The organism is Bacillus sp. 11B20, from assembly GCF_056098985.1.
The window spans coordinates 55,709-113,379 of sequence record NZ_JBLZWZ010000009.1; the positions used below are offsets into that span (position 1 = coordinate 55,709).

Genomic DNA, 57,671 nt, shown 5'->3' on the forward strand with positions numbered 1-57,671 from the left:
TCTTCAGCATCAATGATCGTAAATTCACAGCCTTCTGCTTCAATCGTATCTCCAATGTCAAAATCAAATTTATGCGTCATCATCCAGCCTGCAATTGTATCAACATCATCATTCTCAATGGCTAAATCCAATAAATCATTTACTTCATCAATCAATGCTTTCCCATCCATCACATAATGGAAATCACCTTTTTTCACGATGTGAGGTGTTTCATCCTGATCATATTCATCTCGAATCTCTCCGACAATTTCCTCTAATATGTCCTCTACTGTGACAAGTCCCGCTGTACCTCCGTATTCGTCTACGAGCACTGACATATGGATTCGTTCCTTTTGCATCAAAATGAGCAATTCCTGAACAGGGGTGCTTTCAATGACCCGGATCACCGGACGCATTAAGTCTTCAATAGATACATCTTGATTTAGGAAGCTCGCTTTAAATACATCTTTGCTATTAATAACTCCAATCACATGATCTTTGTCCTCTTTAATAACAGGGTAGCGTGTGTACCTTTCGTTCAGCATATAATGGGTCACATCTTCTAAGGTCTGTTCAATCTCTATAGCTGAAATTTCTGTACGCGGGATCATGATCTCTCTCGCCACTCGGTTATCAAATTCAAAGATTTTATTCACATATTTGTACTCAGATTGGTTAATCTCACCCTTCTCATAGCTTTCAGATAAAATGAGTCGTAATTCTTCCTCACTGATCGCCACTTCATGTTCTTTGACAGAATGATAACCAAATAATTTCACGATGCTTCGTGCAGCCCCATTTAATGCTTTAATAAACGGGTACATGACTTTATAGAAAAAGATGAGTGGTTTTGCTGTCACTAGGCTGACGGCCTCTGCCTTTTGAATGGCAATTGTTTTAGGCGCGAGTTCTCCAACAACAACATGTAAAAACGTAATGATCACAAATGCGATGATAAACGAAAGGATGTCAGTTAATGCGGAATGAAGCCCGATTTTTTCAAAAAGCGGATGCAGAAAATGCTCTACCGTCGGCTCACCCAGCCATCCTAAGCCTAAAGCTGTGATGGTAATTCCAAGTTGGCAGGCGGACAAATATTCGTCTAGATTTGATATCAGCTTTTGAACATGGATGGCCCTTTTATCACCGCTTTCAATCAGCTGGTTAATTTTAGATCCTCTAATTTTCACAATCGCAAATTCAGTGACAACAAAAAATGCTGTCGCAGCAATGAGTAATATGACTAAAAATACGTTTAAAATATACAAAAAAACCCTTACCTAACACTGGTAAGGGCTCACCTCCTCTGGCATCAATTAATCATTACGGCCATTTAGGAAGATCATTACAAAACGGAGCAATTCAAACAGGGAGACAAGGGCTGCTGCTACATACGTAAGAGCTGCAGCATTTAACACCTTGTTCACGCCTCTTTCTTCACTGCTTCTAATGATTCCTTCTGAAACAATGATATCTTTTGCACGAGAACTTGCATTAAACTCGACAGGCAATGTCACAAGCTGAAAGAATACAGCTGCTGAGAACAAAATGATCCCAAGCCCGATTAAGTTAAGGCTGCTGAGCAAAATTCCACCAAGGAAAAGAAGCGGAGCAACACCAGATGCAAAGTTCACGACAGGAAAGATCTTATGTCTCAAAACAAGCGCACCATAGGATTCCTGATGCTGCAAGGCATGTCCAACCTCGTGTGATGCGACTGAAATGGCCGAAATGGAGTGGCCGTAGTACACAGGTTCAGATAAACGAACCACACGCTGCGTCGGGTCGTAATGATCAGTCAAAGTTCCTCTTACCGGTTCAACGGGCACATCGTATAACCCGTTGCGATCTAAAATATATCGAGCGGTTTCAGCACCTGTTTTCATACTGGATGCTTCCACCTTTGAATACTTTTCAAAATTATTCTTCACTTTAAATTGTGCCCAAAATGATAATCCCAATGCGGCAAATGTTAAAAAATAAAAAAACAGCATGCTCATCAGCTTCCTTTTTATTTTATATATTTATTTACAATTTTAATGACTTTTATGTACCATGTACAGCAAAAAGCACTAGGTCTTTTTCAGGGGAATGACCGCACCAATGAAAAAGAAGAACACACCTAAGCAAGCTGTATAAAAGGTCACTGTACCATAAAGGTCTTGAAAAAAGTGAAGCCATGAAAAATCACTCATAAAATGATTCACAGCATTTAAATCAAACACGAGTAAGATGACAGCTGATGATAAAAAGTGCACACCAATAAAAAGAAGTACGGTCTTTTGAACGAACGACATTCGAATTCCCTCCTTCTTCTCCCTTATTTTAAGATATGGGTTCTATTTCAATACATGACGAAGATGAAAAAATCTTTCCTCAATCGGGCATACTGACATTAGCATTCTCCTGAAAGGAAGAGTCCGATGAAATCAAACCGTATCTTTATCGCTTGGCTAAGGTGGCCGCTTTATCTTCGAATTGCCATCATCATCTGTTTCTTGCTTCTTTTTTTTGGACAATTGATCGTTTTACTTGAACCGAAGCAGTATCATACGATCTTTGATGGGATCTGGTGGGCGCTCATTACAGTCTCTACGGTTGGCTACGGTGATTTTGTGCCGCAAACCATGCCAGGGCAGGTGGCGGGTATGGCTCTCATTTTTATCGGAGCCAGCTTTGTCACCGCTTATTTCGCCACACTTGCCGCCGCCGTGTTCAGCAAGCAGCACCATTATGTTGAGGGCAAGGTAGCCTTTAAAGGGAAAGGACACCTGATTATCGTCGGCTGGAATGAGAAGACGAACAAACTGCTTCAGTCGTTTCAAACGATTGATCCAGCCATGCCGATTGTGCTGATTGATGACTCCTTGAAAGAGGGGCCTCTTTTGGAAAATGTTCATTTTATTAAAGGACATGGGACCGAAGACGTCACACTCCGTAAAGCCAATATTACCGGTGCAGATGCACTGATGATTACCGCAGATCAGCATGAAAATGAAGTGACAGCCGATATGCAGAGTGTTTTAACCTTACTTGCAGCAAAAGGCTTAAACCCTTCGCTATATTGTTTAATCGAAATCTTAACAGATCGTTACGTGAAAAATGCCGAACGTGCTGGTGCCAACCAAGTCATTCATACCTCTGATGCTGTCAATCATTTAATGGTTGAACATTTTCTGATAAAGGAACAGCTTACAGCGTTAACAAAAAAACGACAAATGACCTTGCATAAAAACGTCACGATCATACCTGTACCAGCTTCATTGGCTGGAGAAACCTTCTTAACAGCGCTCCATCACTTTTTAGAACATCATGTGATCATCGTTGGCGTACAAAAAAAAGAAGGACCCATGATGAATCCTCCCTTTGGCTATGAGCTTCATCCAGAGGATGAACTGATCAGCCTTTAAAGCAGTGCGTCTTCTAATTCCTTGACGAGCGAAAAGCCAATCTCAGCATAAGCCTTTGATACATCTCCATCTTTCTCTTTTGGTTCTTGGAATTGGTTAAAGGATGCGCCCACATTTCCAACCATCGCATGATCATCTAACTTGTCTTGATATACATGCTTTAAGAGAAATGGATGTCCCATTTTCACCACAACCCCTGGCTGATCCAGCTGGCCTTTCTCGGCTGTAAATGGAACTCTGAGAAAGGTATAGCCATCACGGTTATCAATTTTATAATCAAAATATCCGTGATCATAATCCCAGTTGCCATTAATGACATAACCGAGCGGCTTCATTGTTTCTTCTAAATGGTAAAGTGAAAAGCTTTCACCAGGCAGTCTGGATGGTACATGAATCATACGAAACCCTCCTTTTTTATTAGGGTTCGTTAAAGAGAGGAATTCATACATTTCCTCTCGCGATTTGTACATTGTTTGTAAACGCGGCATCAAATAAGCTTTGATTGGTTGATTGATTCGTCTCGTTATCGCTGCCGGAACCTGCTGTTTCCTTCGTAGCACTCTTAGAACAAATGCGTCCGACATTGCCAAAGTTCACGATTGCCTGGCCAGAAATATCATGAATATAGACATGATTCGTCCTCATTTTTCACCCTCCTCCATTTATTATTCTATGTACAGAACATAGGAAAGCTTGCACAGGAACCTGAAGAAAACAAAAAAGGCACACCTTTATGAAAAGGTGTGCTTTTTCGTCTTATGATTGTTTTAAACGGCTTTCAAGCTCTGCTTTTTTCTCTTCGAAGCCCGGTTTGCCTAGTAAAGCAAACATATTCACTTTATAAGCTTCTACTCCAGGCTGATCGAATGGGTTGACGCCTAGTAAATATCCAGACATCGCACATGCTTTCTCAAAGAAGTACACAAGGTATCCGAATGTATAAGCATCCATCTCAGGAATTGTCACGATAAGGTTCGGTACTTTTCCATCTGTATGGGCAAGCATTGTTCCTTCAAATGCTTTTTTATTGACGAAATCAACCGTTTTTCCTGCTAGATAGTTCAAGCCATCAAGGTCTTGTTCTTCTGCTTCAATTACAAGCTCATGTCGAGGCTTGTCTACATTGACGATTGTTTCAAACAAGTCTCTTCTTCCTTCTTGAACATATTGGCCAAGTGAATGAAGATCTGTTGAGAAGTTAGCAGATGAAGGATAGATTCCTTTTTCATCTTTCCCTTCACTTTCACCAAATAATTGCTTCCACCATTCTGCGAAATATTGCAGGCCTGGCTCATAGTTAATCAGCATTTCAATCGTTCTGCCTTTATTGTAAAGGACATTGCGGACGACAGCATATTGGTAAGCCGCATTTTCAGAAAGCTCAGATGAAGCGAAGTCTTCGCTTGCTTTTGCCGCACCTTCCATCATCTGATCAATGTCCGCTCCGCTCACAGCGATTGGTAAAAGACCGACTGCTGTTAATACAGAATAGCGTCCACCTACATCATCAGGGATGATAAATGATTCATAGCCCTCTTCAGTTGCTAATGTTTTCAGTGCACCGCGTGCCTTGTCAGTTGTCGCATAAATACGTTTTTTCGCTTCTTCAGCACCGTATTTTTCAATGAGGAGCTTTTTAAAGATGCGGAACGCAATGGCTGGCTCTGTTGTTGTACCAGATTTTGAAATCACATTAATGGAGAAATCTGCATCTTCCAATAGATCCATCACATCTGTTAAATAAGAAGAACTGATGTTGTTTCCAATAAAAATGATTTGTGGTGTCTTGCGCTTGCCTTTTGGCAAAGTGTTATAGAAAGAATGGTTCAAAAACTCAATCGCCGCACGTGCACCTAGATATGACCCGCCGATTCCGACAACAAGCAGGACGTCAGAGTCAGACTTAATTTTATCTGCACTTTTTTTAATGCGGGCAAATTCTTCGCGGTCATATTGCTTCGGCAAGTCCACCCAGCCTAAATAGTCACTGCCTGCACCCGTTTGTTCATGAATATTATGATGGGCCACCTTCACAAAATCTTTTAAATATGTAAGCTCATGTTCTTGAAAGAAAGGTAACGCTTTCGAGTAGTCAAATTGAATATGTGTCATCGCTTGTAAGCCCTCCATTACGTTAGTTCTGTCCCTTTCACTTTAGCGGAACTAGCTTTTGAAATCAAGTGATCGTCACTGGCATAACAAAAAGCCGCTTCTCATTCGGAGAAGCGGCAATCTGAATTATAAAGAAGCTTTCAAAATCGATAGAATGTCATCACGGTTAAGTTTCATAAAGTTTCCAAAACCACCATATTCCATTTCTTTTGCTGCAATGTCAGCAATTTTGTCCAGCTGATCCTCACCAATGTCATAATCAGCTAAACGGCTTGGTGCACCAAGGCTTGTCCAGAACGCTGACAGTTTGTCGATTCCTTCTAATGCGATGTCACGATCTGACTTTCCTTCTGTTTCGATATCAAACATGTTCAGCATAAGGTTTTTAAAGCGTTCGACATTATGATCGAGTGTGTGGCGCATCCAGTTTGGGAAGAGGATAGCAAGCCCGCCTGCATGCGGAATGTCATAGACAGCCGATACAGCATGCTCAATCGTATGGGACGCCCAGTCGCCAAAGTAACCCATTTGCAGCGTGCCATTTAAAGCAATTGTTCCTGCATAAAGAATGGTTTCACGATGCTCATAGTTTTGTAAGTCCTCCAGCAGTTTTGGTGCTGTCTCGATGACCGTTTGAAGAACAGCAAAACACATCCGATCCTGTAAAGGCGTGTTTTTTACATTATGGAAGTATTGCTCAAAAACGTGGCTCATCATATCGACCATACCATACACTGTCTGGTTTTCTGGCACAGAATACGTATGCTCAGGGTCTAGAATCGAAAAAGCAGGGTGAGTGACTGAGCTGCCCCACACATATTTTTCATTCGTTTCCCAGTTTGTGATGACAGAGTCCGGGTTCATTTCTGAACCAGTTGCCGCAAGTGTCAGCACTGTGCCAAACGGCAAAGCTTTTTGAGCGGTTGTTTTCTTTGAAATAATATCCCACACATCACCGTCGTACTCTGCTCCGGCTGCAATTGCTTTTGTACAGTCGATCACACTCCCGCCGCCAACGGCTAATAAGAAATCAATGTTCTCTTTTTGGCAGATATCGATTCCCTTTTTCACTGTTGTGAGGCGCGGGTTTGGTTCAACGCCAGACAGCTCAAACACTTCGGCATCTGCTTCATTTAACGCACGGATGACATTGTCATAAAGACCATTTTTCTTAATGCTGCCGCCGCCATATACAAGTAACACTCGTTTTCCATAACGAGCGAGTTCGCTTTTGAGTCCTTCTAGTTGTCCTTTTCCAAACATCAATTTTGTTGGATTGTAGTAAATAAAATTCTCCATCTGTTGAAACATCTCCTTACAACGAATATATCCAAAAACATGAAAGACTACTGTAACATATGTACACGATGAACTCAAAAAAAGATAACTGCCCGCAAGCAGCTATCTTTTGTTGTTCAATTATAAAGAAGCGTTCAGAATGGCTAAAACATCTTCTTTGTTTAGCTTTTTAAATTGACCAAATTCACCGCGTGCCATTGCACGGTCTGCAATTAAATCAATTTTCTCATCGTTGATATCATAATCCGCTAAACGGCTTGGCGCACCAAGACTTGTCCAGAAAGCTGACAGCTTGTCGATTCCTTCTAAGCCGACTTCTTCATCTGTTTTGCCCGCAGGATCTACATCAAATACACGCACCGCTAATTGTTTAAAACGGCCTGGGTTTTCTTGAATGACATGTTTCATCCAGTTCGGGAACAAGATCGCAAGTCCGCCTGCATGAGGAATATCATAGACAGCAGATACTGCGTGCTCAATGTTATGAGATGCCCAGTCACCACGTGCCCCCATTGAAAGCATTCCATTAAGCGCAATTGTGCCAGTGAATAAAATGGTTTCACGCAGCTCGTAGTTCTCTAAATCATTGATCAACTTCGGTGCCGTTTCAATGACAGTGCGAAGAAGTCCTTCACACATACGATCTTGATAAGGTGTATTTTCTGTGTGATGGAAATATTGTTCGAACACATGTGACATCATGTCAACCATGCCATAAATCGTATGGTTTTTAGGCACAGTGAATGTGTTGACTGGATCCAGAATAGAGAATTTCGGGAAAACTGCTGGACTTCCCCAGCCATACTTCTCATTTGTTTCCCAGTTTGTGATAACTGATCCAGAGTTCATTTCAGAGCCTGTTGCGGCAAGTGTCAACACAGTACCGAACGGAATAGCTTCCATAGGAACGTGCTTACGTGTCACGATATCCCAAGCATCTCCATCGTACTTCGCACCAGCTGCGATGGCTTTTGTCGCATCAATGACACTGCCGCCGCCAACTGCCAAAATAAAATCAATATCGTTCTCTTTGCAAAGCTCGACCCCTTTTCTTACTGTTGTTAAGCGCGGGTTTGGCTCTACGCCAGCAAGTTCAGTGATGGCAGCTCCTGATTCTTTTAGAATACTGACAACTTGGTCATAAAGGCCGTTTCGTTTAATACTGCCTCCACCATATACAAGTAATACGTTTTTTCCGTAGTGTTTGAGTTCATCTGAAAGGGCTGATACTTCTCCCTTTCCAAAAATTAATTTCGTTGGGTTCCAATAAGTAAATCGATCCATGTGATCTCCTCCTCGCGCTACATTATGCGCCTCATTCATTCCAAAAGTAAAGTAATTTGCTTTCATCCATTTTCTTACGCATAGTTTGGCTAAAAATCTGCAAAATATAAATGTATTGATGCTGTAGCGAAAGGAGGAATCACGATGAGTGCTATTCAGCGTATTGCCCTCGTGCTCACGATTATCGGTGCTATTAACTGGGGACTAATCGGCTTTTTTCAATTTGACTTAGTAGCAGCGATCTTTGGCGGACAAGGTTCTGCATTATCACGTATTATTTATGGTCTTGTTGGAATTGCAGGTCTTGTCAACCTTGGTCTGTTGTTCAAGCCAAGCGAAGAAGCTGTTCGCCGTGACGAGCCGAATCCAGAGGTTCGTTAAATAAAAGGACATAAAAAAGGCTGCCTACATGAGGCAGCCTCAGCGTGTAGACAAACCCACGCATTCTTTGTCAGGTCTGCGCGCTGGTGCTCACGAATTCTAAATTCGCTCCGCTCCAGCAGTACTCGCCCTTCCTAGACTTCAAAGGTTTTCTATCACGCTGAAAAAAAAGACAAAGGGCTAAAATAAAGATCATTTTAGCCCTTTGTCAACAATCTAAGGCACCGTTTGAAGCGGTGCTTTTTTATTATTTCTTGATAAGGTCTTTACGGTTTGATTGCTCAATCCACTCTTCAAGTTTATCTTTAAGCGTATTGAAACCTTGTGGTGCAGCAGCTTCTTCTTTCACTTGCTGTGGTCTTTGTTTCTTTGGTTTGCTTTCTTTTCTTTCAGGTGCTTCTTGTGTCGCACGGATAGAAAGGCTGATTTTACCTGCATTTTCATCAACAGAAAGAACTTTTACTTGTACTTCGTCACCAATTGAAAGGTGCTCGTTGATGTCTTTTACAAAGCCATGTGTTACTTCAGAAATATGCACAAGTCCTTGAGTTTCTTCATCTAATGCAACAAACGCACCATACGCTTGTAATCCTGTTACTTTACCAGTGTAAACACTGCCTACTTCAAACTTTGTCGCCATGATAACAACTCCTAAATAAATGTTTTAATATTCGTTTATACGCAATTAAAAACTATATCACAGAACGGGCAGTTACGCAAAATATTTTTTAAATGGGTTTAGATTAGATCAAAAGGGGGAATACCTGAAAACAAGAATGCTTTCTAGTATTCCCCCCTAATTTGTGAGGCATGAGTCCATTTGGATTGATGCCTTTTTTTATTTTAAAATGGCTGATGCTTCTTCCTTCACTTGTCGAGCCTGCAAAAAGCGCTGAATTCTTGAAAGTGATTCCTGAAGATGATCAAGTGATGAAGCGTATGAACAGCGAATATGACCCTCACCGCTCGGTCCGAATACATTCCCAGGAACAACAGCGACTTTTTCACTTAGGAGCAGCTCCTCAGCAAATTGTTCTGATGTCATGCCTGTGCTTTTAATCGATGGGAACGCGTAAAATGCTCCGTTTGGCTGGTGGCATGCGAGGCCTAGTTCATTCAGGGAGCCGACAAACAAATTACGGCGTCTTCTATAGCTTTTCTTCATTTTCTCTACATCTTCAAGCCCATTTTTTAATGCTTCTTCTGCCGCATATTGTGCCATCGCCGGCGCGCACATCATAGAATATTGATGTATTTTCAGCATGGCATCGCGCAGTACAGGTGGTGCTGCCACATATCCTAAGCGCCAACCCGTCATGGCAAACCCTTTAGAAAAGCCTGAAATCAAGATCGTTCTTTCTTTCATATCCTGTATAGCCGCCACGCTTGTAAAAGCTTCATCGTATGTCAGCTCTGCATAAATCTCATCCGTAATAATGAGCAGATCATTCTCTTTCGCAAATTGAGCAATATCTTCTAGCTCTTCCTTTGAATAAACAGACCCCGTTGGATTTGATGGCGAGCAAAGCAAAATGGCTTTTGTCTTCGGCGTCAGCTTTGTGCGAAGATCAGCAGAATCCGCTTTGAAATCTTTTTCAGCGGATGTACTTAAATAGACAGGCACTCCGCCTGCAAGTGTCGTAAGCGCCCCGTATGCTACGAAACAAGGCTCTGGAATGATCACTTCATCCCCGCTGTTTAATATCGCACGAAAGGCCAAATCAAGTGCCTGGCTTCCGCCAACTGTGATAATGAGTTCTTCTTCTGGACTGTAGTCAATGTGAAACCGCTTATATAAATAGTGGCTCAGTTCTTTTCGCAAAGAGATTAAACCTGCATTCGCCGTATAGGAGGTCAGTCCTTGTTCTAATGACATAATACTTGCTTCTCTGACATTCCAAGCTGTCACAAAATCCGGCTCACCGACACCAAGGGAGATAACCCCTTCCATTGTGGCAGCCAAATCAAAGAATTTCCGAATACCTGACGGCTGAATGCTTTGTACCGTTTCAGATAAATAAGACTTTTTCATTTAAGGAGACACCACGATTCTTTTGTCATCGTCTCCTGTTTCAAACACTTTCCCATCATGTTTATATCTTTTCAAAATAAAGTGGGTAGTTGTTGAAACAACGGAATCAAGTGTCGATAATTTTTCAGATACGAAGCGGGCAATATCAGACATTGATCTTCCGCGGATCACAACGGAAAGATCATAAACACCTGACATGAGATAGACAGACTCCACTTCCTGAAACCGATAAATCCGTTCAGCAATTTCATCAAATCCGACGCCTCTTTTTGGTGTCACTTTTACATCAATCATTGCTGTAACGCCTTCATGGCCATCCACTTTTCGCCAGTCAATCATAGTTGAATAATCAATAATAACTTTTTGATCTTCAAGTTTTTGAATGATGGCTTCGGCTTCTTCTGTTGTCACGCCTGCCATTTTTGCTATTGTATTTAAATCGGCGCGGCTGTTTTCATCTAAAATCTCTAATATTTCAGTTTCTTTTTCTGTTAGTTTCATTTGATTTCACACCTCAGATTATAAAAGCTAGTTTTAAAAAATCTTCTGAACATTATAGCACGTTTTTCCCATTATGCTAAGCAGGGAAAAGATTCTAATGATAGCTTAAAATCCACTTTTTAGGGTACAATACAGTCACCTAACAGAGAGAGTATCAAGTATCGGAGTGAAGAATGTGGACATTGTTCAGCCAGCTTATATGAAAAGTACATTCGGTTTAGACATCTATTACGAGCACTATCCAAATGAGGGCAAGAAGACATTGATCTTAATTCACGGTCTCTTCTCTTCTACCTTCAGCTATCGAAAACTCATTCCGCTTCTAAAGCAGGACTTCAATTTAATTGCGATAGATCTGCCGCCATTTGGACAGTCCGAGAAGTCGAATACGTTTATTTACAGCTATCGCAACATGGGAAAAATTATTATTGAGCTAGCTGGTTATTTACAGATTCAGCATGCGATTCTAGTAGGCCATTCAATGGGAGGACAGATTGCCTTATACGCTGCCACTGAGCGGCCGGACCTATTTGAAAAGGCGGTTCTTTTATGCAGCTCTGGATATTTGAATAAGTCAAAAAGATCACTTGTTTACAGCACATATATTCCTTATTTTTATCTGTATCTAAAAAGAAAGCTTTTAAAGCAGGGCATTATGAAAAATTTAACTGCCGTTGTGCATGATCACTCCATCATTGATCAAGAGATGGTCGACGGATATTTAAAACCGTTTTCAGATGATCAAATCTTTCGGGGAATATTTCGTTTGATTCGGCACCGGGAAGGAGATTTAACCTCGGACGTTTTAAAGAAAATGGAAACACCCGTGCTGCTTATTTGGGGCGAGGAAGATCGAATCGTTCCCATTCAAATAGGCGAAAGACTGCACAAAGATCTGCCGAATTCGACCTTACATGCATTAAAAAAAACCGGGCACCTCATTCCTGAGGAAAATCCGGTCTTTGTGTCTGATCAAATCGGACATTTCAGCCTGTCTTAGCGTGAACAGGAGCTGCTGTCTCGCAAGACAAAAAGCTGATTTGCTATATGCTGACAGCTCTCTATCGGAAGAAGCTGTTCAAATGAGTGATGGTAGATGGCTTGAATCTCTTTTGCTAAAGATAACGGGTCTTCTGCGTCGTATAATGCACTGATGACGTCAGCAGGCTCCGTTTCATAAAAATCCTCTCCATAATGAAAAGGGTCCCATGCCTTAATGAATTGAATCATCTCTTCTACAGCTTGACTATCTTTCATCGGTATCACCGCTTATAATAAATTTTGTGATGTTTATTTTAGCACAACCAAGAATGGTTGAAAAACAGCTAGAGGTGGGTTTCATGAATTTCGACGAACAGATCATACGTAAAGGTTCAAAATCAGTGAAATGGGATCAAGCAGAGTCTTTGTTCCTGACAACAGATGCCCTCCCGATGTGGGTGGCCGATATGGATTTTAAAGCGCCGCAGGTCGTCCTTGATGCATTGAAAGAGCGATTAGACCATGGTGTATTTGGCTATGCATTTCAAGATCAGGATACGCAGCAGGCAGTAGCTGGATGGCTCAAAAGAAGACACGGATGGACCATTCAGACAGAAGCGGTCACTTTTACACCAGGCATCGTAACGGCCCTTAGTTTTGCTGTTCAAGCCTTTACAGCACCGCATGACGAAGTAGTTATACAGTCACCAGTGTATACACCTTTTTATCAAATGATTGAGCGAAATGGACGTACAGTCTCAACCAATCCTTTAAAAATAGAAAACAACCGTTATATGATGGATTTTGATGATTTAGAGAAAAAACTGAGCAGACCACAAGCAAAGCTCATGTTCCTATGCCATCCGCATAATCCGTCTGGAAGAGCGTGGACAAAAGAGGAATTAAAGCGAGTTGGAGACCTCTGTGTGAAGCATGGAGTCACAGTCGTTTCAGATGAGATTCATTCTGATTTGATGCTTTATGGGAAGCAGCATGTTCCCTTCGCCAGCCTTTCTGACGACATTGCACATATCACGGTAACGTGTATTGCGCCGAGTAAAACCTTTAATCTAGCGGGTTTGCAGGCGTCTGCAATTATCATTTCAGATGAAGAAAAAAGAACCCTTTTCACCAATGAATTGCAAAGAAACGGACTGTCCAAACTGAATGCATTTGCGATTCCAGCGATGGAAGCAGCATACTGCCACGGGGATGAGTGGCTTGATGCCCTTGTTCTTTATCTCGAAGGCAATATGAAGATGGCGATGGACTATATTGACGAATATCTTCCAAATATGCGTTATATGAAACCAGATGCTTCTTATTTATTGTGGCTGGACATTCGGGATTATCAATTCAGTCAAGCGGAATTAAAGCGGAATCTGCTAAAGAAAGGGAAAGTGATCCTAGAGCTTGGCCACGTGTACGGACACGAAGGAGACGGCTTTATTCGGATGAATCTCGGCTGTCCTGCTTCAACAGTCAAAGAAGGACTGAAACGTCTTCATCAAGCGTTCACACCATCAGCTGAATAAGATCTATACGGTAGAAAGAACATCCTAACGGGTGTTCTTTTTAAAGAAAAAAACCCTCCTTTTATCATATCTACTTTGTACATGAAATGATATAATGAGAGGAATTACTATTATTTACGAGGAGAGCATTTAAATGGAAATGTTCAAGGATTTTCTGCTCCATGTATCTTTTATTCTATTTCCAATTTTTTTATATCATGCGCTATGGCTAAGCCGGACCCCTGCTCATTTCCCAAAAACGAATAAACTGCTCATCACAGTATTCGCATCCATCTCTTCAGCACTATGTATTATGTATCCAGTTGGTTCGATTTTAGATTTGCAGACTGGGCTTCAATCCATTCCCCTTGTACTTGCTATTTTATACGGAGGATACATGGCGGGGAGCGTTGCCATCTTGATAAGCATCATTGTCAAATTCGTGATGTATGGCTCTTTCTTATGGATTGGACTCATTGTTGTCCCAATTTACTTTTTCATCCCGTTCCTGTTCTACCGAAAATGGCATCAATATTCGAAGCCAAATAAGCTTTTTTACGGAGTGCTTATCGGTTTATCCAAAGGATTCTTTATTTACATTGGACTGCTTGCGGTCAGCTTACTGGAATACAGCCCAGCTTTTATTATGCAGCAAAAGCTCCTTGAGTTATTTTTCTCAACTCTTTACTACATATTCTTTCTTGTGCTCAGTATCTATTCCATTGAATTCGTTAAAGAAAATGCGGAAATGAGAACACAGCTTGTCCAGTCAGAAAAACTGACCATTGTAAGTGAACTTGCTGCAAGTGTCGCCCATGAAGTACGCAATCCGCTGACAGTTGTGAGAGGGTTTATTCAATTGCTCTTTTCGAGTGATCATACGAAAGAGCCGCCTGCCAATAAAGATTATAAAAATCTCGTTCTATCCGAATTAGACCGGGCGCAGGACATTATCACGAGTTATCTTGACATTGCAAAACAAAACTATTATCAAATTGAATCACTCAATCTATCTAAATTACTTGAGGAATGTGCTTCACTGATGACATCCTATGCGAATTTTAAATCGGTCACGATTCATCAATCCATTGAACCTGACTTATACATTCAAGGTGACGTAACGAAGATCAAGCAAGTCATGATTAATTTAATCAAAAATGCGATAGAAGCGGCTCCCGAACATGAAGGGAAGGTTGAACTTTTTGCTTCGAAAGAAAATCATAAAATCTGCCTTTATTTCGTTGATAATGGTGTAGGTATGACAGAAAGCCAAATGAAAAAGCTTGGCGAACCGTATTACACCTTGAAAAACAAAGGAACTGGGCTTGGGCTGACAGTGACTTTTTCAATTATTGAAAATCACCATGGAACCATACGTTTCAAAAGCTCGCTGCAGTCTGGAACAACCGTCACCGTAAAATTTCCTGAAGATACAAGAAGAAAATGATTAATCCATTTTTTTTGTTCTTTTTTCATCTATCCGCTCCTGCTTCTTAGACGCACGCACGATGAGACGAAAACAAATAAACGCAGCAATAAAGAACATCACCGTGGTGATCGCCGCCGGGATGTACTCCCTTTTATCTTCAGGAAAATATAGTAGAAAAAGTACGATGAATGACATCTCGCCATTCCCCCTTTTGCTCGTTTACTTCACTATATTGGCTAAAAGAAATGAAATACCTTCCTATGAGAAGGAAATGGAGGAATTTCACATGACAGACATTCAAATTGGACAAGTTGTGAAAGGTTTTTATAAAACAGGTGTATACGTTGGGGAAGTGACAGCAGTGAAACCATCGACCTATCTCGTTCAAGTAAAAGCCATTCTGACACATCCCACTCAAGGCGACCTGCATCATCCGAAAGAAGCAGACGTGCCTTTTTTCCAGGAGAGGCGGGCTTTGGCCTATAGAGAACAGACCAATATCCCTCATCATATGGTGAAACCTTATGATGGCGATATACCTGATTATGAAGAGTCACTGAAAGAAGCTGTAGATAAATTGAAACAAGCACTCCATGCGGATGATTCCAAATGGGCTGAAAAATCAAGAGCGTGCCTATCTTCTCTTGAGAAAGATTATTTTCCAGAAGACGTCCGCTAATCAGCCGAATCAAAAAAATGTGAGAAATCGATCAGCTCACCAATTTTGGTTGTTTGCGGATTTTCCACATAGGCTCTGTCTTTTTCAAAAAGGGTTAACAGCTGATAAGTCGTCATAGCATCATCGAGTGCTTTATGATGCTTACCAGCTCCTTCACTGCCGTATTCCTTTGCCGCTTTTCGAAGCCCTGTCAGTGTGCGGTCACCAAAAAAGGTTTTATATTCAAAGGCAAGATCCCTCAGTTTCCCCTTAAAAGGAAAGCTAATATGATTAAGCATACAATTTTGCTTCAATACCTTCATGTCCATGTTGCCCCACGTAATAATCTCACAATTCTCTCCCCCATCAAGTGCTACGAGCTTCTCGATAAACACCTCAAATGAAATCCCGCTCTCTACATCCTCCTGCGTAATTCCGAGGAATGATTTACAGCGCTTCGTCAGCTTTGGGAACTTTTTCGGTTTGACGTAGCTGGAGAATGTGTCTATGATCGTTTCATCTGCTGCTTTCACTACCCCAGCTTCAATAATTTCAGGAAAAAAGTTTTGTGGATGATATTTTCCATCAGGCATCGTAAATTCAAAATCGACCACAAGCACCGTCTTCTGTTCCACCAGTTTCACCTCACTTTTTCGTCAGTTTTCATTCTCATACCATTATATTAAGGTGGACCTTGAAATCACTTCATTTTCGTGAAAATAATGCAGATTCACTACGCCCAACCTATTCATCTGATGAAAGATCGTTTATTTTCCTTTATAATTATTAAGGAACACGAAATAAATAAAGAAGGTGGTCTCTATCACAAACAGGAAGAAAAACTTGTACATCATGTGGTTTGTGAACTTTTTTGTATCTGCGAGCATTACAATGATCGTCCCTTTTTTATCACTTTACATAGAATCTCTTGATAGCAGCTATTCAAATGAATTTGTTCAAAGATGGAGCGGCTATGTCTTTGGGGTCACGTTTTTAACGGCCTTCCTGATCTCTCCAATTTGGGGGCGGATTGGCGACCGGCATGGCTATAAAAAGATATTATTAATTAACGGTATTGGCATCGCCACAAGTATTCTATTAATGGGGCTTGTGCACACCGTGTATCAGCTATTCGCATTAAGGCTCTTCATGGGGCTTGTCACAGGCTTTATCTCGACTTCCATGGCACTGATTTCTGCACAGACCGAAAAGGCAACTGCCGGTAAAACCCTTGGAACGATGCAGATGAGTAATGTCGCCGGAGGATTGTTTGGTCCATTAATGGGCGGATTCATGGCAGACAGCGTCGGATTTATTTATACGTTTTTCCTCACAGCGGCTGTCATTTATGTGTCAGCTATTGTGATTATCTTCGGAGTGAAGGAACAGCCGATCCGGTCAAAAGAAGCAAAGCGTGTTTCTTACTCACGGAAGGATGTACTCTTTCACATTTTCAAACAGCCTTTACTTATAGTCACGATGCTTTTAACGTTTATTACACAAGTAGGGAACTTTAGCATTCAGCCGCTTTTGGCTTTATACATTCATGATTTACATGGTCCTGTCAATCTCGCTTTTTATGCGGGGCTTGCATTTTCTGCAACTGGACTTGGCAATTTGCTGTTTACGCGAAAATGGGGAGATCTCGGAGATCGAATTGGTCATGACAAGGTGCTGCTAGCCCTTCTCATCCTCTCCTCTATTTTATTCATCCCGCAAGCGATGGCGGATTCGTACGTGATGTTAGTCATTTTCCGTTTCCTATACGGCATGGCACTTGGCGGCATTATTCCGTGTACGACGGCGTATATTCGGATAAAAGCACCTGCTTCTATGCAAGGGGAAGTGCTCGGATACAATGTCAGCTTCCGCTTTCTTGGGAATGTCGTCGGTCCGGTAATCGGCGGCATTGTGGCGAGTCATTACGGGATTCCAGCTGTCTTTTATGTCACTGCCGGCATTTTTCTGTTTGGCGCTTTATTTTTATGGGCGGTCCGCTCGCATGCGAAGACAAAGGAAAGGAGTGTCTGATCATCTTCAGACACTCTTTTTTTCTTGCAGAAAAGCCTTATTCACTAGACTTCACGCCCATTCTTTTCTAAAAATAACCTTCTCGTATTCGCAAAAGAATGGTACGATATGGCTAGAAAATTGAAGAAAGTGAGTGACCTCATGTTTCGTGCAATCATTGGTTGGTTATTACTTGCTGCCCTCATCCCATTATTTGCTCTGACTTTTTATCTATCAAAGGAAGAAGCTGCAAGTGTAAAGCCTGTTAACGAAGTGCTTGATCAAAAAATCAAGCTGGAAAAGATAGATTTTTCCCAAAACAGTTATATGTATGACCGGGATGGTTCTCTCATCTCCGAGATCGTCTCAAACGATGAGAACCGAGTGTTCGTGAAATACGATAAAATTCCTGAACCTGTGAAGGAGCTGTTCCTCCGATCAGAGGACCGCAACTTCTATGACCATAAAGGCATTGACTTTATGGGGGTGGTTCGTGCCCTTGCTGCAAACGTCAAAAACCATGGCATCAGCCAAGGAGCGAGTACGATCACACAGCAGCTGTCCCGTAACTTATATTTAAGCCATGAACGTTCGTTCAGCCGAAAGTTTACAGAGCTGCTCTATTCCTATGAACTTGAGCGAAAATTCTCGAAAGATGAAATTCTCGAAAGCTATTTAAATACGATTTATTTCAGTAATGGTGTTTACGGTGTCGGTTCTGCGGCTAATTACTATTTTGATAAGCCGCTTAGTTCTTTAACACTCGCACAAATGGCATTTATCTCTGCTATTCCAAACAACCCAACACTGTATGACCCATTAAAACAGTTCAAGCACACAAAGAAACGCCAAGAACGGCTGCTTGGTATTTTGAAGAAAGATGGCGTCATCACCAAAAAGCAATACAAAAAAGCCGTCAAAGAAAAAATCAGCCTATCCTTAAGTGAAAAGAAAAACCTTTACCCTGACTATGTGACATATGCCAATGAAGAGTTTACCGATCTTGTGTCTGATCAGGAAGGCTTTACAAAACGATTGAAAAAGGCCAAAACGGCTCAAGCGAAAAAAGCGATTCAAAAAGAATTATCTGAAAAGGTCAGTGCCCTGCTCCAGGATGGCGTGAAGATTTATACAGCACTTGATCCTTCCTTACAGCAAAGAGCTGTCTATCAACTCAATGCACAATTGCCTTACCAAGGTGTAGAAGGCGGATCAGCGGTCATTAATCATGAAACGCATCAAATTGTTGCACTTGCTGGCGGGAAAAACTATAAAAAGTTTGATTTCAACTACGCCTATCAAGCGCAAAGACAGCCAGGCTCTGCGATTAAGCCGCTTTTAGACTATGCGCCTTATATTGATCAAACCGGCGCAACAGCTTCAAGCACCATCAGTGCTGGCAAGTTTTGCAGCAGCGGATACTGCCCGCAGAACTATAATCATAAAACGTATGGAACAGTCACACTTGAAACAGCCTTTAAAAATTCTTACAATACCCCTGCGATCCGAATGCTGGATACAGTAGGTGTCAAAAAAGGCTTCAGCTATTTAGAGAAGTTCTCATTCGAGCATATCGTAGCAGATGATTACCGCCTTCCTTCTGCACTTGGCGGATTTACGAAAGGCTTCTCACCGCTAGAAATAACAGATGCGTACACCGTTTTTGGCAACCAAGGAGCCTACACACAAAGTCATTCGATCACAAAAGTGACAGACTTAAACGGCAAGACCCTTTACAAGTGGAAAGAGTCGCCAAAGCAAGTATATTCTCAGCGGACAAATGAAACGATGCGTAAGCTGCTTTCCTCCGTTGTAAAAAGTGGAACAGGGAAAAAAGCGAATTTCAATGCCCCTTATATCGGTGGTAAAACAGGGACATCCAATGACTACAAAGATATTTGGTTTGTGGGACTGACAGATCAGTACACAATGGGTGTCTGGGTCGGAAGAGATAGAGGAACGGTTGAATCGATTTATCGTTCAAGCCCGCACTTACGTATTTGGAAAAATACGATGCAATACGCCAGATAAACAGGAGGTTTGATTGCGATGCATTCAACACATCCATCCCATTTAATTTTATTTGACGGTGTCTGCAACGTGTGCAGCGGCGCTGTTCAATTTGTGATTAAGCGCGATCCGAAAGAACGGATGATGTTCGCTTCATTACAATCAGATACAGGACAGCGTATTTTAAAGGAAAACGGTTTGCCTTTAGAAGAGTTCAATTCATTCATTTATATTGAAAAAGGAACACTTTATACGAAGTCAACAGGCATCTTAAAAGCCGCGCGGCATTTAAAAGGGATCTACAGATGGAGCTTTTTACTCCTGGCCATACCTCGCCCACTCCGTGATTGGTTTTATGAGCTGATTGCAAAAAATCGCTACAAATGGTTTGGTCAAAAAACATCTTGTATGATGCCTACACCCGATATTCAAAAGCGGTTTCTTTCATAAAAAAAAGCATCCTCCAATGATAGGAGGATGCTTTCTTTGTCTGCTTACGAAGGCAGACTTGCCATCACACTGTTATAAAGCTTAATAAATAAGTACAAAATACCGATCAAAAACGTCGCCCAAAACAGCAGAATAAACATCATAAATCCAATCAAATTCAGCATATTAAGCGATTGATAAATGCGAACCACAACCCAGATAAAATAGACAAGACTTGCTAATGCAAAAAGTCCGACTAGCAGAATGAGCTGCTGAGTCAACAGAAATGCAAGCAAGCTGGCAAATAAATAAACAACGGATGCAATCCGAATTTTCTTTAAGTTCTCCCCTTCAGGGTCCTTAGCGAAAAAGAGTAACGCCAGCTCTAATACCGTATCTGCAATCAGTTTTAAGGCAGATAAGATCATAAAATAAACAAGTGCAAAAGCGGCAAAAAGAGCAAGACGGATGCCCTGTTCTGAGAAAAATTCCAGCATTCCTTTTAAAATACCTGCTTGAGTCAAGAAATCAGTTGTGATACCTACTGTAAAAATCGAAAAAGCAGAGCTGAATAGTAAGATTGAAATCAGCGGAAAATATCCAGTCAAATATGTATTTTTCATAAATAGTTCCTTTCTCATAAGCTCACATTTATTATGGCTCACTTAAAACGGATTGACAAGATGCTTTCAAAGTAAACTGACAGCAAAAGCAAATTTATGATTTTGCACGTACATTCCTTCACAAACTTACATTTTCCCGTTAAAGTATTACTGTTACGAAAAAAATCGCGCGTTAGGGGTATACTCGTGAAAAAAACTTTAAGACTGCAAACACGGCTAACGATCTTTGTGTGTATCGTTGTCCTGATCTCCCTTTGTATCACATTCTTTACGATATGGTCGGAAACAGCCAAGAACATTCATCAACAGGAGCGTGACATTGCTCTCTCTACTGCCAAAATGGTCGCAGAGGCACCGATCACAGCACAATCATTAGAAGATCATTCATATTCAGCATTACGAAAATATACAACAAATGTTCAGCAAATCACCAAAACCGAATTCGTTGTCGTCATGGATATGAAAGGTATCCGCAAAACACACCCGAATCCGCAGAAGATTGGGAAACGGTTTGCCGGCGGTGATGAAAAAGCAGCATTACAGGGAAAAGAACATATTAGTACGGCTTCTGGAACACTCGGCAGATCCATGCGTGCTTTTGTTCCTGTTTATGATCAAAATGGTAAGCAGCTCGGGGCTGTGGCCGTAGGGATTACGTTAAAGGAAATTGACTTGATTATTCATCAAAGCTTACTTCCACTCTACTTCGTCACATCACTCAGCCTCCTATCTGGCATCATCGGGGCACTCATTGTGGCAAGAAAAGTGAAGAAGATTATGTTTGGACTTGAGCCGGATGAGATTGCCACTTTGCTAAAAGAACGAAGTGCCATGCTAGAATCAACAAAAGAAGGGATTCTTGCCGTCGATCAGCACGGTAAAATCAAGCTGGCCAATGCAGAGGCAAAACGACTCTTTCATAATATGGGCATTATGGTTGATCCTAGAGAACAAGATGTTCAAACTCTCCTCCCTTCAAGCGGCTTAAAACAGGTCATTGAAACACGCAAGCCACTGCTTGATCGTGACGTGAGAATGAATGGACTGGAGCTCGTTTTTAATGAAGTACCAATTACAGTAAATGATGAGATTGTCGGGGCCATCGCCACCTTCCGTGACAAAACAGAAGTCAAACACCTGGCTGAGCAGCTTAGCGGGGTCAAAATGTATGCGAATGCCCTCCGTGCCCAGTCACATGAATTTATGAACAAGCTTCATGTCATTTTAGGTTTGGTCCAGCTCAAAAACTACGATGACCTTGGCACCTACATCAAAGATATTGCCATTTATCAGCAAACGGAAACAAATGAAATCATCAACCATGTGAAAAACTCTGTTTTAGCAGGATTTTTACTAGGAAAACAAAGCTATATCCGGGAACAAGGCGCTTCCTTGGAGGTTATTTGCAGCACACAGGTGCCAAATACGGAGGACCCGGCAGTGACGCATGACCTCATTACCGTGATTGGCAACCTGTTAAATAATGCACTCGATGCGGTTTCACATACTGAGACGAAAAACATCTCGATCTCCTTCAGATACGTTCAAGAGCAGCTTCACATTGAAATCACGGACACAGGTGTTGGTCTCACAAAAGAAGAACAAGACATCATGTTTGATCAAGGCTTTTCAACTAAAGGAGAAGACCGAGGTTTCGGACTCTACTTCGTTGACCAAAGCATCAAGAAATTGAATGGACATATGATTGTCACGAGTGAAAAAGGAGAAGGAACGACCTTTAGTCTCCGCATTCCGTATAAACAAAAGGAGGATTCACATGATTAATGTGTTAATAGTAGAAGATGATCCAATGGTTGGGGAGCTGAACAAACGCTACCTGACCCAAATCGATGGCTTTGAGTTAAAGGGGATTGCCACCTCTTTTCAGCAGGCGCTTGAAGTGTTAAAAACAGAAGTCATTCACCTCGTACTGCTCGATATTTATATGCCAGGTCAAAATGGGCTGGCATTACTAACAGAAATTCGCCAGCAAAATCATGCCGTTGATGTCATTGTCATTTCGGCTGCCAATGAAGTCGATGTTGTTCAGCAAACGATGCGAAACGGAGCGGTAGATTATTTAATCAAACCTTTTGAGTTCGAACGATTCCAATCAGCACTGGCAGAGTATAAACGGAAACACGCCCTGTATCAATCAATGAACAGCATTTCGCAAAATGATTTAGATGCGAAGCTTTTTCATAAAAAAGCAGAGGCGGAAAAAGTCCTCCTGCCAAAAGGCCTGACCAAAAGCACACTCAAACTCATATGGACAAGCATTCAATCATTTGGTCAGCAGGCTTTCACGACCGAAGACCTAGCCAATCATACAGAAATCTCTCAAGTCTCCATTAGAAAATATTTGAAATTCCTTGAGGACATCGAAGTGGTGGATGTTGAAATGGCTTATGGGACAATTGGACGTCCTGTTTTCCAATATAAACTGAACACGAGCAATATGAATTTGATTCAGCAATATCTTTAAACTGTTACATCTGACCTTCACGAAAGGCCAGATGTTTTTTTTATGGCATACGATGTAACAAACCCCTTGATATCAGTGGTTCTACTGTAATAGAGCACATCACAAAAGCGGCATTATATCATATTTCAGCAGATAAAAAGACATCAAATAAAGCCATTTAACATTTTTTTAAAAATAAAACAAATTTCTATTTATTTATTCGATGGGAAATGATAAATTATGATTGATTAGTTCAACGAGATATAAGTCTGATGTCTTACATCTTCTCTCCTGTCCTCCATAAGTTTCATGAGAAAGCAGGATAAAATACCCTCTTTAGGGTGAGAAGAAGATAGATCGGTCTTTTTTCGCGAGACTTTTCTGAAACTTTTAAATTTTATAGGGGGTTATGTTTTGAAGAAGCGCAAAATTGGACTAGCATTGTCCTTAGTCGTAGCAGCAGGAACCATCCTTGGAGCATGCGGCAACTCTGGCTCAAACAGCGGTGAAAGCAAAAAAGATAAAGATCAATTCACTGTTGCAATGGTAACTGATGTCGGTGGTGTCGATGACAAATCGTTTAACCAATCAGCTTGGGAAGGTTTACAAGCATTTGGGAAAGACAACAATCTAAAAAAAGGTAAAAACGGCTTTGATTACTTACAATCTAAATCAGATGCTGACTATACAACAAACTTAAACACACTTGCTCGTGAGAAATTCGATCTCATTTACGGAATTGGTTTCTTAATGGAAGATGCTATTTCTGAAATTGCGGATCAACGTAAGAAAAACCACTTTGCTATCGTTGATGCAGTCGTGAAGAAAGACAACGTGGCCAGCATCGTATTTAACGAAAACGAAGGATCATTCCTTGTGGGTGTTGCGGCTGCTCTTACAACAAAATCAAACAAAATTGGTTTTGTCGGCGGCGTTGATTCTGAATTAGTCAGAAAATTCGAAGTCGGTTTCCGCGCAGGTGTTGAAGCAGCGAACCCAAAAGCAAAAGTTGAAGTGAAATATGCTGGTGCATTCGATAAGGCTGACATCGGTAAAGCAACAGCTGAAAGCATGTACAAATCTGGCGTCGACATCATCTATCATGCTGCTGGCGGCACTGGAACGGGTGTCTTCACAGAAGCGAAAAACCTGAAAAAAGCAGATCCTAACCGTAAAGTTTGGGTCATCGGTGTAGATAAAGACCAGTATGACGAAGGAAAAGTACCTGGAACAAAACAAAGTGTCACTCTTACTTCTATGGTTAAGAAAGTAGACACAGCGGTACAAGACTTAACAACGAAAGCAAAAGATGGTAAGTTCCCTGGCGGCGAAGTGATCACATACGGTCTGAAAGAAGGCGCTCTTGACATCTCTCCATCTAAGGAAAACCTTGATAAAGATGTATTAAAGAAAGTGGAAGAATGGAAACAAAAAATCATCAAGGGCGAAATCAAAATCCCTGCAACACGTGATGAATTAAAAGATTTTAAAGCTTAATTTGAGCATCGGGATAAGCGCGCCTTATCCCCTTGCCTCTCCTTTACCTCCTCTTTATTCGTAAAAGGTGGTAAAAGAAAAGCTGCAGCCTCGTTTTGCAGCTTTTCTTTTGCTAGTTTTTATCTTCATCAGCACCCTAAAAAAGGAGCGGTTAAACCTGTGGATTATGTCATTGAAATGTTGAATATACGCAAAGAATTCCCTGGCATTGTAGCAAACGACAACATTACGCTGCAGCTAAAAAAGGGCGAAATTCATGCGCTGCTTGGTGAAAACGGCGCTGGAAAATCAACGCTCATGAACGTGCTTTTCGGACTGTACCAGCCTGAAAAAGGTGAAATCAAGGTACACGGAAAACCCGTGACCATCTCTAGTCCAAATGATGCTAGTGATTTAGGCATCGGAATGGTGCATCAGCACTTTATGCTTGTCGATACCTTTACTGTCGCTGAAAACATCATTTTAGGTAAAGAGCCAAAGAAGTTTGGAAAGATTGACAAAGAGCAAGCCATACAGCAAGTACAAGAGCTTTCTGACCGCTATGGTTTGAAAATAGATCCTGCCGCAAAAGTATCTGACATCTCTGTCGGTATGCAGCAACGTGCAGAAATTTTAAAAACACTTTACCGCGGCGCTGACATTTTGATCTTCGACGAACCAACGGCCGTTTTAACACCTCAAGAAATCAAAGAACTCATACAAATCATGAAAAACTTAATCAATGAAGGCAAATCCATTATTTTAATCACCCATAAGCTGAAAGAAATTATGGATGCCTGTCATCGCGTGACCATTATCCGAAAAGGTCAAGGCATTCGTACACTTGATGTGGAAAGCACAAATAAAGACGAACTTGCAAGCCTCATGGTTGGTCGTGAAGTGTCATTTAAAACAGACAAAAAAGCTGCTTCTCCTGCTGAGGAAGTTCTTCAAATTCAAGACCTCACAGTAAAAGACGCCAGAGGAATTGAAGCGGTCAAACAGTTAAACCTCTCAGTGAAGGCTGGCGAAATTGTTGGAATTGCTGGGGTAGACGGCAATGGCCAGTCTGAATTAATTGAAGCCATTACCGGTCTAAAAAAATCAGAATCTGGCACGATCATGCTAAACGGGAAAGCCATTCAAAATCTCCCGCCTCGTAAAGTGACCGAATCTGGGATTGGACATATTCCTCAGGACCGTCATAAACATGGACTTGTACTCGATTTTTCAATTGGAGAAAACATTTCCTTACAAACGTATTATCAGCGTCCTTATTCAAAATTCGGCTTATTGAATATGAAGAATATTTATCAAAAGGCAAAACGAATCATTGCGGAGTATGACGTCAGAACACCGAGTGAATATACAGAAGCGCGCGCCCTTTCAGGCGGTAACCAGCAAAAAGCCATTATCGGCCGTGAAGTGGACCGTAATCCTGATTTATTAATTGCCGCTCAGCCGACACGAGGACTTGATGTTGGTGCGATTGAATTTGTTCATAAACGTCTCATTGAGCAGAGAGACTCTGGCAAAGCTGTTTTGCTCATCTCCTTTGAGCTTGATGAAATTATCAATGTCAGTGATAAGATCGCTGTCATTTTCGAAGGCAGCATTGTGGCCATTGTTGATCCAAAAGAAACAACAGAGCAAGAGCTTGGCCTATTAATGGCTGGAAGTACGCAACAGGAAGTGGGGAAAGAAGCAAATGTCTAATCGCTTAACAAATCTGCTGATTCCGCTTATAGCCATTGTACTTGGTCTTTTGGTTGGGGCCATTATTATGCTGGCAAGCGGTTATAGTGTCATCGAAGGCTATGGCGCCCTTTGGAATGGCGTTTTCGGTGAAACCTATTATATGGGAGAAACCATCAGGCAAGTGACCCCTTATATTTTATCAGGTCTTGCTGTTGCCTTTGCATTTCGGACAGGCCTGTTTAATATCGGTGTCGAAGGTCAAATGCTTGTTGGCTGGGTAGCTGCTGTATGGATTGGAACAACTGTCCATGCACCTATGTATATTCATCTGCCGCTTGCACTCATCACCGCAGCTGCTGCAGGTGCTCTATGGGGCTTTATTCCCGGATTTTTAAAAGCTCGTTTTTATGTGCATGAGGTCATCGTCACCATCATGATGAACTACATTGCCCTTCATGTCACAAACTATTTAATCTCAAATGTCTTAACAGATAATAAAGATAAAACAGATAAAATCGATGCCACTGCCTCTCTTCGCTCTGGATTTTTTGAGCAGATCACTGATTTCTCCCGGATGCATAACGGTATTTTTGTTGCCATTATTGCGGCGGTCGTGATGTGGGTCATTATTCAAAAAACTTCTAAAGGGTTTGAGTTACGTGCTGTTGGAATGAATCAGCAGGCATCACAGTATGCTGGCATGAACGTTCGCCGCAATATCATTTATGCGATGCTCATTTCAGGTGCTTTTGCAGGTCTTGCAGGCGCTATGGAAGGCCTTGGTACATTTGAATATGCCTCTATTAAAGGCTCGTTTACAGGCGTAGGTTTTGATGGAATTGCCGTCGCTTTATTAGGTGGAAATACGGCTGTTGGTGTTGTTCTTGCTGCATTATTGCTTGGTGGATTGAAGGTCGGTGCATTAAATATGCCGCTTGAATCAGGCGTACCGACTGAGGTTGTTGATATTGTCATTGCGATCATCATTCTTTTCGTCGCCTCAAGCTATATTATTCGTCTTGTGATTCAACAAATGAAGAAAAAGGGGGGAAAATAAGTGGGATTTCTGCAAATACTTGAAATCATCGTCCCAGCTACACTTGTTTATGCTGCACCACTTATTTTAACCGCTCTTGGAGGCGTCTTTTCAGAAAGATCAGGTGTTGTCAATATCGGTCTTGAAGGTTTGATGGTCGTCGGAGCATTTTCCAGTATTATCTTTAACTTATTTTTTGCTGATACGTTTGGAGCCTTGACCCCGTGGCTTGGGCTTCTCGTTGGAATGGCCGTTGGCGGATTGTTCTCACTGATTCATGCAGTTGCGACCATTACCTTCCGAGCTGATCAAACGGTCAGTGGTGTGGCCATTAACATGCTGGCACTTGGCGCTACATTGTTTGTCGTAAAACTGATTTACGGAAAAGCACAAACTGATAAAATTACAGAACCTTTCTATAAAGGAGATATTCCCCTTTTAAGTGACATTCCGATCATTGGTGATATTTTCTTTAAAGATGTTTATTATACGTCCATACTTGCTTTAGCCCTTGCGGTAGTTGCATGGTTTGTTTTATTTAAAATGCCATTTGGTCTTCGTCTTCGTGCAGTTGGAGAGCATCCAATGGCAGCTGATACAATGGGAATCAAAGTGTACCGGATGCGTTATATCGCTGTCTTCATTAGTGGACTGTTTGGCGGTCTGGGCGGGGCTGTTTATGCCTCAACGATCGCGCTTGATTTCTCCCATGCCACCATTACTGGACAAGGCTTTATCGCACTAGCTGCGCTTGTATTCGGTAAATGGCATCCATTTGGCGCAATGGGAGCTGCTTTATTCTTTGGATTTGCTCAAAGTTTAAGCATCATTGGTTCTCTCCTGCCGCTGTTCCAAGATATACCGAATGTTTATATGCTCATAGCACCATATGTGCTCACCATTTTAGCACTTACTGGCTTCATCGGACGTGCCGATGCACCGAAAGCACTTGGTACACCTTATTTAAAAGGAAAACGATAAATACGATGTATGATCAATCCCCTGAAGGACAAACTATCTTCAGGGGATTTTTGTATGATAAAAAACTCAAAAACTCCTGTTTATTTTACTTTTATTACACTTATTTTAGTTTAATAAATAGATGAGTGTCACAGAATCTTCTACAATTGAGACAAATAGCATTTGGGGGTGTTTATGTGGCTAATGCACAACAATTGAAATCGATTACAGACGATTCTGACAATAATAAAAGCGTTTTCCGTAAGATCATGTCTTGGAAAATTGGTGTTATTGATCTACCTGTGTATTTAGTACTTGCAGCGATTATTTTAACTGCCGCTTATTTTAATAAAATTCCAGCAAATATGCTTGGTGGTTTCGCTGTTATTATGATTTTGGGGATTTTCCTTGGAGATGTAGGACAACGTATTCCAATCTTAAAAGATATTGGTGGACCGGCGATTCTTTCTTTATTCGTACCATCGTTCCTGGTCTTTTTTAATGTTCTGAATCCGAACTCATTGGAAGCGGTTACGTCTCTTATGAAAACGTCGAACTTCCTTTACTTCTATATTTCTGCTCTTGTAGTAGGTAGTATTCTTGGGATGCAGCGGACTGTTTTAGTACAAGGCCTTATTCGTATGTTTGTCCCTCTAGTTGCAGGTACAATTGCAGCTGTGAGTGCTGGTATCCTTGTTGGCCTTTTAGTTGGTTACACACCGCATCATTCATTCTTCTTTATTATTGTACCGATTATTGCCGGTGGTGTTGGAGAAGGAATTTTGCCATTATCTATCGCTTATTCACAAATTCTTGATGTATCAGCAGAGTCATTAATTTCTCAATTAATTCCTGCGGCTGTCATTGGGAACGTCATTGCCATTATCTGCGCTGGCGCAATGAAGAAGCTTGGTGAGAAACGTCCTGAACTGAACGGGAATGGCCGTCTTGTGAAATCTAAAGAAGCAAACGAAATTTTCGAGCAGCCAGATATGGATGCAAAAGTTGATTTCGGTTTAATGGGTGCTGGTGTACTCGTTGCTTGTACAACCTTCATCTTTGGTGGTTTGTTAGAAAGCTTCGTTCATATTCCAGGTCCAATCCTAATGATTGTTCTTGCTGCTTTAATCAAATACTTAAACGTGATGCCTCAGCATCTTCAAAATGGCTCACAGCAGTTCTACAAGTTTGTATCAAGAAGTTTTACATGGCCGCTAATGGTTGGTCTTGGTATTCTATACATTCCACTTGATGATGTAGCAACTGTCATCTCAATTCCATTCGTATGCGTATGTATCGCTGTTGTACTCGCAATGGTTGGTTCTGGTTACTTCGTTGGAAAACTAATGAACATGTATCCAGTAGAATCTGCTATTGTCACTGGCTGTCACAGCGGACTTGGCGGTACTGGTGATGTTGCCATTCTTTCAGCTTCTGGAAGAATGGGTCTTATGCCTTTCGCACAAGTATCTACACGACTTGGCGGAGCAGCAACTGTTATCTGTGCAACGATCTTACTCAGAATGTTTAGTTAAACTACCACACATAAAAAGCATGAGCTCTCACATGGGCTCATGCTTTTTTATATTTCTTTTCTCCTATAGGATCTCTTATTCATCAGCTAATACAATTCGTAAATATTCCCTGGGCTGAAAAGGATACAGCTTCGTTTCTTGATAGCTCATGTGAAGAAGATGCTCAGAAAATAGCGGCCATTCACTTCCGGCCTGCCACCTTTTTTGATCATTTCGGTCAATCAAGAATGCTCCTCCTAAAATCGTGCAGAATAGGCTTAAGCTGATGGCGATCTTTCGTTTCATTTGATCAGCTCCTTTAAGAAAAGCATGTACGAAAAACAAAACAATATACAATGAGTGTCATTTTTGATAAAATTATTTTTGTGGTCAAAAGAACCTAAAACAAATACAGTTTGCTTGAAATCGTTTCAAACCAATGCACTATGGCTGTATTTACGCTATAATTTTAATTACCAGTTCTTTAGAACGTGAATTTATATTGATCAAAGGAGGTTCATTTTCTTGCAGCTTATTCACTTCGCCATCCTATCACCTTTTTTACTCGCTTTTGTAGTACCTTTCCTTTACAAATATGTGAAGCGTATACATACAGGATGGTTTGTTCTCATCTTGCCGATTCTTTTATTTACCTATTTCATCCAAATGTTACATATCACTTCGAATGGACGAACGCTTTTCTCACAGGCTGAATGGATTCCATCTTTAGGGATGAATTTCACTGTGTATGTCGATGGTCTCAGCCTGTTATTTGCTTTATTAATTACAGGTATAGGCGCACTTGTGGTACTGTACAGTATTTTCTACTTATCAAAGGAAAAAGAACAGCTTGGCTCTTTCTACACGTATTTGCTCATGTTTATGACCGCGATGCTGGGTGTCGTTCTTTCTGACAACATGGTGGTTCTATACTTGTTTTGGGAGTTAACGAGTATCTCTTCCTTCCTCTTAATTGGGTATTGGTATAAGCGGGAGCGCTCTAGGTATGGAGCAACGAAATCACTGCTTATTACTGTTTTTGGCGGATTAGCTATGCTTGGTGGCTTCATCCTCATTTACCTGATTACTGATTCATTCAGTATTCGTGAAGCAGTCAATCAGCTTCAGCTCATTATGGCATCACCTTACTTTATCCCTGCCATGATCCTAATCTTACTAGGTGCCTTTACGAAATCAGCGCAGTTCCCATTCTATATCTGGCTGCCTGATGCAATGGAAGCACCGACCCCTGTGAGCAGTTATCTGCATTCTGCTACGATGGTGAAAGCCGGTATTTATCTTGTTGCCCGCTTCAGTCCAATCTTTGCTATATCAGAGGTATGGTTCTGGACCATTTCCATCGTTGGACTTGTCACATTATTCTGGGGATCATTCCACGCCGTCCGGCAAAACGATTTGAAAGCCATTCTGGCCTATTCGACAGTGAGTCAGCTCGGCATGATTATGCTCATGCTTGGCGTCGGCGCAGCTGCGATTCATGAAAACAATCCTGCCTTTTTTGGTGCAGCCGTTCTTGCAGCTATTTTTCACCTCATTAACCATGCTACGTTTAAAGGAAGTCTCTTTATGGCAGCTGGTATTATCGATCATGAAACAGGGACTCGTGACATTCGAAAATTAGGCGGATTAATGACGATCATGCCGATTACCTTCACAATTACGTTAATCGGTACATTTTCAATGGCCGGATTACCGCCATTTAACGGTTTCTTAAGTAAAGAGCTATTTTTCACAAGTATGATACGAATTTCTGACATCAGTTTTACGGACGTTTCAACATGGGGTGCTATCATCCCAGCACTTGCTTGGCTCGCTAGTGTCTTTACGTTCATTTATAGTATGATGCTCCTCTTTAAAACTTTTAGAGGCCGTCTGAATATAGACCAATTGGAGAAAAAACCGCATGAAGCACCGATCGGCATGCTCATTCCGCCAATCATTCTCGCTGCACTTGTGGTCACCTTCTTCTTTTTCCCTAATATTCTTGCCTATTCTGTCATCGAACCCGCAATTGCGGCGATCATTCCTGAAGCGATTGAAACAGGAAGCCGTTTTTCTGTGAAGATTGAAGCATGGCATGGCTTCCAGCCAGAGCTCTATATGACAATAGGTGTTGTTGTACTCGGCACAATCGGCTACTTGACGCTTTCAAAATGGCGTCCAATGTACAACATCTTTAAGGAAAAATGGTCATTTAACGCTTTATACGACCGCTCTCTTATCGGTTTGGAAAAAGGGTCATACCGCCTGACCAACAGTTATATGACTGGTTTTCTTCGTGACTATCTTGTCTATGTGTTTGGGTTCATGATTATCGTCATTGGCGGCGTCATGTTTTATCAGCAGGCCTTTTCATTTCAAACAGATCAGGCTGCCTCAATTGGCACGTATGAGGTGATTCTTTCACTTGTGATGGTGGCGGCGACGATTGCAACAGTCTTCGCAAGCTCACGATTAACAGCTATTATTGCTCTAGGTGTCATGGGCTACACGCTGTCATTATTCTTCGTGATTTTCAGAGCACCTGACCTTGCGCTGACGCAGCTGATTATTGAAACGATTTCTGTCGCACTGTTTTTGCTTTGCTTCTATCATTTGCCGAAGCTGAGCTTAAAGCAAAAAACGAGAAGATTCAAAATGACCAATTTCATCATTTCATTAGGTGTTGGGGTTGTTGTCACTTGTCTAGCTTTCGCTTCCACAAGTCAGCAGTCACTTGACACTATCTCAACTTACTTTATTGAAAACAGCTACAAACTTGCTGGCGGTGACAATATTGTCAATGTCATTCTTGTCGATTTCAGGGGCTTTGATACCCTTTTTGAAATCACTGTGCTCGCCATTGCGGCACTTGGTATTTATGGGTTATTAAAAACACAAGCAAAACGGAAGAGAGGTGTGCGGCGATGAGAAAGATTGATACGAATGATATGCTTTTGCAAGTCACAACAAAAATCACAGCATTCATCATCTTGCTCTTCTCCCTTCACCTATTTCTTGCGGGGCATAACAATCCTGGCGGCGGATTCATCGGCGGCCTGATGAGTTCTGCGGCTGTCGTTCTTCTGCTTTTAGCCTATGATCTGAAAACAGTAAGACGCATTTTACCCTTTGACTTTATTTATGTAGCTGGAGCCGGTTTGCTCGTTGCGATCCTGACAGGTATGGGATCCTTTCTATTCGGTGCACCTTTTCTATCACATGCATTTGATTATTTCCAATTACCGTTTTTAGGAAAAACAGAACTGGCAACAGCCGTCCTGTTTGATATCGGTGTGTACTTGGTCGTTGTTGGTGTCACCATGACCATTATTCAAATGATTGGAGAGAAGGAATAATGGAATTTCTAATGTCTATTATCGTCGGAATTATTTTTATGGCGGCGACCTATTTGATGCTGTCAAAAAGCCTTCTGCGGGTCATCGTCGGTACTGCTGTTTTGAGTCACGGCGTCCACTTGCTTCTTTTAACAATGGGCGGCTTAAAAAAGGGAGCACCTCCCGTTCTAAAAGAGGGGCTCACATCCTATGTAGATCCATTGCCGCAGGCATTAATTTTAACAGCCATTGTCATTGCTTTTGGTGTGACATCCTTATTACTTGTCATGGCCTTCCGAGCCTTCCAAGAGCTGCGAACAGATGACATGGATCAAATGAGAGGAAATGATCAGCATGAATAATCTCGTGATCCTGCCTATATTAATTCCATTACTAGCTGCTACACTATTGATTTTTATAAATAAAAACATCATGCTGTCAAGAGTTTTTAGTGTCTTGGCATCTCTTTCAGCCATTATATGTAATGCATATTTGGTTCAAACGATTTTCACAAATGGGATACAAACCCTTTATTTAGGCGGCTGGAAAGCCCCATTTGGAATTGCCCTTGTCGCCGATCAATTTGCTGCACTCCTTGTGCTGACTGCTTCCGTTGTCGGGCTTGTGACAGTCCTCTTCTCCTTTCAAACGATTGGGAAAGAAAGAGAGCGGCTCTTCTATTATTCTGGTGTGCAGTTTTTGTTAGCTGGCGTGAGCGGAGCCTTTTTAACGGGAGATATATTCAACCTGTTTGTCTTCTTTGAATTACTGCTGATGGCATCTTATATGCTCATTGTATTAGGCGGATCAAAGCCTCAGCTTCGTGAATCACTCAAATATATTGTGTTTAATATCATCTCGTCGGCATTATTTATTGTCGGAGTTGCCTGTTTATATGCAGTGACGGGTACGCTCAATATGGCTGATTTAAGTGTGAAAATAGCTGAATCAGGGCAAACAGGGTTAATCACTGTTATTTCCATCCTGTTCCTCATTGTATTCGGCTTAAAAGCTGGGATCTTCCCGCTTTATTTCTGGCTGCCAGGATCGTATCATGCACCGCCAGCAGCGATTTCAGCTCTTTTTGGGGCTTTGCTCACAAAGGTTGGCTTATATGCGATTGCCAGAGTCTTTACATTAATTTTTATACACGATACAGGCTTCACCCATACACTCATGGCGTGGCTTGCCGCACTGACGGTGATATTCGGTGTGATAGGTTCGATCGCCTATTCTGATGTGCAGAAGATTGTGATTTATAATATTGTCACAGCTGTTGGTGTCATTTTGTTTGGATTTGCAGCCAACACACCTGCATCACTCCAAGGAGCTATTTATTATCTCATTCACGACATGGTGATCAAAGGGGCTTTATTTATGCTGGCAGGTGCCCTCTTTGTGTACGCTGGTACAAACCAACTGAAAAAAATGGGCGGACTGATTCAATCTCAGCCTCTATTAGGATGGATGTTTTTCATTTCGGCTTTATCGCTGGCAGGAATTCCGCCGCTGAGTGGCTTTGTTGGAAAACTAAAAATTGTGGAAGGTGGATTTTCTGCTGGATACATGACGTTTTCTATCTTGGTCTTACTGTCCAGCCTCCTTGTCCTCTACTCTATTATGAAGATTTTCATGTCCGCATTTTGGGGCGAGGAACAGGATAAACGCAGAAGAAAGCCGTCAATTAAAGGAATGGTGTATCCTGGCGTACTGCTTGTCGTCTTATCGCTTGCTATTGGGTTAGGGACAGAGTTCATTGCCCCTTATATCAATCAAGCAGCGGAAATGCTCTCTACACCAGAAAAATATATTCAAGCTGTGCTGAAGGAGTAGATGAACATGGCCTTTCAAATATTACTAAACGCTCTCCTCGCCTTTACATGGATGTTTATGAATGATACATACAGAGCCGCAGACTTTGTATCAGGTTTTGCATTAGGGATGATCGCCATTTTTATGCTGCGGCGATTTTTCCCGCAGCGTTTTTACGGCTATGCCCTTTATGCGATTTTCAAGCTTATCATCATTTTTATTCGCGAGCTGCTTCTTGCCAATTTAAGTGTATTAAAGACCGTATTATCTCCAAAGCTCACGATTAAACCCGGAATTTTCGCCTTTCGTACGGATTTGAAAACAGATTGGGAAATCACCATACTGGCCAATATGATTACATTGACACCAGGTACACTAGTGATTGATATTTCCGACGATCGTTCCATTTTATACATTCATGCGATGGATATTGAAGATGCTGAAAAAGCCATTCACGATATCCGGGTTTCATTTGAGAAAGCGATTCAGGAGGTGAGCGGTAAGTAATGGAACTCATTTTGCAAATTTCACTTGGCATTCTTGCGCTGTCTACCTTGCTTTTTGTGATACGAGTGATCAAAGGTCCCTCTATTCCTGATCGTGTGAGTGCGCTTGATGCGATAGGAATCAATTTAATTGGGATGACAGCCATCGTTTCAATTTTACTGAAAACCACTGCATTCTTTGAGATTATTTTACTGCTCGGTATCCTTGCCTTTATCGGTACTGTCGCTTTTTCCAAATTTCTTGAGAAAGGGGAAGTGATTGAAAATGATCGTCATCGCTAAAGCCATCGTCATTTTCTTTATCCTGCTAGGCGCTATCCTCTGTTTGATTTCAGCTATTGGTGTCCTTCGACTGCCGGATGTTTACACACGTATGCATGCTGCATCAAAAGCATCGACACTTGGCGTTGTTCTGATTTTAGTAGGTGTGTTTTTTCATGAATGGTTTCTTGCAGGCGTTATTTCTGCAAAAATCCTTCTCGGCATCGTATTCATCTTCCTGACAGCACCAGTCGGCGCACACTTAATCGGAAGAGCCGCCTACAATACTGGTGTTAAGCTCGACAAACGCAGTGTACAAGATGATTATGGCGGTTTCCGTAACTTTGTAATTAAACGAAAAGAAGATTCTTATTTATAAAAAGCGAAAAAAGAATGGCCTGATATGTTGGGCCATTCTTTTTTTATCGCTCAACGTGCATATAAAAAAAGCTTCCGCTGCACCGGGAGCTTTTTTATATGCGATCAATGACAGCAAGTGTGCATCTGGACGTACAGATGTGCCGGTCTCGATCATCTTTTATATCGATTTGAAATACCATTGTACGCCGTCCTATATGCACAGGAACAGCTGTCGCTGTCACAACTCCATCGCGTACAGATTTTAAATGATTGGCATTAATTTCAATACCTGAGCAAACTTGCTGCGTTAAGTCTAAATGAGCCGCAGCCCCCATGCTCGCCACTGTTTCTGCTAGAGCAGCAGATGCTCCTCCATGCAGCAGTCCAAATGGCTGTTTTGTTCTGTGATCGACTGGCATTGTTGCAACGCATCGTGATTCATTGCACTCTACAATCTCAATGCCTAGTGCCTCAAGCAGTGTATTTGATCCGCTCACATTCATTAAGGCCCTCTCCCTTCACACGTTTACAGCACACTTTCAGACTTGGCAATTAACACCGCTTCTGTACGAGATCCAACATTCAGCTTATTAAAGATGGATGTCAAACTGTACTCAATTGACCGTTTGCTCAAATGAAGCACATCGGCAATCTCCTGGTTCGTGTATCCTTTTTCCACTTCTCTAAGGATCAAACACTCCCGTTCCGTTAAGAGATCGTGGTCAGTCTGCTGCGCTTGTTCTGGCTTTTCTTGCTGCTGTGAAATCAATTTCTTTAAATAGGACAGCTGAATGACAACTTCTCCTTGCAATGTCCGGTGTATGTATTCAATAATTTTGTCTTTCGTCTCTGTTTTACTAATTGCACCGTGTAATCCAGCCCGAATAGCCTCTTCAAAATAATCATCTACTTCATACCCTGTATAAATGATAATTTTCACTTGATGGTTGGTTTCTAAAATTTGTTTCGCTATGTCCATTCCATTGATATCCCCGAGATTTAAATCCATTAAAATCACATCATAGATGGAAAAGTCATGCGTCTTTAAAAAGGCGGCTTCTGCATCAGGACTTAAACAATCGACTGATAGCTGCTGGTCTGATTCTAATATGCTTTTTGTCCCTTCCATGACAGCCGGATGATCATCAATGACCAATATCTTCTTCATGTCTTCCTCCCTTTAAATCACTCACTTCCATTTTATATAAAAGACTTGGCTGATGCCAAGTCTTAATCCTTAATAAATGGTTACAATTCCATTTCAATTTTCACCTTAAGCCCTTTCCCCGGGGCTGTGTGAATTTGAAGCTTTCCATTTAATGCTTTGACTCGTTCTCTAATTCCCGAAAGCCCCATGCTCATTGTGTGCTGATCAAGATGACTTGCATCAAAACCGACTCCATCATCCTCATAGTGAAGAACAACCTGATCTTTAATACAAATCAGCATCACTAACACTTGAGTGGCTTTAGAGTGCTTCAGGGCGTTGGATAACAACTCCTGAACAATTCGGTAAATATTCAGCTGTGAATCAATATCAATGTCCAATTCTTTATCAAAGCGTGTCGTATTCAGCCTAATATGAAACGGTGCTTCCTCCTGAATTTGAGAAGTCAGCTTCGATATCGCCTTTACTAAACCTAAATCATACAGCAGCTGAGGCCGAAGCTCATGACACGTTTCTCTCGTCGTTTGAATCACTTTGGACATTTGATCATTCCATGAGATAAGCGAATTTTCAATAGATGTCGGGCATTGGTTATTTTGGAAATTCGTTAAAAACATTTCCGACTGCCTTTTTAGTGATATCAAGTCCTGCAGCACGGAATCATGAAGATCTCTCGCTAAATCTGAACGCTGCTTTTCTTCCATAGCAAACATGATTTTCTTCAGCCAGGCAGGATTGGCCTCGCGCTGTTTCAAATCGTCAAGATGCTCCATCAACTCTTCGATCTTGACGACATTTTCTAAACTGACACTTGTATAAAAGGCCAATGTTTTCAGCCAAGAAATCTCATCACGCGACAATTTCGGTGTCCGTAAATTAGATAAACAGCAAATCACAAAAGAGTGACCGCCCCGCTCACCAATTTTCATCATGAATCCTTTATCAAGCGCAATGATTTTTCCAACTTCACCTAAAATATCTTGAAATTGATCCACATACTCTTTCCATAGCTGGCTTTCTTCTATTGATTCATCAATTTCAACAATTTGTCCATCTGCCTTCACTTCAAGCACAAAGGCTTTGTTCACAACAAGTACTTCTAAGATGGTGTATTTTAAATGATACAATACTTGATGGAGTGATGACGCCTCACGAATGAGCTGTGTAAATTTAAATACACTATCCTGATAATTATGCTTCTCTGAAAAACGCTTCAATCGAAAACGGAAATCTAGAATTTCTTTGAAATAAAAAACAGCCAGCATGAGAGTATAAGTGATTAATGCGAGCTTCAGTGTGTACTTCAAATCTTCTGGTTTTTGCAGAATGTAAAACGTGACTACAACGAAAATGGTTGGTGTAATGGCTAGAAAGCCATAGTATCTCAGTCTACTAATTAGAAAATCCATATTGTAAAGTTTGTTCGTCATAAATTGGTACACGAGTGAAAAAGGAATTAACAAAACGATAGACGTCAGGATAAAAGGATCAATCAAATACTTATCAAAAAATACATAGGGAATAACGAAAAATAAAATAAATGGACTGAACGACAAAACATTTATAATAGCAAAAAACTTTAAAACTGAACCATGTGCTGTTTTTTTATATCTCTTCATGCCTCTGACTATTAAATAAAGTGCTACTAAAACTGTTCCGAAAAAAAACAGCAAACTGATGCTTGGAACATATTTTCTCAATTCAGATGACACCGAAACTCCACTATGTACTGCAAGATTAAAAATAGGTATTAAGTATAAGCACCTGATTAGTTTTGGGTTCGTTAAGTGCACATCAAATTCTTTGAAGTATTGATAGATAAAATGAATATATAAGATGGATACACTCGATAAACACAATAAGAGAACATAATGGCTAAATCTATCACCAATTCCTGAAGTACCTGCACTCAGATATCCAACACAAATTGACAATAAGAATAAAATTAATAAAAATGCAGATTTTCGTTGCGGCTCTTTGTTGATTTTAATAATAAAAAAGATACAGAATAAGCATATTGAATATAGAAGAAGAGGGATTAAATAGATAAATAAGCTTTCTCGACCAATCAATGTTTTATTTTTAAGTGATATAATTTGGTTTCCTCTTTGAATATCAATTCTTTGTACATTTCTAAGCTTACCATTAATCATATGATCTTGAATTAAATTAGATTGTCCGTTTATTTTTAAAATAATATCTCCTTCTTTTAACCCTGACGAATAAGCTAAAGAAAGATATTCAACGTCAACAACTTCCGTTTGACCATTTTCATTCTTTTCTACACGTGCACCATTAAAAATATCAAATACATAGATATATGAAATATAGATCACAAATAAAAAAGACAAAAACACAAGAAATGTGGACAATTTTGTATAGGTAAGCTTCATGTTTAAAACATCCTTAAGAAAAGATCATTAAATAATCATACAGGTTGGATCTTAAAATTAATACTCCCAGATGTATTTCGCACTCATGTATCCTTTTTCTACACCTTTTATAATGGCTGCGGTTGTTTGTGCATCTGCATGAATTAAACTTGCATTTCCAGATTTCAATTCATCGATCACAACTGGGTTCTTCATTAGATGTGCAATGATATTTTGAATGTTCAATCATTGCCCTCCTTTGTCATAAATGCATATAATTGTTCCTTCTTCGTTTTAGGTAAATCAAGTTGTTCAATTCCTCGCTTCATTTTTAACAGCATAATCTCTCTCATCGATACCATGTACTGAGTCAAACCAGCTTCAAGTAATTTCTGCTTCAGTTGAAACGGCTTTTGCTCTGACTCATCCAGCCGGTTAGAAAAGAAGGAAAGAAGCTCTTGACTGGCATCGTTAAAACGTCTTTGTAAATAACTGAATGCCAGCGTTTGTTTTTTTTGAAAATCTCCGTTTGATTTTGAAAATAACGCAAAAAAATCGTTACTGATCTGTTCAGCAACACCATAATATATCGAATAAGATTCCACAGTGGCGTTTATTTTTCCTGTCGCTAAATAAACACCCAGTACGCTAGAAAGAGCTGTTAAAGAACCTGATTTTCTCCTTAAAACCTCTACACACTCTTCTTCTGTTCCATGCAAATGACGCAAATCCTCGTGCTGCCCTTCCATTGACATTTTGATGAAATGGAACAATTTCTCTATTAGTTGAGAATTATTTTCACATATTGATGTGATGAATTGGATACTCACCGTATACAAATACGTAGATGCATTGATGGCCACTCCTTGGTCGACGTTCATCCAAGGATACGAATCATTGTCCTGATCTTCAATATCATCTAATATATCGGCAGATAAAATGAGAAGTTCAATCCCTGCTGCCAGTTTTGAAATCGCTTGCTTGTCTTGTCCGCCAAATGCCTCATAATGCTGGTAAGCCAATTGACCAAGAGGAAATTCTTTTTTTCTATCTGTAAATTTCAGAAGCAGCTTTTGTAAATCATTCTGCCTGACTGCATGTTGAATAAAATCAGACATATTCTGCTTGATTTTTGTATTCTCTAGATAGTTTAGCATACTCGATCTTGTACCTCACCCTTTCGTCTTTTATTTTACTAAAAAGACATGAGCAAATGTCCACTGACATCGCTATTTAACAATTATATAATAATATATCCTTTTTTTGTATGTATTTGGATAAAAAAAAAGACTTGATGATTATCAAGTCTTTAAGAAATTTTCACATATTCATATTTGTCGTATTGATCAATGCTTTTGTTAATGTTATGAAGAGAAGCCGTTGTTTCTCTGATTTCGTTTTCAAGTTTCCATAATAATTGTTTAAGCTCTTCGATTTCATACTTTTCCATCGATTCCACTCTCCTTTTTTGGAAGATCAATGTATTTGTGTATGGTGATTGGGTCATAAGTATTTGATCTGTTACTAACAGTGTAAATGTAATTGAGTATTTTTTCACCGAAAAGTATGCACAAAACGTGTGCGCGATACCGCAAAATTCAATAGGTCTTTTTTCATCATTTTCTGACTTTTCAAATCATACTTTTATCTCAATTTCAAAGGAATTGCGTCATTTTTGCGACAGGAATAGGCATCATTCGTCACACTTCCCTCCCAACAGAACGTACGATCCCCTCTATATCTTCGGTTTTGCGTGTCATAGGTCAGACGACAGACGCTATTGTGGACACCGCAATTTTTTGGCGACATTCACCGAAATTGACCGCAAAAGTACCTATTTTTATGCTGGAATTACAAAGATAGAAAGATCATTTTGATTCTTTATTCTGATTTTCTACATACATTTAGAACAGATATCCGTCCAATTTCACGCCAATGAGAGAAGAGGTGACCATGTGTTTTACTATGTACCTTATCCTGCTTTGCAGGTTCCCGCAATGAGCAACGCATACCCGCCGCGCACGCCAATGACTTTTCCTCCAGTTGATGCCCACTCATTTCAACGAGCCGCAAAGGAATCAGCCCGTCTCGTTGCTGATGCTTCACTCATCACGCAGCAAATTTCCAGCTCTCTTCCGTTTGCGCAGCGCATCATGGAGGCTGCTGAGCGATCTGATTCGACAAGTGTCATCCGAATGCTGAAGCAAATCGGGGTAAAAAGCGGTATTGATATCCGCTTTAGTCCAGAAGGCATTCGAATCTACTTGTCTCTTGCCTCCAGCAGACTTTTCCTTCTTTTACAGTGGGCATGACAAAGAAAAAGCCGCTCTCACATGAGCGGCTTTTCTTAAGATTCAAACATTTTATGGCACCATTCAATGGCTTCTATATAACAGCCATAGGCTTCCTGTTTCGGGAGATTTCCATCAAACATTTCATCATCCCATTCGTTTCGTTCAATACGTTTGGCCACACCTAGCACAAAAGAATAATCATTTTCATAGCCAAGCAGTGCCTCGCCAACTTCATCAGAAAGCGGCAGCTCCTTCACAAGTTCTGTGATATCTGCCCTGACAAGTGTATCAATGAGAGAAAACATGCCTGTCAGCATATAAGAGGCAGGGTGCTCTCGTTCAGTCCGATAAGCAATCAGTTCACACGTTTTGGCACGAATGAATGACATTTTGATAATTTCTTTTTGGCTTGAGTTAGCTTGGACATTCAGTTCTTTAAATGAAAGGATAAAGATCCAGCGCCGAATTTCATTAAATCCAAGCAGGATAATCGCCTGCCGGATACTCTTAATTTGATATAGACGTCTCATGCCGCCTGAATTCAGCATTTTTAATAATTGATATGATAGCGAAAGGTCACTTTCAATAAAATGGGTCACGGTCTGGATATTCGGCTGGTCCTTGCTTAACTCATTTAAAAGCTGATGGTACGCATGGAAGCTGGTCGATAATGCTCGTCCTGATATCACATGCGGCTCACTAAAGAAATACCCTTGAAACAGGTGAAAACCCGCTTCTAGCGCTTCTTCATATTCTCTTCTCGTTTCTACTTTTTCTGCTAGAAATCGAAGGCGATACTTTTTATACGTATTCAGAATAGCTCTTCGTTCTTGCGTTGTTGTTTTCAGAAAGTCAATTTTTAAAATATCAATGCAATAGAGGAGTTCCTCAAGCAGCTTGTCACTATAATGTGTTCCGTTTAGGAAGAAATCATCGAGTGCAATCGTATATCCCCATTTTTTTAACTGCTTACATCTCATAATAAGTGCCGGGGTAATCGGTACATTTTCTAATATCTCGATCACAAGCTGATGCGGATCAAAATAGGTGAGCAGATCAGATGAAAGCAAGCTTTCGGTGAAATTAATGTAGCATCGTTTTCCTTCTGTCAGTGTTTCGATGCCGATATTTAGAAAACTGTTGATAATGAGGTCCGTTGTCGCTTGATCACCGTCTTCAGCGCTATATGTATTGGTTTCACTATCTCTATAAAGCAGCTCATATGATACGACTTGTTCTTTTCTGTTAAAAATAGGCTGTCTCGCAACAAACACCCTCAACTGCTCCAATCCTCCTTTATGCCATGACAAACAAGATGTGCTTTCAGTATACCAAATGATTGCGCTTTTAGTTCATTTTCAATCGGTCAAAATTAAAAAAAGAGACCATCTGGCTTGATGATCTCCCTTTCTTCTAATCATTCGCTTTCATAAAGCTCTTTTTTGATTTTATTTTTCACATCATGGATAAACTGCATTTTATTATCCCAGCATTTTTGACTCAAATCGACTGGATATTCTTCTGGTTTGCTGATTCGTTTGTATTCCTCCCAGAAGAGTCCAAGACTGTCCTGCACGTAGGCTTGAATCGTTTGAATATCTGGATTGTCATAGACAAGTTTACCTTGTTCAAAAATCGGTACGTGAAGATCTTTCGCCACAAAGTTTGTCACGAATTTACTAATAAATGTATGCACGGGATGGAACATTTTTAGTTTATCCTCACTATGAACATCTTCCTCTTCAAGCGCAATGTAGTCACCTTCAGAATGATGATTCAATTGATTGATAATGCGGTACACCCGTTTACGGCCAGGTGTTGTCACTTTCTCTGGGTTGGATGAAATTTTGATGGTATCATTCATTTTACCGTTTTCTTCAATGGACACCAGCTTATACACTGCACCAAGAGCTGGCTGATCGAATGCTGTGATCAGTTTTGTCCCAACACCCCACACATCAATTTTGGCGCCCTGTGCCTTTAAATTCATAATGGTGTGTTCATCAAGATCGCTTGATGCAATGACTTTTGCATCATGGAATCCTGCTTCATCCAGCATTGTTCTAGCTTTTTTAGACAAGTATGCAAGGTCCCCGCTATCAAGTCTGACACCGATGAAGTTGATTTTGTCTCCAAATTCTTTCGCTACCTTAATCGCATTCGGAATACCTGATCTGACAGTATCATACGTATCGACTAAAAAGACACAGTCTGTATGTGTTTCAGCATATTTTTTAAATGCTGTATATTCATCGCGGTATGCTTGTACAAGTGCGTGAGCATGTGTTCCTGATACAGGGATGTTAAAGCGTTTCCCAGCACGAACATTACTTGTTGCCTGGAAGCCGCCGATGAGTGCCGCTCTTGCTCCCCACATCGCCGCATCCATTTCATGTGCCCGTCTTGTTCCGAATTCTAATGCTGTCTCATCTTCAATGATTCCTTTAATCCGAGCCGCTTTTGTTGCAATCAGCGTCTGGAAATTCACGATATTAAGCAATGCTGTTTCAATTAACTGGGCTTCAACAAGCGTTGCCTCGATGCGCATAATCGGTTCATTCGCAAAGACAATTTCCCCTTCTCGCATTGAATGAAGTGTACCTGTAAAGGACAATCCGCTTAAATAGTCAATGAAATCGCTTTTATAACCAAGTTCATCTTTTAAATACGCGAGATCGCTTTCAGTGAAGGAAAAGTCCGATAAATATTCAATCGCTTTCTCTAAGCCAGCAAATACAGCGAAGCCATTGTCAAATGGAAGCTTTCTAAAGAAGAGTTCAAAGACTGCCTTCTTCTCATGTATGCCGTCTCTCCAATACGTTTCTGCCATGTTAATTTGATAAAGATCTGTATGTAGTGATAAACTGTCGTCATTAAACCGATGCTCCAACTTCCATTCTCCTTCCCTTACTTAACCACTTTCGCACCAAGCGACTGCTCAAAGTGAGAAAGTGCCCACTCGTGCCCCGCTTCATTAAAACTCGCCACAGCATTTTGGTGAATCACAAGTTCAAAGCCTTTATTGTACGCATCAACAGCTGTATGAAGTACACAAATATCGGTACATACGCCGGCTAAGTGAAGTTCCGTGATGCCGCGCTCGCGCAGTTTCATTTCTAATTGAGTGCCTGCAAAAGCAGAGTATCTTGTTTTTTCCATATAGTAGACATGTTTTAAATGTTTTGACGTGTGAAATAGTGAACTTAGTTGTCCATAAAGTTCAATACCCTCTGTTCCGCGAATATTATGGGGCGGAAATAACTTTGTCTCTGGATGATAAGGGTCCTCTTCTTCATGATGATCGACAGCAAAGACGACAAAGTGGCCTTCATCAATAAATGAAGAAGTGATCTCTGTGATCTTAGACTCAATCGCCTGTCCAGGCTTTCCGCATGTCAGTTTTCCATCGTCTGCAACAAAATCAACTGTATAATCAATACAAATCAACGCTTTGCCCATCCGCATCTCTCCCATATGCTCTTTTGAATCATTATAGCTTATTCATTTCACTAGGGAAACCTATTCAACAGATTCGTGAGAAAAAGCTTTTTGAAACAGCTCATCTTTTAGATAGATGTGCTCTTGATTGACCGCACTTGGCATCTCTATGACAAGACCAAATGGAGAGTGCGCTTCATGATGATTCACCACTTTAAACGAACATCCAGCGGCATTTGCCATTTTGACATATTGAGAATAGGAAGCATAGGACAATTCACCATTTAAAAGAACTGTGGCCTGGCGATTGGCCTTCAATACTTGCTCCACCTCATGATACGGTTTATTTCTTGATACCTGTCCCTTTGTCAGGGCGAGAAGCGCTCGTTCCCTTAATGAACCAAGAAACATCCTTCGTTCATCGGGTTTTGTTTCAGCATGTCCAAATATCCCCTGCTGCAAATAAAAGTCTACGGATTCTTCTTTCATCGCTGTTTTCACTCCTGGTTTCTAAATTTACATTTCTGTGACCCAGTGCACAATCTTGAGTGCGAGGTCACGGGCTTCGTCTGTTTCTACTCTTTCCATTAAAGATTGTTCAAGCGTATGGATGAGCTGCTCTTTTTCGTCCTCATACGCAATGGAAATACTCCATTCAATGTCAGGTACGGCTACAAGCGTTTTATATTCTTTTTTATTTTCATGTAAATATACATTGTAGGTCTTTGGTTGTCCGCTTGTGATGTGTGCTTTTCTAATTTTCATTTGACTCTGTTCACACCTCTTTTTTTTCTTACATCCATATCCATTGTACCATAAAAAAAGACAGCTTCTGAAAAGGAATTCCCTTTCAAAGCTGGCTACGCATTAAAGCTTTTTTGCTGGCTGATCAGGTCTATATCCCACACAAAAGTGACATTTGGACTGTTAAAAAATTGGACAAGATCTCCTGCATTATAAGTCCCTGAACCACCGGCAGAGTGATCGACACTTTTTGGCGAAATGGCAAAAACATCACCGAAATGTGCTGCCCCATTTCCGTACACACGATCAATATGAATAGGCCCAACAATCGCTGGCATCTTTCCACCACCTTTTCTTTCCTCATCATATGCCCAGCCTAAAAATACGTGTATGAAAAATAAAAAAGACAGCTGATCTGTAATCATCAGCTGTCTTTCTATGCGTTAAATGATTGAGGCTGGCCAAACAATGTGAAGTCCCAAAGCATTGTCGCATTCGGATCACTTGTAAGTGACATATAATCACCTGAATTAAAGGCTCCCGCTCCGCCAGTAGAGTGGTCTACAGCCAAAGGGGCAATGGCCAGGACATCACCGAAAGTAGCTGCACCGTTTCCTCCTAATGACTCGATATGAATAGGTCCAACGATTGCAGGCATCAGAATCTCCCCCTATCTGCTTATCTCAATCATCTTATGCAAAAAGGGAAAAGGTGTGCATCTGTCCTAGACGTTTAAATGCTGTTCCTTACGAGATCGCTGACGCAGCTGCACCAATCTGACAATATTCAAGGTGATGGCTTTGAGCAGTGCATAAACAGGAACCGCAAAGATCATACCAAGGATCCCGCCAAAGCTTCCTGCCCCAATTAATAAAAGGATAATGGTCAAAGGATGTGTGTTGAGGCGTTTCCCAATAATCAATGGAGAAATAACATTTCCATCAATTTGCTGAACGACAAGAATGACAATGACTGTCACCACCGCTTTTCCAGGCGAATCAAGAAACGCAATAAGCACAGCTGGTGCCGCGCCAAGATATGGCCCAAGGTAAGGAATCACATTTGTGACCGCAATGATAATACCGAGAATGAGCGCATATTTCACACCAATTAATAAGTACCCGATAAAACAAGCCACTCCAACAAATAAACAGACAACAATCTGCCCTTGTATGTAAGCCGCAAGCGTATCGTTTAATTCTTTAAAGATTTTCAATCCTTCTTTACGGTAAGGCATTGGCAAAAATTGAACAAGCTTGTCCGGAAACTTATGTCCGTCTTTCAACATATAAAACAAAATGAACGGAACTGTGATTACAGCTAAAGCAATATTGGCAATCACGCCAAACACAGCAGACATACTTGAAGCAATATTTTCCGGCAAATCTTTTAATGTCGAAACAATTGTCTGTTCAAACTTCGAGACGGAGACATAATCTTGGTTCATCATCCAAGTAAATGTTTTAGAATGCGAGAAGTCATTCATAAATTTCTGCATATCCGTCACATAACCAGGGAAGCTTTTGACAAGTCCACCGACCTGCGTGACAATAATCGGTCCCGCAGCATTCACAATGAACGTGATGAGTCCGATGAACAAAAGATAAATGATCAGGATAGCCAGTGTCCTAGGAATTTTCTTGGACAAAAATCGAACAATTGGATTAAAGATGAAAAAGAGAATTCCAGCCAGTAAGATGGGAACAAACAAGGTTGAAGCAAATAAAATAATCGGCTGAAATAAAAACGAAACCTTTGTTGATACATAAACAATGAGTAAAACAAGTAATATTTGGAATGTCCAGAAATGAACTTTAGATTTTAACAAAGATGCTCCTCCTGTTACGTATTGATCTTATTAAAAAACTACTATTCAACCCACCTTCTGTCAACTGCTTCTTGTTTTAGAACCTTATTTTTTGTAAAAAAAAGAACAATTGGTATATCATGCACTTTTTCCAGATATACATTCTGTAAGCATGAAAAAAGCAGACACCTTTGCGTCTGCTTGCTACACTCTTTCACTGTGATCAGGCATCACCGATACAATTTGCTGGATCCGCACATAAAAAACTGATTTCGCCCCCGCCTCAATGACAATATGATCCGGCATGACTTCTTTTAATTTTCCACGCACCGTATCTTTCACTGTTTGAACAATTAATCTCATACCGATTACTTTCTGCAATGTTTGATAAACATATGGATCAACTAATGAAACAAGCTGTGGACTTCCTTGTTGTGCCATCCTACCTGCCCCTTTACTTGTGTATTTACCCACAGCGTATGCAATGACCCATGTGAATGTCACTCAGGGCAAACCTACAACATAAATACCATATTTTAACATTTTATGTTATTTTACATCTTTTGGAAGTATAATAGATTGGTGCTGCCAACAACTTAAATCATTTGAAGAGGTGAATGATCTTGAAAAAACTCATCTGTCTCGCTGCTGTCATGCTCTTTTTTTCCTTTGCAAGTTATGCGTATGCAGGATCAATTGGAGATGAACCTGGGACACCGGGGAAGTGGTTTAAAGGAGAAGCGCCAGTTCAAAAAGACGAGTCAAAACCGCCACTTGTTTTTGTTCACGGCATTAACAGCTCCTCCTCCACATGGTTCGACCGAAACGACATGGCAAAGCAAGCTGTTCTGAACGGATACGAAAGCGCATTCATAGATTTGTATCCAGATCAGGATACGAAAAAGAATGGCAAACTATTAGCAGAAAAGCTAAAAGAAATCTATGATGTGTTCGGTCGAAAACTCATTGTGATTGGTCATAGTAAAGGCGGGGTGGATACACAGTCCGCACTCGTGTATCACAATGCCCATCCATATGTAGAGAAGGTCATCACACTTGGCTCCCCTCATTACGGGACGCCGCTTGCAGATTTAGCGTATAGCAAGGGCGGAAGCTGGCTCGCGGAAATTCTTGGACAAAAAAGCGATGCGCTCTATTCTTTGCAAACGGGGCTCATGGCGGCTTTTCGAAGTGAAACCGACAAGCTGGAGAAGTTTCCTCAAAAATACATCACTTATTCGGGATCGGAATGGGGCACATTTGGCGGGGTGCTGTACTTAGGCGGCATGTATTTAAAGAGCTTTGGTGCAAACGATGGCGCCGTCACGGTAAGCAGCACAAGACTATCATATGCAAACAATATTTTAACAGGGAAATGGGATCACAACTCCATTAAAAACGGCACAAGCATGTTCCCTGTGTTCCAGCATCAGCTGCTGGCAAATGCCGCAAGCACTGGAAGTGAAAATATAGAGAGCCCGAACTCTACTGAGCTGAATACAGATGTTTATGTGAAAGGCGGAGAAAGTGAAAAGGATAAAACAGAAGCGTTCTATGTAGAGGAAGGAACGAATGGCTTATCGATTCAGTGGTTAAATGAAAGGCAGGAGGCGCGGCCGGAAATCATCGCCCCAAATGGAGACGTCTTAACAAATCTGAAGACATCGGAAGCATCTTTCCCATATGAAGGCGCATTTTCGCACCATGTGCAAATCAATAAACCCGTTCCTGGAAAATGGACAATTCGATCAAATTCAGAAAAAATGACTCCTTATTTGCTGCTCGTATCCTTTGATTCACCATTAAATGAAGAAATCAAAGCAGAAGCAGCGCAATCAGGGGATGATGCATCAACCCATTCAAGCGGTCTGATTAAACGATTAAGCAAGAAAGTAGAAACCTTTTACTTTAAGGATGCCCAAAAAGATCATCCTCTCAAAACAACTGCTTCATCAGCTGTTCAATTGAAAAAAGAAGGTGCTTATTCTGTCACGGTTCATTACACTGGACTCACTGCATCAGGTACATCAGCATTTAACCGTACCGTTATTCGCACATTGTATGTCGATCAGCATGGAAATATTCATGGTGACATTCCATACTAAACAGAGCGTTTCATGGGCTGAAGTGCCTGTTGCACTTTCTGATCCAATTCCGTGATTTTTTTCATTGCAAGTGATTCGTCTATTTGTCTGTAATGGTGATGCCCGCCAGGCTCTTCATCCATTTCATCTGCTTTCTTAACGATTTGCTGGAGTGTGTCCTTATGAAGGTCGCCCTCTGGCAAATATGAATCCGTATGAAGCAGAATTGCAAGCGCAATATCTTTGGCTGCCTTTGGTTCCTCACCGAGGCGTATGAGCAGTTTGTGAGCACGCTCTGCACCTTTAATGGCATGAATATCATTCCGTCTATATGTCTCGTAATCCCATTCTCCGCCAGCTGTATACCATTCATAGTGGCCGATGTCATGCAAGAGGGCTGCTTTCACAGCGAGATCTGGATTAATCCCAGCCTGCACCGCCAGTTTGAATGCGTGATAAGCACAAGCAATCGCATGGGCTTTACCTGAACGATTTAAATATTTTTGAGCGACTGGATGGGTGTAAACATCCATTAATGTAACCTTTCTCATGGAAACCCCTCCTTATCTATATTTTTAGCATCCTAACATATTCTGAAAAGAAACTCAAATGTTCTGTTATATTTTCTATGAGTCTCAAAAATAGCTTATGTCAAATGAGCTGTTTTTGCTTGTACAATACGAAAAAAGCAGTCGTTATGACTGCTTTTTCACATACTCACGTGCATCGTAGACACATCCGCCAGCTGGATCATCTCCTAAAAGATCGAGCAAAATACCTGCGACTTCATCTGGACTCTTCAGTGTGCCTGTTTCATATAATTGCTGAAAACGGTCTATTTGTTCAAAGTCTTGTTTTGATGACTTCCGAATTTCCCCCTGCATATCTGTATCGATCGTGCCAGGTGAAAAGGAAAACGTGTTGATCGGATGCGCCTCGTCCTGCTGTTCCTCATGAAAAGTCCTCATAAACATATCGAGTCCTGCCTTTGAACTGCAATACGCACTCCAGCCTTTGTATGGGTTTTTCGCCGCTCCAGAAGAGAGATGAACGATCGTTTTCTTCCCGTTAAAAGATTGAGTCTGTTTGGCAAACACATGGCTCAGCAAAACAGGAATGACAAGATTCAACTTGTAATGCTCATGAAGCGTATCCTGTCCGCCTTGTCCAACGCGTTTGATAGGTGTAACCATTCCTGCGTTATTGACGAATAAGATGTCATCAGCATCTGCCAGAGTTTGCGGCGTGAGACTATGTTGAAGCCATTTGGCCGCTGCTTCTTCATCCGTCAGATCGACCTGAGTATGTGTGAGCTTTGGATGGGATATCGGCGATGCACTTCTTGCTGCTGTGTACACAAGATCTCCGCGTGAAAGCAGCCTGTTCACAAGTGCTAGGCCAAAACCTTTTGATCCGCCTGTAACGATTGAAATTCGAATGACAATCTCCTCCCTTGATATCACTATTTTACGTAGTGAAACGGTAGGACATCAAGCAATCTGCATAAAGAAAAGCCTGCCTCTTTTAAAAGAGACAGACTATTTCTTTTCAGCCTTCGCATTCACCTTTGGAATCAGGATAATCATCACGACGAGACCAAGGGCTATCAAGAAACCAAAGATAATCGGGAGCAGTGCTGATGTCTGCTTCTCATGTTCATCCTCAGAAGGTGCTGATACAGCCGAATCACTAAAAGAGATATTCATCTCTTTCATCATGTGAGCTGGTGTTTTGGGTGGGTTCTCTTTTAGATCACTGAAAAGCTGCGGAGAAAGAGATCCACCCGGGGCTTTAGGCGGTTCAGCAAAATGAATGTCTGTTTTGACCTTTGACGTTGTTTTACTTTGTTCATATTTCGTTTGATCCCTCAATATACTCGAGTTAATATTGAGCTCCTTTTCCTGATATTCATTCGGCTTGACATTCGTATCCGTATCTTCACCAGCAGCAAAAGCGGCAGGGATGAGGAGAAAAAGGGAAACGGCCGCGAGTGCCGCCCCTTTCACGAATAGATTAAGCTTCATGAGTCACATCACGTTCCTCTGTTTTATCTTTCCATAGCTTTTTCACAAGCGGTACGACCATGAAAAGGACAGTTAAAATCACTAATCCTGTGACGCCCATTCCAAAGGTGTCTCCATTTCCATATTGGATCGACAGGTACACGTCTGTCACTGGATTGGTAAAGTGGAAATTCGGCATCACCAAATCAATTAATGGTGCGACAAAGAAGAAAATAAGCGCCGTTGCTGCCATCCATCCGGCAATGGAACCGAAAAGGAAGGCCGTGCGAATAAAGGCAGAGCACGCCACTAATAACAAAATGGTGAAGATCGACCATTGAATGGCTTGATCATCTGCAAGCTTGTAAATGTTCAGTCCAAACAAGCTGATCATGAGTCCGACTAATAGATTTAAGATGCCAAACAGTGCACCTTTGACCAGCATCGGAGCTGACGCATAATACGAGCTGTAAAAGCCAATTAACAAACTGCTGATCATCACAATGACCAAAATGACGACCGGCGGTACAGTCTGCGTTTTTTCTTCCGGCACATCGCCGCTGATTTTTAGCGGATTGGCTAAATGGTTATACACATAGTTGCTGTTGCCTTGATCACTTAATGTATTTCCTAAAATACCTTTTAAATCTTGCTGAACAAGTTTTGTAGAGTCGACATTCTTGCTCCAGTTTTCATTCAGCGTATCTGCTTTTTCTTGAACTGTTGTGACACTCTCTTCAATGTTATTCGTATAATCCGCCACCCCTTTTTGGCGGTCGGTTAACGAACTCATATTTTCAGAAAGACGAAGCACTTCCTGACCAATTGAATCCTGTGCACTGACAACAATTGAACTGCCTGCAAGGTCTGCTGTATATACCGCATCTCCTTGATCAGCCATTTGCTCAGCTACATTGTCCGCACTTTCAGCAATTGTCTGTAATTCCTGTTCCATGCTTGCCTGCTGAGTCGTGATGTACTCCGCATAGCCATCTGAAAACTTCTGCATCTCATCAATAAAAGTAGACACATCATCGTTTGATGTCAGCATCTGGTTTTTGAGCTTATCCCAGTTTTCTGTTTCTTCTTTTTTGATGGAGAGGATGGATTGGATTTCTTCTCCTTTTGTGTCATATAGAGAAGAGTTATTAGATGGTTGATAGACATTTGCGATCATCAGCTCTAGCTGAGAGAGTTGATTTGAATAGTCCATTAATTTTTTAGTTCTTGTTGATTTCGTTTCAAATTTTTTCTCAAAAAGATTATCGCTAAAGACATTACTAATCGGTGAATTTCTGCGCTTCAGCTCTTTTACTTTGCTGACAATGGATGATTCCTGATTTTTGATTTCATTTGGAATGACATTATATCGATCTTGTAACGATAGAATCATCTTTTCAAGTTTATCTACTTTTTTCGTCAGACTCTCAAGCTCTTTACTCATTTGACTCACTTTATCTTTCAATTCGTCATTATGAGCAGCAGCTTTTTCTTGAATTTTCTTTTTCACTTCATCTAAGCGAGTTGAGAGTGCTTTTAGGTCATCCTGCGATGAATTCTTACTGCTAGTATCTGGCTGAGCAGGATTTTCACCGCTTTCACCTTGTTCCCCATCTTCAGTCGAAGGCGGTGTTTCCGGTTCTCCTAATTGATCCGCAAGCTCATTCATCTCTATTGAAATTTGTGAGAGTTCATTTGTTTCTTCATCTAAGTTAATCCCAATCTCTTCTGGGTTTTCATTATCTTGGTCTGATGGCCCGTCATCATCAGAATCAACTGGCGGTTCCGGCTCGTCCATTAACTCTTGCCTTTTTGCTAATAGCTTTGTCTGCAGGGCTGATATTTTATTTCGATAATCTTCTAAGTAACGCTCTTCATACTTTTTAATCAGTTCTTCCTGAGACGTCTTCACAAGTTCCGTTAATCCCGTTGATTGCTTAGGAATAGCCTCTTCTCTCGACCTTTGAACAGATTGGATGGCGCTGTCAGTTGTTTTCAGCTGGCTTTGTACCCCGTTGATGTCTGTTTTAAGTCCGCCCATTTGATCACTAAAGCTGCGGGCATTTTGGTTTTGAATGTCAGCGAGCTGTTTGAGCCCTTGCTGGATTTGCTTTTGGCTTGTTGATTGCGCTTTGATCAAGAGATCCTTTTGTTTGTCTTGATACTGCTGGTATTGATCGACTACTTTCACAAAGTCCTTTAACTGGTTCTTTGCTTCTTCTGTTGTACTCAAGCCGTCTTTATATTGTTTCTGTGAATCGGCCATTGCATTCTTTAATTCTTCTATTTGTTTCTTCTGCTGCTGTACGGCATCTGATAGTTTGTTCGAGTTCGGTTTATAGAAGTTGTACATCGTGTTTTGGAATTCGACTTCTTTGCCGACAATATGCTCAAACTCTTCTCTCACATTGCCAATTTCCTGTGATACAAAACTCCAGTATAACGTCGACATCTGTTCATTCATTTTCTTTTGTGCATTTTCCAGCTCTCTTTGCACTTTCTCTTTATTGACTGCATTGAGCTGATCTTGAATCGAAAATTGAATGGACGCCTTTTCCGGATGGTCTTTATCATAGCTCAGCACATTTTTAGAGAAGTCAGACGGAATATAGAGGACAGCGTCATACTTTCTGTTTTTCAGTCCATTTTCCGCCGCACTGCGATTCACTACAGTCCATGTATAATCAGGACGCTCTGACAATGCTGCCACAACATCCTGTCCGAAACGAGCCGTGTTTTCACTTTCACTCGCCCCCATATCCTCATTGACCACCGCAATATTTCGTGTGGCATTCTTCTTCTGCTTTGCCGGATCATCTCCAATCAGGTGGAAAAACAAAACCGGCAGCACAAGAATTAATATCATGGTGGATATGATTTTGATGGAGCTTTTTTGCTGCTCTGTCATTGAACACTCTTCCTTTCTACCGCACATAAAGGAACCTGGATTTTCTTCTCTTTCCCGTTTTCAACCAAATAGCCGAAGCCTGGCTGAATGTCTGGTTCTTGTCTTGCATACGGAAGCGGTATGATGTTTTGCTCTGATTTTTTCATGAGTAACATGGCATGACGAACTTGTTTGATTTCGTTTGTGAGTGCATCATAACCCTTACTGAACTCGGTATGATTCCCTGATGCAATCAGGCTGAAGCCTAAGTGTGCATATGACTTCATGAAATCAGCCAATTGATCTTGAAGACGCGGATCGATCGTCTGCTGAAAACGCGTAATGCCATCAATCACAAGCACAATTTGAGGAAATGACAGCTGATCGGTCTCTCCTCGGCGTACAGCTTCGACATACATCTCTTCCCGCACCTTGAATAAGCGGTCCATTTCTTCTGCCCATTCGGTGATATCATCCTTTGTTTCAAGGTAATCAATGTTCTCTTCTTTTGCATAATGGGATAGACCTCGATCAATTGAATCAAAAACAGCCAGCTTTTCAGGCTTTGCCATTAAAAGCTGATCAAGCATCAGTTTTGTCACATTTGTTTTCCCACGCTGCGTTTGACCGATGATGAGGCAATGTTTATTCTTTTTCAAGTCAAAATAAACAGGTGCCACAGATTCCTCATCTAATCCGACTGGAATGTCATAAGGCGGTTTTTGTTCATCTAAACGACTCTCAAGCTCCCAAACTGTCAGCTTATCAGGAAGCATTGGCACAGGCTTTGGTTTTTCGGCTGCTTCAAAGCGGTCATGAAGAAGCTGTATCTCTTGTTTCAGATGCTCAAACAATTCGAGATCGTTCTCTCCTTCAACTGGCAGAAACATTTGCGCAAAATAAAGCTCTTCTTTGTTGATAATCACTCGTCCTGGGATCGGCTCTAAACTGAATTTCGGTCTGCCAATAATCGAGTACGCCTCTCCTTGATCCATTAAGTAATGGACAATCTTAGTTTTCAGATTGTTCATCAGCGATTGACGCACTGCATTTACCCGAGTAGCTGTAATCAAGAAGTATATACCTAGTGATTGTCCGTCACGGCTCAGCTGAATAAATTCAGATTCGAGATCATGCATTTCGTCTTTGACAATGTCAAAGTTATCAATCACGATAAAAATGAACGGAAGCTTTTTCTCATTTAAGGCATTGTACATTTTGATATGACTCATTTCTTGCTGTCTGAATAACCGCTTGCGATATTCAACCTCTTCCCGCAGACGCTTCATTGATTTTTGAATCTTTCTCATCTGATCCATTAAGAAATAATCCGCCGTATGCGGCAGTTTGGCTAACGGAAGCAATGTTCCGTTTCCGAAATCATAAATATATGCGTGCCATTCTTCAGGTGAATACCTCTCCGCAAAGCTCATCAATAGTGTTGTAGCAGCAAGTGATTTGCCGTAGCCGGAGGAACCAAAGATGCCAATGTTCCCATCTTCCATCATTTGATAAGAAAGTGGATGCTGGCTTTGCTGATCTGGTTCATCGACAAGCGCAAAATGGAAGACATGCTCTTCACTCGACGCATACCGTGTTTTTGGAATCCGCTCTTCAAGCGGTGGAAGCCATGGACTTGGCAGCTTCTCAATTCCAAGCTCTTGCTGCATACGTTCAATTTCATCCACAACAGCAGAAATTTCCGTCACTGTCTCTTTTTTCACTGCTGGCTCTGTGCTTACTCCTGATAACGGAATAAGACCAGTATCAGTCACAATGGCAATATCATCTTCTGACCCGTAGCCATCTTCCATATATGGTGCACCGCTCCAAGCTGATTGGAACAATTCATAAATTTCATTATTGCCCACTTGTAAATAGCCGCGGCCTGTGACGGTAATGGACGCTGCATCACTATTTTTCAAAATTTCCTTACTGTCTGACGCATCTTGCACTTTGAGTGCGACCTTAAAGCGGGAGTTACTCCAAATCTGGTCATCAATGACCCCGCCTGGCTTTTGGGTAGCTAAGATAAGATGGACCCCGAGGCTTCGGCCGATACGTGCAGCACTGACAAGCTCCCTAATAAAGTCTGGCTCTTCACTTTTTAATTCAGCAAACTCATCAGAGATTAAGAACAAGTGAGGCATTGCCTGCTCAGCCTTTTTCTCCTTGTAGAGCTTCGTATAATCATTGATGTGATTCACATGATACTGATCAAACAGCCGCTGTCTTTTCTTCAATTCACTTTTAATTGAGGCAAGCGCTCTTTCACTAAAGTTCTTGCTGCCTTCAATATTGGTGATCGTTCCAAGTAAATGAGGAATATTTCGGAACGGCTGCGCCATTCCGCCTCCTTTGTAGTCAATCAACAGGAAAGCAACTTCGTGCGGATGAAAATGTACAGCGAGCGATAAAATATACGTCTGTAAAAATTCACTTTTCCCTGACCCCGTAGTTCCCGCCAACAGTCCGTGCGGGCCATGTGCTTTTTCATGCAAGTTCAGATCGACAATGTCGTTTTTCCCTTTATAACCGATCGGCACTGATAATGATTTGGCCGTTTCTGAAGTCAGCCATTTTTCACGAATGCCAATGTCATCTACCTGTTTGGCATGGAAAAGATCAAGGAATGAGACCGTCTCAGGAATCGAATTAGTCATACCGACTTGATGATCTAATGTTCTCAGGGTTCTGGCAAACAGTTCATTGTCCCCGCGCTGATGTGTATCAAGCTGAAACGGAATTCTTACTGCCTTCTTGTGCTGAATGAGAATATCTCCTTCTTCTTCGTTAA

At 41.2% G+C, this 57,671-nt stretch carries 61 protein-coding genes (2 of these 61 running past the window's edge); 25 read left to right on the forward strand and 36 right to left on the reverse strand.

From position 1 onward, the window contains the following. The 3 genes from ACN6NB_RS14445 to ACN6NB_RS14455 form a co-directional block, all read right to left on the reverse strand. Positions 1–1,247, reverse strand: the 5' portion of a protein-coding gene (locus ACN6NB_RS14445; protein ID WP_024423287.1) for a hemolysin family protein. 46 nt of this gene lie to the left of the window's left edge; the window shows 1,247 of its 1,293 coding nt (coding positions 1–1,247); its start codon is at positions 1,245–1,247; its stop codon lies beyond the left edge, outside the window. A gap of 48 nt (positions 1,248–1,295) precedes the next feature. Continuing rightward, positions 1,296–1,970, reverse strand: coding sequence for a zinc metallopeptidase (locus ACN6NB_RS14450; protein WP_024423288.1), 675 nt, complete (start codon positions 1,968–1,970; stop codon positions 1,296–1,298). Positions 1,971–2,051: 81 nt separating this feature from the next. Then, a complete protein-coding gene (locus ACN6NB_RS14455; protein WP_059375867.1) occupies positions 2,052–2,276 on the reverse strand; it encodes a YuzI family membrane protein in 225 nt (74 codons plus the stop codon). 126 nt (positions 2,277–2,402) lie between these two features. On the opposite strand from ACN6NB_RS14455, the gene ACN6NB_RS14460 reads away from it, so the two are divergent. Continuing rightward, complete coding sequence (locus ACN6NB_RS14460) at positions 2,403–3,389, forward strand: potassium channel family protein (protein WP_039181066.1); 987 nt, start codon at positions 2,403–2,405, stop codon at positions 3,387–3,389. Here ACN6NB_RS14460 and ACN6NB_RS14465 read toward each other — a convergent pair. From ACN6NB_RS14465 to ACN6NB_RS14485, 5 genes are all read right to left on the reverse strand, one after another. After that, on the reverse strand, positions 3,386–3,787 hold the full coding sequence (locus tag ACN6NB_RS14465) for a YugN-like family protein (protein WP_024423291.1): 402 nt from the start codon (positions 3,785–3,787) through the stop codon (positions 3,386–3,388). The two genes, ACN6NB_RS14460 and ACN6NB_RS14465, sit on opposite strands and share 4 nt — an antisense overlap. Positions 3,788–3,830: 43 nt before the next feature. Next, positions 3,831–4,034, reverse strand: a complete 204-nt coding sequence (locus ACN6NB_RS14470; protein WP_231730856.1) for a spore germination protein — start codon at positions 4,032–4,034, stop codon at positions 3,831–3,833. A gap of 111 nt (positions 4,035–4,145) precedes the next feature. Next, on the reverse strand, positions 4,146–5,501 hold the full coding sequence (locus ACN6NB_RS14475) for a glucose-6-phosphate isomerase (protein ID WP_024423293.1): 1,356 nt from the start codon (positions 5,499–5,501) through the stop codon (positions 4,146–4,148). A 126-nt stretch (positions 5,502–5,627) separates the two neighbouring features. Then, positions 5,628–6,800 carry an iron-containing alcohol dehydrogenase gene (locus tag ACN6NB_RS14480; RefSeq protein WP_047203925.1) on the reverse strand — a complete coding sequence of 391 codons (1,173 nt, stop codon included), beginning with the start codon at positions 6,798–6,800 and terminating at the stop codon, positions 5,628–5,630. Between the two features lie 120 nt (positions 6,801–6,920). Then, positions 6,921–8,084, reverse strand: a complete 1,164-nt coding sequence (locus ACN6NB_RS14485; RefSeq protein WP_034282535.1) for an iron-containing alcohol dehydrogenase — start codon at positions 8,082–8,084, stop codon at positions 6,921–6,923. Between the two features lie 144 nt (positions 8,085–8,228). Between ACN6NB_RS14485 and ACN6NB_RS14490 the strand changes: the two genes are divergently transcribed. Next, positions 8,229–8,465: a DUF378 domain-containing protein gene (locus tag ACN6NB_RS14490; protein WP_003212952.1), complete on the forward strand. Its 237-nt coding sequence runs from the start codon at positions 8,229–8,231 to the stop codon at positions 8,463–8,465. A gap of 247 nt (positions 8,466–8,712) precedes the next feature. Here the strand turns inward: ACN6NB_RS14490 and yugI are convergent, their stop codons facing one another. The 3 genes from yugI to ACN6NB_RS14505 all read right to left on the reverse strand — a co-directional run bounded on the left by yugI (position 8,713) and on the right by ACN6NB_RS14505 (position 10,998). Beyond that, complete coding sequence (yugI, locus tag ACN6NB_RS14495; protein ID WP_008345795.1) at positions 8,713–9,105, reverse strand: S1 domain-containing post-transcriptional regulator GSP13; 393 nt, start codon at positions 9,103–9,105, stop codon at positions 8,713–8,715. A gap of 198 nt (positions 9,106–9,303) precedes the next feature. Continuing rightward, positions 9,304–10,497, reverse strand: a complete 1,194-nt coding sequence (locus ACN6NB_RS14500) for an aminotransferase (protein ID WP_366206339.1) — start codon at positions 10,495–10,497, stop codon at positions 9,304–9,306. Continuing rightward, entirely contained in the window at positions 10,498–10,998 is a 501-nt protein-coding gene (locus ACN6NB_RS14505; protein ID WP_003213765.1) for an Lrp/AsnC family transcriptional regulator, read from the reverse strand. Between the two features lie 175 nt (positions 10,999–11,173). Between ACN6NB_RS14505 and ACN6NB_RS14510 the strand changes: the two genes are divergently transcribed. Next, positions 11,174–11,998: an alpha/beta fold hydrolase gene (locus ACN6NB_RS14510; RefSeq protein WP_024425926.1), complete on the forward strand. Its 825-nt coding sequence runs from the start codon at positions 11,174–11,176 to the stop codon at positions 11,996–11,998. Here the strand turns inward: ACN6NB_RS14510 and ACN6NB_RS14515 are convergent. Then, positions 11,995–12,255, reverse strand: a complete 261-nt coding sequence (locus ACN6NB_RS14515) for a YugE family protein (RefSeq protein WP_039181076.1) — start codon at positions 12,253–12,255, stop codon at positions 11,995–11,997. The two genes, ACN6NB_RS14510 and ACN6NB_RS14515, sit on opposite strands and share 4 nt — an antisense overlap. 83 nt (positions 12,256–12,338) lie before the next feature. Between ACN6NB_RS14515 and ACN6NB_RS14520 the strand changes: the two genes are divergently transcribed. Beyond that, positions 12,339–13,514 carry a MalY/PatB family protein gene (locus tag ACN6NB_RS14520; protein WP_099663611.1) on the forward strand — a complete coding sequence of 392 codons (1,176 nt, stop codon included), beginning with the start codon at positions 12,339–12,341 and terminating at the stop codon, positions 13,512–13,514. A gap of 133 nt (positions 13,515–13,647) precedes the next feature. Beyond that, positions 13,648–14,940 (forward strand): sensor histidine kinase, encoded by a 1,293-nt coding sequence (locus tag ACN6NB_RS14525; protein WP_047203298.1) that lies wholly within the window; start codon positions 13,648–13,650, stop codon positions 14,938–14,940. Here the strand turns inward: ACN6NB_RS14525 and ACN6NB_RS14530 are convergent, their stop codons facing one another. Beyond that, positions 14,941–15,117 carry a hypothetical protein gene (locus ACN6NB_RS14530; protein WP_180272437.1) on the reverse strand — a complete coding sequence of 59 codons (177 nt, stop codon included), beginning with the start codon at positions 15,115–15,117 and terminating at the stop codon, positions 14,941–14,943. Between the two features lie 91 nt (positions 15,118–15,208). Between ACN6NB_RS14530 and kapB the strand changes: the two genes are divergently transcribed. Then, entirely contained in the window at positions 15,209–15,601 is a 393-nt protein-coding gene (gene kapB, locus ACN6NB_RS14535; RefSeq protein WP_126682265.1) for a kinase-associated lipoprotein KapB, read from the forward strand. Here the strand turns inward: kapB and kapD are convergent. Next, entirely contained in the window at positions 15,598–16,215 is a 618-nt protein-coding gene (gene kapD, locus ACN6NB_RS14540) for a 3'-5' exonuclease KapD (RefSeq protein ID WP_048237312.1), read from the reverse strand. The two genes, kapB and kapD, sit on opposite strands and share 4 nt — an antisense overlap. A gap of 217 nt (positions 16,216–16,432) precedes the next feature. On the opposite strand from kapD, the gene ACN6NB_RS14545 reads away from it, so the two are divergent. From ACN6NB_RS14545 to ACN6NB_RS14555, 3 genes are all read left to right on the forward strand, one after another. Then, positions 16,433–17,611: an MFS transporter gene (locus tag ACN6NB_RS14545; protein WP_221885112.1), complete on the forward strand. Its 1,179-nt coding sequence runs from the start codon at positions 16,433–16,435 to the stop codon at positions 17,609–17,611. 108 nt (positions 17,612–17,719) lie between these two features. After that, a complete protein-coding gene (locus ACN6NB_RS14550) occupies positions 17,720–19,621 on the forward strand; it encodes a transglycosylase domain-containing protein (protein ID WP_126682266.1) in 1,902 nt (633 codons plus the stop codon). An 18-nt stretch (positions 19,622–19,639) separates the two neighbouring features. Then, positions 19,640–20,050, forward strand: a complete 411-nt coding sequence (locus ACN6NB_RS14555; protein WP_039181086.1) for a thiol-disulfide oxidoreductase DCC family protein — start codon at positions 19,640–19,642, stop codon at positions 20,048–20,050. A 44-nt stretch (positions 20,051–20,094) separates the two neighbouring features. Here the strand turns inward: ACN6NB_RS14555 and ACN6NB_RS14560 are convergent, their stop codons facing one another. Then, positions 20,095–20,652 carry a YufK family protein gene (locus tag ACN6NB_RS14560; protein ID WP_039181089.1) on the reverse strand — a complete coding sequence of 186 codons (558 nt, stop codon included), beginning with the start codon at positions 20,650–20,652 and terminating at the stop codon, positions 20,095–20,097. Positions 20,653–20,838: 186 nt separating this feature from the next. Between ACN6NB_RS14560 and malK the strand changes: the two genes are divergently transcribed. The 7 genes from malK to ACN6NB_RS14595 all read left to right on the forward strand — a co-directional run bounded on the left by malK (position 20,839) and on the right by ACN6NB_RS14595 (position 29,821). Beyond that, positions 20,839–22,437: a malate sensor histidine kinase MalK gene (malK, locus tag ACN6NB_RS14565; protein WP_064498103.1), complete on the forward strand. Its 1,599-nt coding sequence runs from the start codon at positions 20,839–20,841 to the stop codon at positions 22,435–22,437. Next, a complete protein-coding gene (locus ACN6NB_RS14570; RefSeq protein ID WP_024423307.1) occupies positions 22,430–23,137 on the forward strand; it encodes a response regulator in 708 nt (235 codons plus the stop codon). The genes malK and ACN6NB_RS14570 overlap by 8 nt, the downstream gene beginning before the upstream one ends. 393 nt (positions 23,138–23,530) lie before the next feature. Then, positions 23,531–24,613 (forward strand): BMP family lipoprotein, encoded by a 1,083-nt coding sequence (locus tag ACN6NB_RS14575; protein WP_039181096.1) that lies wholly within the window; start codon positions 23,531–23,533, stop codon positions 24,611–24,613. A gap of 159 nt (positions 24,614–24,772) precedes the next feature. Beyond that, the gene (locus tag ACN6NB_RS14580) at positions 24,773–26,308 is read left to right on the forward strand and encodes an ABC transporter ATP-binding protein (RefSeq protein ID WP_039181099.1); all 1,536 of its coding nucleotides are present in this window, start codon (positions 24,773–24,775) and stop codon (positions 26,306–26,308) included. Then, positions 26,301–27,347 (forward strand): ABC transporter permease, encoded by a 1,047-nt coding sequence (locus tag ACN6NB_RS14585; protein ID WP_039181102.1) that lies wholly within the window; start codon positions 26,301–26,303, stop codon positions 27,345–27,347. The genes ACN6NB_RS14580 and ACN6NB_RS14585 overlap by 8 nt, the downstream gene beginning before the upstream one ends. Further along, positions 27,348–28,307, forward strand: coding sequence for an ABC transporter permease (locus ACN6NB_RS14590; protein ID WP_024423311.1), 960 nt, complete (start codon positions 27,348–27,350; stop codon positions 28,305–28,307). It begins immediately after the preceding gene. Between the two features lie 176 nt (positions 28,308–28,483). Next, the gene (locus tag ACN6NB_RS14595) at positions 28,484–29,821 is read left to right on the forward strand and encodes a 2-hydroxycarboxylate transporter family protein (RefSeq protein WP_039181105.1); all 1,338 of its coding nucleotides are present in this window, start codon (positions 28,484–28,486) and stop codon (positions 29,819–29,821) included. A gap of 75 nt (positions 29,822–29,896) precedes the next feature. Here ACN6NB_RS14595 and ACN6NB_RS14600 read toward each other — a convergent pair whose 3' ends face one another. Then, a complete protein-coding gene (locus ACN6NB_RS14600; protein ID WP_024423313.1) occupies positions 29,897–30,106 on the reverse strand; it encodes a hypothetical protein in 210 nt (69 codons plus the stop codon). Between the two features lie 219 nt (positions 30,107–30,325). Between ACN6NB_RS14600 and ACN6NB_RS14605 the strand changes: the two genes are divergently transcribed. The 7 genes from ACN6NB_RS14605 to mnhG are packed head-to-tail and all read left to right on the forward strand — an operon-like array spanning position 30,326 to position 36,096. Then, entirely contained in the window at positions 30,326–32,731 is a 2,406-nt protein-coding gene (locus tag ACN6NB_RS14605) for a Na+/H+ antiporter subunit A (protein ID WP_039181108.1), read from the forward strand. After that, positions 32,728–33,159 carry a Na(+)/H(+) antiporter subunit B gene (locus ACN6NB_RS14610; protein WP_039181111.1) on the forward strand — a complete coding sequence of 144 codons (432 nt, stop codon included), beginning with the start codon at positions 32,728–32,730 and terminating at the stop codon, positions 33,157–33,159. The genes ACN6NB_RS14605 and ACN6NB_RS14610 overlap by 4 nt, the downstream gene beginning before the upstream one ends. Further along, positions 33,159–33,500 (forward strand): Na(+)/H(+) antiporter subunit C, encoded by a 342-nt coding sequence (locus ACN6NB_RS14615; protein ID WP_024423316.1) that lies wholly within the window; start codon positions 33,159–33,161, stop codon positions 33,498–33,500. The genes ACN6NB_RS14610 and ACN6NB_RS14615 overlap by 1 nt, the downstream gene beginning before the upstream one ends. Next, a complete protein-coding gene (locus ACN6NB_RS14620; protein ID WP_058838079.1) occupies positions 33,493–34,971 on the forward strand; it encodes a Na+/H+ antiporter subunit D in 1,479 nt (492 codons plus the stop codon). The genes ACN6NB_RS14615 and ACN6NB_RS14620 overlap by 8 nt, the downstream gene beginning before the upstream one ends. A gap of 6 nt (positions 34,972–34,977) precedes the next feature. Beyond that, positions 34,978–35,457, forward strand: a complete 480-nt coding sequence (locus ACN6NB_RS14625) for a Na+/H+ antiporter subunit E (protein ID WP_024425941.1) — start codon at positions 34,978–34,980, stop codon at positions 35,455–35,457. Beyond that, entirely contained in the window at positions 35,457–35,738 is a 282-nt protein-coding gene (locus ACN6NB_RS14630) for a Na(+)/H(+) antiporter subunit F1 (RefSeq protein WP_039181117.1), read from the forward strand. Before ACN6NB_RS14625 ends, ACN6NB_RS14630 begins: the two co-directional genes overlap by 1 nt. Beyond that, the gene (gene mnhG / locus ACN6NB_RS14635; protein ID WP_024423320.1) at positions 35,722–36,096 is read left to right on the forward strand and encodes a monovalent cation/H(+) antiporter subunit G; all 375 of its coding nucleotides are present in this window, start codon (positions 35,722–35,724) and stop codon (positions 36,094–36,096) included. The genes ACN6NB_RS14630 and mnhG overlap by 17 nt, the downstream gene beginning before the upstream one ends. A gap of 94 nt (positions 36,097–36,190) precedes the next feature. Here mnhG and ACN6NB_RS14640 read toward each other — a convergent pair whose 3' ends face one another. The 6 genes from ACN6NB_RS14640 to degQ form a co-directional block, all read right to left on the reverse strand. Further along, entirely contained in the window at positions 36,191–36,580 is a 390-nt protein-coding gene (locus ACN6NB_RS14640) for a hotdog fold thioesterase (protein ID WP_047203310.1), read from the reverse strand. A 23-nt stretch (positions 36,581–36,603) separates the two neighbouring features. Continuing rightward, complete coding sequence (gene comA, locus ACN6NB_RS14645; protein WP_024423322.1) at positions 36,604–37,245, reverse strand: two-component system response regulator ComA; 642 nt, start codon at positions 37,243–37,245, stop codon at positions 36,604–36,606. A gap of 80 nt (positions 37,246–37,325) precedes the next feature. Further along, positions 37,326–39,638, reverse strand: coding sequence for an ATP-binding protein (locus ACN6NB_RS14650; protein WP_047203311.1), 2,313 nt, complete (start codon positions 39,636–39,638; stop codon positions 37,326–37,328). Positions 39,639–39,695: 57 nt separating this feature from the next. Beyond that, positions 39,696–39,863, reverse strand: a complete 168-nt coding sequence (locus tag ACN6NB_RS14655; protein WP_080696376.1) for a competence pheromone ComX — start codon at positions 39,861–39,863, stop codon at positions 39,696–39,698. After that, positions 39,860–40,774 carry a polyprenyl synthetase family protein gene (locus tag ACN6NB_RS14660; protein WP_126682268.1) on the reverse strand — a complete coding sequence of 305 codons (915 nt, stop codon included), beginning with the start codon at positions 40,772–40,774 and terminating at the stop codon, positions 39,860–39,862. Before ACN6NB_RS14660 ends, ACN6NB_RS14655 begins: the two co-directional genes overlap by 4 nt. 152 nt (positions 40,775–40,926) lie before the next feature. Further along, positions 40,927–41,067 carry a degradation enzyme regulation protein DegQ gene (gene degQ, locus ACN6NB_RS14665; RefSeq protein ID WP_003213123.1) on the reverse strand — a complete coding sequence of 47 codons (141 nt, stop codon included), beginning with the start codon at positions 41,065–41,067 and terminating at the stop codon, positions 40,927–40,929. Between the two features lie 505 nt (positions 41,068–41,572). On the opposite strand from degQ, the gene ACN6NB_RS14670 reads away from it, so the two are divergent. Next, positions 41,573–41,929, forward strand: coding sequence for a YuzC family spore coat inner layer protein (locus ACN6NB_RS14670; protein WP_052773115.1), 357 nt, complete (start codon positions 41,573–41,575; stop codon positions 41,927–41,929). A gap of 35 nt (positions 41,930–41,964) precedes the next feature. Here the strand turns inward: ACN6NB_RS14670 and ACN6NB_RS14675 are convergent, their stop codons facing one another. The 9 genes from ACN6NB_RS14675 to ACN6NB_RS14715 form a co-directional block, all read right to left on the reverse strand. Further along, a complete protein-coding gene (locus ACN6NB_RS14675) occupies positions 41,965–43,191 on the reverse strand; it encodes an EAL and HDOD domain-containing protein (RefSeq protein WP_047203313.1) in 1,227 nt (408 codons plus the stop codon). A 137-nt stretch (positions 43,192–43,328) separates the two neighbouring features. Next, positions 43,329–44,801 carry a nicotinate phosphoribosyltransferase gene (locus ACN6NB_RS14680; protein WP_024423327.1) on the reverse strand — a complete coding sequence of 491 codons (1,473 nt, stop codon included), beginning with the start codon at positions 44,799–44,801 and terminating at the stop codon, positions 43,329–43,331. 17 nt (positions 44,802–44,818) lie between these two features. Continuing rightward, positions 44,819–45,370 (reverse strand): cysteine hydrolase family protein, encoded by a 552-nt coding sequence (locus tag ACN6NB_RS14685; RefSeq protein WP_024425949.1) that lies wholly within the window; start codon positions 45,368–45,370, stop codon positions 44,819–44,821. Positions 45,371–45,430: 60 nt separating this feature from the next. After that, on the reverse strand, positions 45,431–45,838 hold the full coding sequence (locus ACN6NB_RS14690) for a YueI family protein (protein WP_126682270.1): 408 nt from the start codon (positions 45,836–45,838) through the stop codon (positions 45,431–45,433). 27 nt (positions 45,839–45,865) lie between these two features. Continuing rightward, a complete protein-coding gene (locus ACN6NB_RS14695) occupies positions 45,866–46,114 on the reverse strand; it encodes a YueH family protein (RefSeq protein ID WP_024423330.1) in 249 nt (82 codons plus the stop codon). A 95-nt stretch (positions 46,115–46,209) separates the two neighbouring features. After that, positions 46,210–46,431, reverse strand: coding sequence for a spore germination protein (locus tag ACN6NB_RS14700; protein ID WP_107163176.1), 222 nt, complete (start codon positions 46,429–46,431; stop codon positions 46,210–46,212). Positions 46,432–46,529: 98 nt separating this feature from the next. After that, positions 46,530–46,751 (reverse strand): spore germination protein, encoded by a 222-nt coding sequence (locus tag ACN6NB_RS14705; RefSeq protein WP_003213446.1) that lies wholly within the window; start codon positions 46,749–46,751, stop codon positions 46,530–46,532. A gap of 66 nt (positions 46,752–46,817) precedes the next feature. Beyond that, positions 46,818–47,921, reverse strand: a complete 1,104-nt coding sequence (locus ACN6NB_RS14710; RefSeq protein ID WP_041088455.1) for an AI-2E family transporter — start codon at positions 47,919–47,921, stop codon at positions 46,818–46,820. Between the two features lie 183 nt (positions 47,922–48,104). Further along, positions 48,105–48,341: a YuzF family protein gene (locus ACN6NB_RS14715; protein ID WP_024423334.1), complete on the reverse strand. Its 237-nt coding sequence runs from the start codon at positions 48,339–48,341 to the stop codon at positions 48,105–48,107. A gap of 176 nt (positions 48,342–48,517) precedes the next feature. Between ACN6NB_RS14715 and ACN6NB_RS14720 the strand changes: the two genes are divergently transcribed. Next, positions 48,518–50,005 carry an esterase/lipase family protein gene (locus ACN6NB_RS14720; protein WP_260982280.1) on the forward strand — a complete coding sequence of 496 codons (1,488 nt, stop codon included), beginning with the start codon at positions 48,518–48,520 and terminating at the stop codon, positions 50,003–50,005. Here ACN6NB_RS14720 and ACN6NB_RS14725 read toward each other — a convergent pair. The 5 genes from ACN6NB_RS14725 to essC all read right to left on the reverse strand — a co-directional run. Next, positions 50,002–50,535: an HD domain-containing protein gene (locus ACN6NB_RS14725; protein WP_024423336.1), complete on the reverse strand. Its 534-nt coding sequence runs from the start codon at positions 50,533–50,535 to the stop codon at positions 50,002–50,004. The genes ACN6NB_RS14720 and ACN6NB_RS14725 overlap by 4 nt on opposite strands. A gap of 144 nt (positions 50,536–50,679) precedes the next feature. After that, positions 50,680–51,423, reverse strand: a complete 744-nt coding sequence (locus ACN6NB_RS14730) for a (S)-benzoin forming benzil reductase (protein WP_251181302.1) — start codon at positions 51,421–51,423, stop codon at positions 50,680–50,682. Positions 51,424–51,522: 99 nt separating this feature from the next. Then, positions 51,523–52,008: a type VII secretion protein EssA gene (gene essA, locus ACN6NB_RS14735; RefSeq protein WP_039181152.1), complete on the reverse strand. Its 486-nt coding sequence runs from the start codon at positions 52,006–52,008 to the stop codon at positions 51,523–51,525. Further along, entirely contained in the window at positions 51,998–54,895 is a 2,898-nt protein-coding gene (gene esaA / locus ACN6NB_RS14740) for a type VII secretion protein EsaA (protein ID WP_474253404.1), read from the reverse strand. The genes essA and esaA overlap by 11 nt, the downstream gene beginning before the upstream one ends. Beyond that, a protein-coding gene (gene essC / locus ACN6NB_RS14745; protein WP_144491484.1) for a type VII secretion protein EssC crosses the window boundary here: on the reverse strand, positions 54,892–57,671 show its 3' portion. The gene runs 1,696 nt beyond the window's last position; 2,780 of the gene's 4,476 nt are visible here — the last part of the coding sequence; the start codon falls outside the window, past its right edge — the gene reads right to left on this strand; the stop codon is at positions 54,892–54,894. Before essC ends, esaA begins: the two co-directional genes overlap by 4 nt.

What these genes read in the sequence shown, in the direction of transcription:
- ACN6NB_RS14455 (WP_059375867.1), bottom strand. Translation starts at nt 2,276, where the DNA reads ATGTCGTTCGTTCAAAAGACCGTACTTCTTTTTATTGGTGTGCACTTT.
- ACN6NB_RS14460 (WP_039181066.1), top strand. Translation starts at nt 2,403, where the DNA reads ATGAAATCAAACCGTATCTTTATCGCTTGGCTAAGGTGGCCGCTTTAT.
- ACN6NB_RS14465 (WP_024423291.1), bottom strand. Translation starts at nt 3,787, where the DNA reads ATGATTCATGTACCATCCAGACTGCCTGGTGAAAGCTTTTCACTTTAC.
- ACN6NB_RS14470 (WP_231730856.1), bottom strand. Translation starts at nt 4,034, where the DNA reads ATGAGGACGAATCATGTCTATATTCATGATATTTCTGGCCAGGCAATC.
- ACN6NB_RS14475 (WP_024423293.1), bottom strand. Translation starts at nt 5,501, where the DNA reads ATGACACATATTCAATTTGACTACTCGAAAGCGTTACCTTTCTTTCAA.
- ACN6NB_RS14480 (WP_047203925.1), bottom strand. Translation starts at nt 6,800, where the DNA reads ATGGAGAATTTTATTTACTACAATCCAACAAAATTGATGTTTGGAAAA.
- ACN6NB_RS14485 (WP_034282535.1), bottom strand. Translation starts at nt 8,084, where the DNA reads ATGGATCGATTTACTTATTGGAACCCAACGAAATTAATTTTTGGAAAG.
- ACN6NB_RS14490 (WP_003212952.1), top strand. Translation starts at nt 8,229, where the DNA reads ATGAGTGCTATTCAGCGTATTGCCCTCGTGCTCACGATTATCGGTGCT.
- yugI (WP_008345795.1), bottom strand. Translation starts at nt 9,105, where the DNA reads ATGGCGACAAAGTTTGAAGTAGGCAGTGTTTACACTGGTAAAGTAACA.
- ACN6NB_RS14500 (WP_366206339.1), bottom strand. Translation starts at nt 10,497, where the DNA reads ATGAAAAAGTCTTATTTATCTGAAACGGTACAAAGCATTCAGCCGTCA.
- ACN6NB_RS14505 (WP_003213765.1), bottom strand. Translation starts at nt 10,998, where the DNA reads ATGAAACTAACAGAAAAAGAAACTGAAATATTAGAGATTTTAGATGAA.
- ACN6NB_RS14515 (WP_039181076.1), bottom strand. Translation starts at nt 12,255, where the DNA reads ATGAAAGATAGTCAAGCTGTAGAAGAGATGATTCAATTCATTAAGGCA.
- ACN6NB_RS14520 (WP_099663611.1), top strand. Translation starts at nt 12,339, where the DNA reads ATGAATTTCGACGAACAGATCATACGTAAAGGTTCAAAATCAGTGAAA.
- ACN6NB_RS14525 (WP_047203298.1), top strand. Translation starts at nt 13,648, where the DNA reads ATGGAAATGTTCAAGGATTTTCTGCTCCATGTATCTTTTATTCTATTT.
- ACN6NB_RS14530 (WP_180272437.1), bottom strand. Translation starts at nt 15,117, where the DNA reads ATGTCATTCATCGTACTTTTTCTACTATATTTTCCTGAAGATAAAAGG.
- kapB (WP_126682265.1), top strand. Translation starts at nt 15,209, where the DNA reads ATGACAGACATTCAAATTGGACAAGTTGTGAAAGGTTTTTATAAAACA.
- ACN6NB_RS14545 (WP_221885112.1), top strand. Translation starts at nt 16,433, where the DNA reads ATGTGGTTTGTGAACTTTTTTGTATCTGCGAGCATTACAATGATCGTC.
- ACN6NB_RS14550 (WP_126682266.1), top strand. Translation starts at nt 17,720, where the DNA reads ATGGCTAGAAAATTGAAGAAAGTGAGTGACCTCATGTTTCGTGCAATC.
- ACN6NB_RS14555 (WP_039181086.1), top strand. Translation starts at nt 19,640, where the DNA reads ATGCATTCAACACATCCATCCCATTTAATTTTATTTGACGGTGTCTGC.
- ACN6NB_RS14560 (WP_039181089.1), bottom strand. Translation starts at nt 20,652, where the DNA reads ATGAAAAATACATATTTGACTGGATATTTTCCGCTGATTTCAATCTTA.
- ACN6NB_RS14570 (WP_024423307.1), top strand. Translation starts at nt 22,430, where the DNA reads ATGATTAATGTGTTAATAGTAGAAGATGATCCAATGGTTGGGGAGCTG.
- ACN6NB_RS14585 (WP_039181102.1), top strand. Translation starts at nt 26,301, where the DNA reads ATGTCTAATCGCTTAACAAATCTGCTGATTCCGCTTATAGCCATTGTA.
- ACN6NB_RS14600 (WP_024423313.1), bottom strand. Translation starts at nt 30,106, where the DNA reads ATGAAACGAAAGATCGCCATCAGCTTAAGCCTATTCTGCACGATTTTA.
- ACN6NB_RS14610 (WP_039181111.1), top strand. Translation starts at nt 32,728, where the DNA reads ATGAGAAAGATTGATACGAATGATATGCTTTTGCAAGTCACAACAAAA.
- ACN6NB_RS14615 (WP_024423316.1), top strand. Translation starts at nt 33,159, where the DNA reads ATGGAATTTCTAATGTCTATTATCGTCGGAATTATTTTTATGGCGGCG.
- ACN6NB_RS14620 (WP_058838079.1), top strand. Translation starts at nt 33,493, where the DNA reads ATGAATAATCTCGTGATCCTGCCTATATTAATTCCATTACTAGCTGCT.
- ACN6NB_RS14625 (WP_024425941.1), top strand. Translation starts at nt 34,978, where the DNA reads ATGGCCTTTCAAATATTACTAAACGCTCTCCTCGCCTTTACATGGATG.
- ACN6NB_RS14630 (WP_039181117.1), top strand. Translation starts at nt 35,457, where the DNA reads ATGGAACTCATTTTGCAAATTTCACTTGGCATTCTTGCGCTGTCTACC.
- mnhG (WP_024423320.1), top strand. Translation starts at nt 35,722, where the DNA reads ATGATCGTCATCGCTAAAGCCATCGTCATTTTCTTTATCCTGCTAGGC.
- ACN6NB_RS14640 (WP_047203310.1), bottom strand. Translation starts at nt 36,580, where the DNA reads ATGAATGTGAGCGGATCAAATACACTGCTTGAGGCACTAGGCATTGAG.
- comA (WP_024423322.1), bottom strand. Translation starts at nt 37,245, where the DNA reads ATGAAGAAGATATTGGTCATTGATGATCATCCGGCTGTCATGGAAGGG.
- ACN6NB_RS14650 (WP_047203311.1), bottom strand. Translation starts at nt 39,638, where the DNA reads ATGAAGCTTACCTATACAAAATTGTCCACATTTCTTGTGTTTTTGTCT.
- ACN6NB_RS14660 (WP_126682268.1), bottom strand. Translation starts at nt 40,774, where the DNA reads ATGCTAAACTATCTAGAGAATACAAAAATCAAGCAGAATATGTCTGAT.
- degQ (WP_003213123.1), bottom strand. Translation starts at nt 41,067, where the DNA reads ATGGAAAAGTATGAAATCGAAGAGCTTAAACAATTATTATGGAAACTT.
- ACN6NB_RS14685 (WP_024425949.1), bottom strand. Translation starts at nt 45,370, where the DNA reads ATGGGCAAAGCGTTGATTTGTATTGATTATACAGTTGATTTTGTTGCA.
- ACN6NB_RS14690 (WP_126682270.1), bottom strand. Translation starts at nt 45,838, where the DNA reads ATGAAAGAAGAATCCGTAGACTTTTATTTGCAGCAGGGGATATTTGGA.
- ACN6NB_RS14695 (WP_024423330.1), bottom strand. Translation starts at nt 46,114, where the DNA reads ATGAAAATTAGAAAAGCACACATCACAAGCGGACAACCAAAGACCTAC.
- ACN6NB_RS14700 (WP_107163176.1), bottom strand. Translation starts at nt 46,431, where the DNA reads ATGCCAGCGATTGTTGGGCCTATTCATATTGATCGTGTGTACGGAAAT.
- ACN6NB_RS14705 (WP_003213446.1), bottom strand. Translation starts at nt 46,751, where the DNA reads ATGCCTGCAATCGTTGGACCTATTCATATCGAGTCATTAGGAGGAAAC.
- ACN6NB_RS14715 (WP_024423334.1), bottom strand. Translation starts at nt 48,341, where the DNA reads ATGGCACAACAAGGAAGTCCACAGCTTGTTTCATTAGTTGATCCATAT.
- ACN6NB_RS14720 (WP_260982280.1), top strand. Translation starts at nt 48,518, where the DNA reads ATGATCTTGAAAAAACTCATCTGTCTCGCTGCTGTCATGCTCTTTTTT.
- ACN6NB_RS14725 (WP_024423336.1), bottom strand. Translation starts at nt 50,535, where the DNA reads ATGAGAAAGGTTACATTAATGGATGTTTACACCCATCCAGTCGCTCAA.
- essA (WP_039181152.1), bottom strand. Translation starts at nt 52,008, where the DNA reads ATGAAGCTTAATCTATTCGTGAAAGGGGCGGCACTCGCGGCCGTTTCC.
- esaA (WP_474253404.1), bottom strand. Translation starts at nt 54,895, where the DNA reads ATGACAGAGCAGCAAAAAAGCTCCATCAAAATCATATCCACCATGATA.